Source organism: Variovorax sp. J2L1-78, from assembly GCF_030317205.1.
In the GTDB taxonomy this organism is placed as follows: domain Bacteria; phylum Pseudomonadota; class Gammaproteobacteria; order Burkholderiales; family Burkholderiaceae_C; genus Variovorax; species Variovorax arabinosiphilus.
The window spans coordinates 1-56,399 of record NZ_JASZYB010000006.1; the positions used below are offsets into that span (position 1 = coordinate 1).

A 56,399-nucleotide genomic window follows, 5' to 3' on the forward strand; every position below is an offset into this window, starting at 1 on the left:
GACCACCGGGAGGGCGGGCGAGGAAACGCGCAGCGTGCGCGCACGCACACCGCCGAACAAGACGGACATCGAACTACTCCCTGACGACCCTTCAAACGAGGGCTCTGGGAGAGATTATGGGCGCCGCTCCAGCGTTTCAAAGACGCCAAAAGTACGCTTCTCGCGACGCGCGGGCCGGGCGAGTGTGAGGTATTCAGCAGCCCGCGCCCGCCTAGCGCTTGAACCGCCCCTCGCTGATGATGGACAGGTCGGCGAAGTCGATGCCGGAGTGGTCCGTCGATGAATAGTTGATGTCGAGCCCGCCGCCCAGGTCGAAGTTGCGCAGCCCGTCCAGCGACGCCACGACCTTGGCGCGTGTGGGTTTGGGGCCGGCGCGGCGCAGCGCCTCGACCATGACCTTGGCGGCCGCAAAGCCTTCGAGCATCTGGGGCGAGAGTTCGGTCTGGTTCTTCGCCTTCGCCAGCGCCATCGCTTCCTTTACCATCGGCTGCGCGCTCGAGCGTTCCGACGGGAACACCTGCGTGACGATCACGCCACTGCTGGCGGTGCCCAGCTGCTTGATGAAGCCGCTCGACGCGTTGTTCGACAGGGTGACGACCTGGGCCGCCGAACCCGCAGCGCGCAATCCCTTCACGCCGTCGACCACCGCATCTCCGGAGGCGATCCACAGCACCGCCTGCGGATTGGCCTTGGCGAGGGCCTGCAGGATGGCCGTGTAGTCGGGCTTCTCGCGATCGGCCGGAATCACCGCCACCGGCTGCAGTTTGGCCTTGGCGAAACCGGTGTTGGCGCCGTCCAGCCCATCCTTGCCGAACGAGTCGGCGGCATGCACCACCGCGATCCGCTCCATGCCGACGGTGCGCAGATGCTGCACCGCCTTTTCCGCTTCGCGCTGGTAGGTGGGGCGGACGTTGAACACATGCTTCTGGACCGGCTTGTGCAGCACCATCGCGCCGGTCGAGGGGCCGACGATCGCGACGCCATGCTTGTCGAGCCAGGGCAGGATGGCCTGGGTGTGCGGGGTGCCGCGGCTCAGGAACATCGCGACTACTTTCTTTTCCTCGATGAGCACGCGGGCGTTCTCACCGGCGCGCTTCACGTCAAAGCCGTCGTCCAGACGAATCACCTCGATCTGCTCGCCGTTGACCCCGCCCTGGGCGTTCACGCTGTCGAACACCAGTTGGGCGCCGGTGATCGCCTCGGCAACGCCCGCCGCGACCGGTCCGGAGATGCCCGCGGTCTGGCCGATCAGGATCTGGGCGCACGCAGGCAGTGCGCACATCGACATCGACAGGAGACCGGCCGTGCAGAGCTGACGGAAATGCTTCATGGGGAGTTCCGGAAAAGATGAACGCGAAAAGATGACCGCGAGAGAACACCGAAGGCAGCGCCAACGTGGATCGCATTTGTTACTAAATGTCATTCTGGCTCCACGGGGGAAACCCTTAGCCGCCGTGCGCCATGTCACGCCCGGCCAGAAAGCATCGCGGCCCCCTCCCTAGAATGTCTGCCCCACCCCCAAGGCACGCATGACACAGGGCTCCATTCGGATTCGCGGCGCACGCCAGCACAACCTCCAGAACCTCGACCTCGACATCCGCACCGGCGAGATGACCGTGGTCACCGGCCCCAGCGGGTCGGGCAAATCGAGCCTCGTGTTCGACACGCTGTACGCCGAGGGGCAGCGGCGCTACGTCGAGACCTTCTCCGCCTACGCCCGTCAGTTCCTCGACCGCATGGACAAGCCGGCGGTCGACAAGGTGGAGGGCGTGCCGCCGGCCATCGCCATCGACCAGACCAACCCGGTGCGCTCCTCGCGCTCCACGGTTGGCACGATGACCGAGCTGAACGACCACCTGAAGCTGCTGTACGCGCGCGCTGCGCAGCTGTTCGACCGCGACACCGCGCTGCCGGTTCGCCACGACACGCCCGACACCATCTACGCCACGATGGTCGAGCGCGCCGCCGCAGCCGGCGACCCGCGCATCGTCGTGACCTTCCCCGTGGAACTGCCGGCGACGACCACGCCCGATGAAGTGACGCAGTGGCTGTCGGCCAGCGGCTTCACCCGCGTGCAGGCCGAGCGCGAGGTCGCCACGCCCACCGGCCCGCGCAAGGTGCTCGACGTGGTGGCCGACCGCTTCCGCCTGGCCGGGGCCGAGCGCGCCCGCGTGCTGGAGGCCATCGAGACCGGGCTGAAGCGTGGCGTGGGCCGGCTCACGGTCTACGCCGTGCCGGCGGAAGAGGGTGCTGAACCGACCATCTGGAAGTTCTCCACCGGCCTGCACTGCCCCGAGAGCGACATCCGCTATGGCGACCCGATCCCGTCGATGTTCTCCTTCAACTCGGCGGTCGGCGCCTGCGACACCTGCCGCGGCTTCGGCCGCGTGATCGGCGTCGATTTCGGCCTGGTCATTCCCAACGACAAGCTCACGCTGCGCGCCGGCGCGATCAAGACCATCCAGACGCCCGCATGGAAAGAGGCGCAGGACGACCTCATGCGCCATGCCGAAGACGCCGGCATCCCGCGCGACACGCCCTGGGCCAAGCTCACGCAGGAACAGAAGGACTGGGTGCTCGACGGCTCGCCCAACTACAAGGGCCAGTGGAACAAGCAGTGGTACGGCATCAAGCGCTTCTTCGGCTACCTGGAGAGCAAGGCCTACAAGATGCACATCCGCGTGCTGCTGTCGAAGTACCGCAGCTACACGCCGTGCCCGACCTGCGCCGGCGCGCGCCTGAAGCTGGAAAGCCTGCTGTGGCGCATCGGCCGCAAGGAAGACGCCGACGCCGTGCTCGCGCCGGGCAAGCGCTTCATGCCGGTCGGCACGAAGTGGTCGCGCGCGCAGCTGGAAGCCTTGCCCGGCCTGTGCCTGCACGACCTGATGCTGCTGCCCATCGAGCGGCTGCGGAAGTTCTTCGATGGCATCGAGCACCGCGGCAACGGCGCGAACGCCAACGAAGGCGACGCCCAGGCGCTCAAGCTGCTGTTCGAGGAGATCACCACGCGCCTGCGCTACCTGCACGACGTGGGCATCGGCTACCTCACGCTCGACCGCCAGAGCCGCACGCTGAGCGGCGGCGAAGTGCAGCGCATCAACCTCACGACCGCGCTCGGGACCTCGCTGGTCAACACGCTCTTCGTGCTCGACGAGCCCAGCATCGGCCTGCACCCGCGCGACATGAACCGCATCACCGAAGCGATGCTGCGCCTGCGCGACGCGGGCAACACGCTGGTGGTGGTCGAGCATGACCCGGCCGTGATGCTGGCCGCCGACCGCGTGATCGACATGGGCCCGGGCCCCGGCATCCGCGGCGGCCAGATCGTGTTCGACGGCACCACCGACGAACTGCGCAACGCCCACACGCTGACCGGCGACTACCTCGGCGGCCGCAAGCAGATCGGCATGGGCTTCAAGCGCGCGGTGACCGACAGCACGCCGCGCCTCATCCTCGAAGGCGCGCGCGAGCACAACCTGCAGAACATCACCGTCGACTTTCCGCTGCAGCGCCTGGTGGTCGTCACCGGCGTCAGCGGCTCGGGCAAGTCGACGCTGGTGCAGGACGTGCTGGCGCCTGCGCTGATGCGCCACTTCGGCAAGGCGACCGAATCGCCCGGCGAGCACGACCGCCTGCTGGGCGCCGACCATCTGAGCGATGTCGTCTTCGTCGACCAGTCGCCCATCGGCAAGACCGCGCGTTCCAACCCCGCGAGCTATGTCGGCGCATGGGATGCCGTGCGCGAGATCTTCGCGACGGCCGGGCTGTCGCGCCAGCGCGGCTACACCGCCAGCAAGTTCAGCTTCAACAGCGGCGACGGGCGCTGCCCGACCTGCGGCGGCTCGGGCTTCGAGCACGTCGAGATGCAGTTCCTCTCCGACGTGTACCTGCGCTGCCCCGACTGCGACGGCCAGCGCTATCGCCCCGAGATCCTCGAGGTGAAGATCGAACGCGGCGGCCGCAGCCTGAACGTGGCCGACGTGCTCGACCTCACGGTCGCGGAAGCCGCCGCCATCTTCGCGAACGACCGCGATGTGCTGCGCGTGCTGCAGCCCATCGTCGACGTCGGCCTCGACTACGTGAAGCTGGGCCAGCCGGTGCCGACACTGTCGGGCGGCGAGGCGCAGCGCCTCAAACTGGCGGGCTTTCTCGCGGAGGCCGCGAAGAGCGGCACGGCCAGCAAGCAGTCGGTGGCGCGGCGCGGCACGCTCTTCCTGTTCGACGAGCCGACCACCGGCCTGCACTTCGACGACATCTCGCGCCTGATGCGCGCGCTGCGCAAGCTGCTCGACGCCGGCCATTCGCTGGTCGTCATCGAGCACAACCTCGACGTGATCCGCGCCAGCGACTGGCTGATCGACCTCGGCCCCGAAGGCGGCGACGGCGGCGGCCAGGTGGTCGCGGTCGGCACGCCCGAGCACGTGCGCGAGATGAAGGGCTCGCTCACCGGCGACGCGCTGCGCGACTACGAGCTGTCGCTCGGCCCGTCGCGCCATGCGGTGCGCGAGCGCAGCGGCGCCGAACTGGCGCGGCGTGCGCTGCCGACCTTCGGCCGCGAGGCGATCCAGATCGTCAACGCGCGCGAGCACAACCTGAAGAACCTCTCGGTCGACATCCCGCGTGGCAAGTTCAGCGTGGTCACCGGCGTCAGCGGCTCGGGCAAGTCGACGCTGGCCTTCGACATCCTGTTCAACGAAGGGCAGCGGCGCTACCTCGAATCGCTCAACGCCTATGCGCGCAGCATCGTGCAGCCGGCGGGCCGGCCCGAGGTGGACGCGGTCTACGGCATTCCGCCGACGGTGGCCATCGAGCAGCGCCTGTCGCGTGGCGGCCGCAAAAGCACGGTCGGTACGACGACGGAGGTGTGGCACTTCCTGCGCCTGCTGTACGTCAAGCTCGGCACGCAGCACTGCATCCACGACGGCGCTGCCGTACAGCCGCAGACGCCCGACAGCATCGCGGCGCAGCTGCTGAAGAACTTCAAGGGCCAGCACATCGGCCTGCTCGCGCCGCTGGTGAGCAACCGCAAGGGCGTCTACACCGAGCTCGCCGACTGGGCGCGCCCGCGCGGCTACACGCACCTGCGGGTCGACGGCGGCTTCCTGCCGGTCACGCCCTTCCCGCGTCTGGACCGCTTCAAGGAACACAGCATCGAACTGCCGGTGGCGAGCCTGGACGTGTCGCCGTCGAACGAGGCGGCGCTGCGCGAGGCGCTGACCAAGGCGCTCGAACTCGGCAAGGGCGTGGTGCACGTGCTGAGCGACATCGATGCGCTCCAGCCCGCAATGGAAGCCGGCGAGCCGACCGCGGGCATCGGGCGCACGCAGGTGTTCTCCACGCTGCGCGCCTGCCCGATCTGCAGCACCAGCTACGCCGAGCTCGACCCGCGTCTCTTCTCGTACAACAGCAAGCACGGCTGGTGCCCCGACTGCGTGGGCACGGGCGTGAAGCTGACCAAGGACCAGCGCAAGGTCTACGACGACTCGGTGCTGGCCGACGACCAGAAGGGCCGCGAACAGACCTTCGCGGAGCCCGAGGCCGAAGATGTCGGCGACGTGGTCTGCCCGACCTGTGAAGGCCGGCGGCTGAACGCGACGGCGCGCGCGGTGAGCTTCGGCCCCGCGACGCATCCGGCCGCGCATGCGGGGCCGTTCGGCGCGGGCGGCATCGGCATCACCGAGATCGCGCGCATGAGCGTGATGGACATCCGGGAATGGTTCGAAGGTCTTGCGCTCGTCGGTCGCGAGGCGGAGATCGCGCGCGACCTGGTGCCCGAGATCAAGAGCCGGCTCGAGTTCCTCGAAGAGGTCGGCCTCGGCTACCTCACGCTGGACCGCGGCGCACCGACGCTCTCCGGCGGCGAGGCGCAGCGCATCCGCCTGGCGGCGCAGCTCGGCAGCAACCTGCAGGGCGTGTGCTACGTGCTCGACGAGCCGACCATCGGCCTGCATGCACGCGACAACCGCATCCTCCTCAATGCGCTGCACAAGCTGGGCGAGAAGGGCAACACGCTGGTGGTGGTGGAGCACGACGAAGACACCATCCGCCGCGCCGACCACATCATCGACATCGGCCCCAGCGCGGGCAAGCGCGGCGGCCGGCTGGTGGCCGAAGGCACGGTGGCCGACATCGAGGCGGCGGGCGATTCGCAGACCGGCCGCTACCTGCGCGATGCCATCAAGCACCCGCTGCAGGAACGCCGCGCCGTGCCCCCACCCGAACCCGGCGCGCCCGACTGGCTCACGGTGCACGGCGCCGACCTGCACAACCTGCAGGATGTGACGACCACCTTGCCGCTGCACCGCCTGGTCGCGATCACCGGCGTCAGCGGCTCGGGCAAGTCGACGCTCGCGCGCGACGTGCTGCTGACGAACGTGCAGGCGATCGTGATCCAGCGCATGACCAAGGCCGGGCGCGACAAGGATGCGGCGGGCAAGCGCGCAGCGTGGTCCGGTTGCGCGTCGGTCGATGGCTACGAGAGCATCGACCGCGTGCTCGAAGTCGACCAGACGCCCATCGGCAAGACGCCGCGCAGCTGCCCCGCGACCTACATCGGTTTCTGGGACACGATCCGCAAGCTCTTCGCCGACACGCTGGAAGCCAAGGCGCGCGGCTATGCGCCGGCACGCTTCAGCTTCAACACCGGCGAAGGGCGGTGCCCGGCCTGCGACGGCGCCGGCATCCGCACCATCGGCATGAGCTTCCTGCCGGACGTGAAGGTGCCGTGCGAGGTCTGCCACGGCGCGCGCTTCAACCCCGAGACGCTGGCCGTCACCTGGCGCGGCAAGAGCATCGGCGACGTGCTGCAGATGGAGGTCGACGAGGCGGTCGACTTCTTCGCCGCCATGCCGAACATCAGCCACCCGTTGCAACTGCTGAAGGACGTGGGTCTCGGCTACCTCACGCTGGGCCAACCGTCACCGACGCTGAGCGGCGGCGAGGCGCAGCGCATCAAGCTGGTCACCGAGTTGAGCAAGGTGCGCGACGACATCACGCGCCGCGGGCAGAAGGCGCCGCATACGCTGTACGTGCTCGACGAGCCGACGGTCGGCCTGCACATGGCCGACGTCGAGAAGCTGATCCACGTGCTGCACCGGCTGGTGAACGGCGGCCACAGCGTGGTGGTGATCGAGCACGACCTCGACGTCATCGCCGAAGCCGACTGGCTGATCGATCTCGGCCCCGAGGGTGGCAACGGCGGCGGGCGCATCGTCGCCGCGGCGCCGCCGGAGGACGTGGTGAAGCTCGGCACGCACACCGGTGTGGCGCTGGCGCCGGTGCTGGCGCGGACTATGTTGCGCTGAAGATTCGAGGCGGCCGCGGCGCGGTCGGCAAGGCCGCCTCGACGCCCAACGCCAGCGCGAGCAGGGCGCTGTCGGCGCCCGCAGCGCCGGTCAGCTCGAGGCCGGCCGGCAGTCCGTCGCGCGTCAGGCCCATCGGCAGGCTGAGCGCGGGGAGTCCCGCCATGCCGGCCGGGCCGGTGTTGCGGATGTAGCTCTGGAAGGCCGTGGTGGGCCGGCCGCACAACGTGAGTTCGACGTCTTCGCCGATGCGTGCCGCCGTGAGCGGGCTGGTCGGGAACACGAGCGCGGCGATGTTGTGTCGTTCGAAGCACCGTCGGTAGGCCGCCTGCAGAGCCGGGCGCAGCGTGTGCAGCGCGTGCGCGTAGGCCTCGGCGGTGATGGCGTCGGGCCCGAGCGGTCGCTCGAACAGCGGGCGCACATCGGGGCTCGCGATGCTGTCGGCCAGCGCCCGCGCATCGAAGGGCCGATCGTGCGAAGCGAAGTAGGCGGCCAGCGCGGGCAGGATCTCGTACAGCGAGATCGACATCGCGCCTTGCTGGAAGAGGGCGCCTGCCTCCGCCAAGTCGCAGGGCACCAGCACCGCGCCGGCCTCGCGCAGGCGCGCCAGCGTGGTACGGGCCAGCTCGGCCACGGGCGGATCGATGTCGTCCCAGAAGTACGCCTCGGGCACGCCCAGCCGCACGCCGGCCAGCGGCGTCGCCATGAGCTGCAGCGGCCCGCCGGCCACGGCGTGGTCGGCCAGCACGCAGTCGTCCACCGAGCGCGCCATGACGCCGGCGGTGTCGAAGGTCGGCGAGATCGGCACCAGCCCGTCGTGCGGCCAGCGCCGCACCGTCGGCCGGAAGCCCACCAACCCGCACAGCGCGGCCGGCACCCGCACCGAGCCGCCCGTGTCGGTGCCGATCGCCATCGGCGTGCCGCGCAGCCCCAGCAGCGCCGCATTGCCGCCGCTGGAGCCACCGGTGACGCGCGTGGGGTCGAAGGGATTGCGCGAAGGCCCGAAGCTGTGGTTGTGGCCGGTCACACCCTGGCACCACTCGTGCAGGTTGGTCTTGCCGAGCACCAGGGCGCCGGCCGTGCGCAGGCGCTGCGTCACCCCGGCGGAGCGCTGGGGCACGTGGCCGCGCATCCAGGCGCTGCCGGCGGTCGTCGGCAGGCCGGCGACGTCGATGTTGTCCTTGGAGGCCAGTGGCACGCCATAGAGCGGCCGGGTGCCCGCGTCGGGGCGCGGCGCGGCATCGAGCGCCTTGGCGTCGGCCAGCAGTCCGTCGCGGTCGAGATGGATCAGCGCGTTGAACGGGGCGCTGGCCTCGGCCCGCGCCAGCAGCGCCTGCGCGTAGTCGGCAACGCGCAGGTCGCCGCGCGCCATGCGCCGGGCCGCGTCGCGGGCGGAAAGTTCAGTCAATGCTGGATCTGGATGCATGGAGGCTCGAAGTTGGGGCGAACGTGGCGCTCGGGTGCATGTTTCGGGCCAAACCAGTCGTCCAAACCCTCCAAACGCAGGAAAACAGCATGGCATGAATACTGCTTAATCTGTTTTTTGTATTCATGAGGCCTTCCGATGCTTTCCAAGTCCTTGCGTTTCCTGGCCGCCGTCGCTTCCTCGATGGCACTTCTCGCGGCGATGCCCGCGTCGGCTGCGGAGAAGGTGTCCGTGCGCCTCAAGTGGCTGGCGCAGGCGCAGTTCGCCGGCTTCTACGTGGCCAAGGCGAAGGGCTTCTATGAGCAGGGCGGCCTCGACCTGACGATCAACCCCGGCGGCCCGAACCTCAATGTCGAGACGCTGGTCGCCTCGGGCAACGACACCTTCGGCCTGGCGGGCGGCACCGAGACCGTGCTGCTGGCGCGCGAGAAGGGCCTACCGCTGGTGTGCATCGGCGTGACGGTGCAGAAGACGCCGTTCACCTACGTGACCTACAAGGACTCGGGCATCAAGACGGTGAAGGACTTCGCCGGCAAGAAGGTCGCCACTTGGTTCACCGGCACGCAGTACACGCTGTACTCGATGCTGGCGTCGGCCGGCGTGAAGCAGAGCGATCTGACCATCGTGCCGCAGTCGGGCTCGATGGCGCCCTTCGTCGAGAAGCAGTTCGACGTGGCCGCTGCCACCTACTACAACGAACTCAACACCCTCAAGTCGCAGGGCCTGGGCGACAAGCTGACGCTGATCTCGCCGGACGACTACGGCGTGATGGTTCAGCAGGACACGGTGCTCGTCTCCGAGAAATACCGCAACGAGAAGCCGGCGCAGGTGCAGGCCTTCCTCGACGCGACCATCAAGGGCTGGAAGTACGCGCTGCAGAACAAGAAGGAAGCCATCGACATCATCATGGCCGCCGCCCCGAGCCTCAACCGCGCGCACCAGGAAGCCATGCTCGACGAGTTCGAGAAGCTCGTGAAGGCCGGCAAGGGCACGACCGACGGCATCCTCGCCATCGACCTGCCGACCGTCGAGAAGATGCAGACGCAGCTGGTGGGCTACCAGGCCCTGAAGGCGCCGGCCGACCTGAGCAAGGCCTACGACCCCAGCTTCTGGGCCAAGGTGCCGGCCATCGACAAGAAGTTCTGAGCCACCCTCTCGCGAACCCGCCCGTGAAATTCATGCCCCATGAAGTGACGCCCCCCGCGGCCGCCGGCGCCGCCGGTGCCGTGCCCATGCTGGAACTGGTCAACGTCTGGAAGCGCTTCGGCGAAGCGCCGGCCCAGACGGTGGCGGTGTCGGGCGTGAACCTGCAGATCGCCAAGAGCGAGTTCGTCACGCTGGTGGGGCCGTCGGGCTGCGGCAAGTCGACGCTGTTCAACATGATCGCGGGCCTGCTGCCGCCGGACAGCGACGGTTCGCTGCTGTTCGGCGGTGCGCCGCAGCGCGACGGGCAACTGCTCGGCAAGGTGTCGTTCATGCCGCAGCGCGACCTGCTCTTTCCATGGCGCACCGTGCTCGACAACGCGATCCTCGCGCTCGAGGTGGAAGGCGTGCCGCGCAAGGAGGCGCGCGACCGTGCACGTGCGATGCTGCCGGAGTTCGGCCTCACCGGTTTCGCCGACCACTACCCGCACCAGCTCTCCGGTGGCATGCGCCAGCGGGTGGCGCTGATGCGCACCTTTCTGTTCGAGCGCGACCTGCTGCTGCTCGACGAGCCCTTCGGCGCGCTCGACGCACTGACGCGCACGCGCATGCAGCACTGGCTGCTTGAGCTCTGGGCGCGCCACCGCCGCACCGTGCTTTTCATCACCCACGACATCGACGAAGCCATCGTGCTGGGTGACAAGGTGCTGGTGATGACCGCGCGCCCCGGCACCGTCAAGAGCGAGACGGTGATCGACCTGCCGCGGCCGCGCGACCCGTCGATCGTGCTGTCGCCCGCGTTCATCGACATCAAGCAGCGGCTGCTGGCCGAGATCGAGGAAGAAAGCCAGAAGACCTTCGCGCAGGAGGGCACCGCCTCGTGACGGCCTCGCCCCAGCGTGCGCTCGCCACGACGGTGCTGGCCTTCGTCGGCCTCGCGTTGGTGTGGGAGGCGTGCGTGCACGCCTTCGCGCCATCGCCGCGCTATCTGCCGGCGCTCAGCGCCATCGCGCTGGACGCGTGGTCGGTCTGGCCGCAACTCATACGCAGCTTCGGCCGCACGCTGCTCGAGACGGTGCTCGGCTTCGCGCTGGGCGCGCTTTTCGGCTGTGCCTGCGGCACCGTCTTCACCTACTCGCGCTGGATGGAGCGCTCGGTGTTCCCGCTCTTCGTGGTGTCGCAGACGGTGCCCGTGGTGGCCTTCGGCGCGCTCATCGTCATCTGGTTCGGCAACTCGCTGCTGGCCAAGGTCATGACGGCCTTCTTCCTCACCTTCTTCCCCGTCACGGTGAACACCCTGCGCGGCCTCAAGTCCTGCGACCCGCAGCGCGTGGCACTGATGAAGAGCTTCGGCGCGAGCGGGTTGGTGATGTTCTTCAAGCTGGCGGTGCCTTCGGCGCTGCCGCAGATCATGGTGGGCCTGCGCGTGGCCATCGGGCTGAGCCTGATCGGCTCGGTGGTGGGCGAGTGGTTCGGCGAGACCGTGGGCCTCGGCGTGATGCTGATGGAAGCCATGAACGCCGACCTGGTGGTGCGCCTCTGGGTCGTGATGTTCGCCTGCGGGCTGATGGGTGCGCTGCTCTACGGGGCGCTCACCTTCGTGGAAAGGAGGCTCGTATGGTGGCGCAGCGAAAGCTGATGACGCAGCGCGTGGTGCCGGTGCTGCTGAGCATCGTGGTGCTGCTCGTGGTGTGGGAAGGCGCGATCGCGCTGTTCAAGATCCCGCCTTTCGTGCTGCCGAGCCTCCACTCGATCGTGCGTCATGCCTATGGCGACACCGGCCGTCTTTCGGTGGCGCTCCTGGCCACGCTGGGCGAGGCGCTGGGTGGCTATGCGCTGGGCAACCTGCTCGGCCTGCTGCTGGCGGTGCTGTTGCTGCTCGCGCCGCCGCTGGAGCGCTTGGTGATGCCGCTGGCGGTGGCGGTGAATGCCGTGCCGACGGTGGCCTACGCGCCGCTCTTCCTGATCTGGTTCGGCCTGGGGGCGAGCTCGAAGGTGGCGCTGGTGGCGCTCGCCGTCGGCTTCACCATGCTCGTGAACGCGCTGCACGGCCTGAAGCAGGCCGACCTGTCGGCGGTGAACCTCATGCGCAGCTTCGGCGCGGGGCCGCTGAAGATCGTGTGGCGCCTGCGGCTGCCGGTGGCGATGCCCTCGGTGGTCACGGCGCTGCGCATCGGCGTGCCGCGCAGCATGATCGTCGCGATCGTCGGCGAGATGCTCGGCGCCTACGCCGGGCTCGGCCGGATGATCTACGAATCGACCCAGCAGGTCGACCTGCTGAGCGTGTGGGCGGCGGTGCTGGTCGCCTCGGTGGCGAGCATGGTGTTCTACGGTGTGCTGGTGTGGGTCGACCAGAAACTGGTGTGGTGGCGCTGATGACCTCGATGAAGACGAATCCCGCGGCCTACCCCGACACCGAAGCCGAACTGCGCGTGCAGCTTGCCGCCTGCTACCGGCTGGTGGCGCACTTCGGCATGGACGACCTCATCTACAACCACATCTCGGCACGTGTGCCGGGGCCGGAGCACCACTTCCTCATCAACCCCTACGGGCTGCTGTTCTCGGAAGTGACGGCGTCGTCGCTGGTGAAGATCGACCTCGACGGCCGCAAGGTCGATGCCACCGACGCCGAGGTCAACCAGGCCGGCTTCGTGATCCACAGCGCCATCCATGCGGGGCGGCCCGACGCGCTGTGCGTGCTGCACACCCATTCCGACGCCGGCACTGCCATCGCCGCGATGCCGAACGGCCTGGCACCGCTGAGCCAGTTCGCGATGCGCTACCAGGGGCACACCGCCTTCCACGACTACGAGGGCGTGGCGCTGGAAACCGGCGAGCGCGAGCGGCTGGTGCGCGACCTGGGGGCGCACAACACCCTGGTGCTGCGCAACCACGGCATCCTGACCGTGGGTCGGACGATCCCCGAGGCCTTCATCCTCATGTACTACTTCGAGAAGGCGGCCAAGGTGCAACTGCTCGCCCAGGGCGGCCTCGCGCCCGGTGAATCGCTGGTCTATCCGCGGCCCGAAGTGAGTGCGCTGGCGGCGCGCCAGTTCACCGAATTCGCCGGCGACATCCGGCCGCCCGGCACGCGCGAATGGCCCGCCTTCCTGCGCATGCTCGAGCGCACGCAACCCGACTACCGGCTCTGAGCGCCGGCGTCTTCTTTCAAACAGGAACCCGTTTCGACCATGCAACTCGAGAACCTCACCTCCTTCATCGGCACCGAAGTCAAAGGCATCGACCTGCGCCAGCCCGTGAGCGACGAAGACTTTGCCGTGCTGCGCGATGCGCTCAACCAGCGTTCGCTGCTGCTGTTTCGCGGCCAAAGCATCAATGAATCGCAGCACGTGGCTTTCTCGCGCCGATTCGGGTCGCTGCTGGGCCATGTGCTCACGCAGTTCCTGAAGAAGGAGCACCCGGAGGTGTACGTGCTGTCGAACGTGTCGGAGAACGGCAAGCCCATCGGCAACCACAAGGAAGGCTGGAACTGGCATTCCGACCTCTCGTACAAGGCCGAGCCCTCGATGGGCGCGCTGCTGTACGCACTGGAAGTGCCGCCGGTCGAAGGCGACACCTTCTTCGCGTCGATGCACGCCGCCTACGAGGCGCTCGACGACGACATGAAGGCCCGCATCCGCCACATGACCGCCACGCACAGCTACGCCAACTACTACGGCAAGGCCTTCGCCGACCGCAACCCGCTCACGCCCGAGCAACTGGCCGCCACGCCCGACGTGGTGCACCCGCTGGTGCGCACGCACCCCGAGACGGGGCGCCTGTCGCTCTACGTGGGCGAGGATGTGGTCAAGAAGATCGACGGGCTGCCCGCCGACGAAAGCACCGCGCTGCTCGCCGAGCTCAACGCGCACGCCATCTCGCCCGAATTCAGCTACCGCCACAAGTGGCTCGCGGGCGACCTGCTGGTGTGGGACAACCGCTGCACCATGCACCGCGCCACGCCGTACGACGACAACATGTACCGCCGCGTGATGCACCGCACCACCGTGGCCGGCGACCGGCCGTTCTGAACCGGCACCGAATCCGTCTCGACGACAACCACAAGAAAGAAGGCAACACACATGGAGTCCAACCCACCCGACATGGCGGAGCCCTCGGCACTGCGCGAGCGCCAGCGCGGCAAGGGCGCCACGCTCTCCGACGAACTCAAGGACACGCTCGAAGACCTGATCGTCAGCGGCGTGATGAAGCCCGGCGCGCGGCTCGACGAAGCCGAGCTGGCGGAGCGCTTCAAGGTGTCTCGCACGCCGGTGCGCGAAGCGCTCAAGGCGCTGGCCGCCACCGGCCTGGTCGACCTGCGCAGCCGCCAGGGCGGCGTGTGCGTGGCGCGCATCTCGCTGCCGATGCTCATCGAGATGTTCCAGATGATGGCCGTGATGGAGGGCCTGTGCGCCAAGTTCGCGGCGCGCCGCGCCACCGAGGCGCAGAAGCAGCGCCTGAACAGCCTGCACGAAGACCTGACCCGCATCCTCGCCTCCGGTGACCACTCGCGCTTCTACGACGTGAACCAGGATTTCCACGACGCGCTGTACGAAGCCTCGAACACCCAGTACCTGGCCGACCAGACGCGTGCGCTGCGCAAGCGCGTGCGCGTGTACCGCCGCTACGTCACCTTCCAGCCCGGCCGCATGAACGCGACCATCGGCGAGCACGGCGCCATCCTCGAAGCCATCACGCGCAACGACCCGAAGGCCGCGTTCAGCGCCGCCATCGACCACGTGAGCCTGCTCGAGGACGACATCGTCGACCTGGTCGCCGCGCTGACCGAACAGGACACCGGCGCCGCGTGACGCGCTCTTTCCCTTTCCCATTGACCCCGCATCGACAGACTGCATCCCAGGACATCACGCCATGAAACTCGAACTCGAAGGCAAGACCGTGCTCGTCACTGGTGCCTCCAAGGGCATCGGCCTGGCCGCCGCCCATGCATTCGCAGCCGAAGGCTGCCACCTGCAACTGGCCGCACGCGATGGCGCCGCGCTGGCTGCCGCGAAGGAAGCCATCGAAAAGACCCATGCGGTGCGCGTGCAGATCCATCCGATGGATCTGGCCGCGCCCGGTGCCATGGCACAGCTCGCCGAAGCGGCCGGGCACATCGACATCCTCGTGAACAACGCAGGCGACATTCCCTCGGGCCCGATCGAGTCGCTCGACTTCGCCGCCGTGCGCCGCGGCTTCCAGCTCAAGGTGCTGGGCTACATGGAGCTCAGCCAGATCTACTACGCACGCATGAAGGCCGCGGGCGGCGGCGTGATCGTCAACGACATCGGCAACTCCGGCGAGAACTGGGACGCCAACTACATCGCCGGCTCCACCGGCAACGCAGCCGTCATGGCCTTCACCCGCGCCCTCGGTGGCGTGAGCCTGGACGACGGCATTCGCGTGGTCGGCGTGAACCCCGGCCCGGTGGCCACCGACCGCATGGTCAAGCTCATGAAGCGCCGCGCGCTCGACACCCACGGCGACGAAGGCCGCTGGGAAGAGCTGTTCGACAACTACCCGGGCGGCCGTCCTGCCACGCCGGAGGAGGTCGCCGAGCTGATGGTGTTCCTGGCCTCGCCGCGCGCGGGCTACATCACCGGCACGGTGGTGACCATCGACGGTGGCATTGCCGCACGCGGCTCGATCATCAAGACCAGCAAGAAGGCGATGGCAGCCGAGCAGGCGCGGAAGGTGGCGGCGTGAGCGCCGTGCTGAAGGCCGTGCCGACGGCGTCGTCGACATCGTCGGTCATGGCCGATGCCGAGACCCGCAACCAGTACTTCGACCGGCTGTTCTCCAACCCCGCGCTGATGTGGCTGGGCCAGAACACCAACCACTTCCCGCTGCACCCCGCGGTGCGCCAGGCGCTGCATGACGCCATCGACGACGAGAGCTTCCACGCCTATGCGCCGCCGCTCGGCATGGAGGCGCTGCGTGCGGCCATCGTGGCCGACCTGGGCGTCCCCGGCCAGTCGGCCGTCGTCACCGATGGCGCGGTCGCCGCGCTGGCGCTGGCCTGCCGCGCCTTCTGCGTGGCCGGCAAGGGCTTCGTCACCACCGACCCCGGTTGGAAGTGGCCGCTGGGCTTCGCGGCCAAGGCGGGCTCGACGATCACCGAGATCCCGATCTACGGGCCCGAGTACGGCTTCAAGCTCTCGGCCGAGGCGCTCGCCGCATCGACCGACGCGAACACCGCGGTCATCTACCTGGTCGACCCGAACAACCCGCTGGGTACCACCTACACCGAGGATGAGATCCGTGCCTTCGCGGCGCGTGCGCGCGAGATCGGCGCGATCCTCATCCACGACTGCACCTACCGCGACTTCGCCGACAGCCACACGCTGGCCGCGCGCTTCTACCCGGAAGGCACGGTGACCATCGTGAGCTTCTCGAAGTGGCTGGGCCTGGCCGGCCTGCGCCTGGGCGCGCTCGTTGCCGCGCCCGAGCTGCTGGCGCGCATCCTGCCGCATTCGCAGGCCCCGCTGGGCGCGAGTGTGCTGGCGCAGCGCGCGGCCATCGCCGGGCTCGCGGTGAAGGACGAATGGATGGCAGAGGTGATCGCCAAGCAGCGCGAGAACCAGCAGATGATCGTCGACGCCTTCGCCCGGCTGCCCGGCTTCGAAGTGCCGGTGTTTCCGTCGCAGGCCAACTTCATCGTGGTGGAGTGCAGCAAGGCGGGCGTGACGCCGGAGGCGCTGGTCACCGCGCTGGGCGAGCACGACATCATGGTGCGTCAGGGCACGTACCACACGCCGCGCTTCGGCCACCGCTTCATCAAGATTTCGACGACCGTGCCCAAGGCTTGGGCGCAGGCGCTGTGCGACGTGCTGCCGCAGGCCGTCGAACGTGCGAAGACGCTGCCGGCCACGGCCGCGCTGTTCTGACCGAGGAACGACGATGCCTTTCGCCACCACCCCCGACGGCGTTCGCCTGTACTACGAGACCGCCGGCAGCGGCACGCCGATCGTCTTCGTGCACGAGTTCGGCGGCGACCACCGCAGCTGGGAGCCGCAGATGCGCTACTTCGCGCGGCGCCACCAGTGCGTGACCTTCGGTGCGCGCGGCTATCCGCCGTCGGACGTGCCCACCGACGTCGAGCGCTATTCGCAGGCCACGGCGGCCGACGACATCGCCGCGGTGATGGATGCGCTGGGGCTCGCCACGGCGCACATCGTCGGCCTGTCGATGGGTGGCTTCGCCACGCTGCATTTCGGCCTGCGCCATGCGGCGCGCGCGGCGTCGCTGGTGATCGCCGGCGCGGGCTATGGCGCCGAGAAGGAGCACGAGGCCTACTTCCGCGGCGTGTCGCTGGAAGTCGCCCGGCAGTTCGAGGTGCAGGGTGCCGAGAAATTTGCGCGCACCTATTCGCTGGGCGCGAGCCGGGTGCAGTTCCAGAACAAGGACCCGCGCGGCTGGCAGGAATTCGCCACCTGGCTCGGCGAACACGACGCTGTCGGCGCGGCCAACACCATGCGCGGCGTGCAGGCGCGCCGCCCGTCGATCTACGACCTCGAGCCCGAACTGCGCGTGATGCCGGTGCCATCGCTGGTGGTCGTTGGCGACGAAGACGACCACTGCCTGCAGCCCGGCATCTTCCTCAAGAAGACCGTGCCGGCCTGCGGCCTGGCGGTGATGCCCAAGACCGGCCACACGCTGAACCTCGAGGAGCCGGCCGCCTTCAACGCGCTGCTCGCCGAGTTCTTCGCGCAGGTCGAGGCCGGCCAGTGGAAGGTGCGCGACCCGCGCGCGCTGCCCAGCCAGATCATGAAGACCGACTAGGATGAAACACCCCCGATGCGCCTGCGGCGCCCGTTGCTCGCAGCCAGAGGCTGCGGCTCTTCAGGCCGTCCAAGTCTGCGCAGGCAAACTTGGAGCCGCGGCCTTCAGCCCCTCAAGGGGGCGATACCAGCGGCCCGGCAAAGCCGGTTCCGCGGTATCCCTGGCATTCGACCGCGCTGGTTCCAGACCTGGTGCTTTGCGCAGCGCGCGGTGGAGCCGTTGACACCATGGACGATCTGCGCATCGATGGCGAGCGGCTGTGGGCGCGGCTCATGGCACTGGCGCAATGCGGCGCCACGCCTGCCGGCGGCGTGAACCGGCAGGCGCTCAGCGCGGAGGAGATCGCGTCGTGGCGCGTGATGCTCGACTGGGCGCAGGCCTGCGGCCTGGAGCCGTCGACCGATGCCGCCGGCAACCTGTTCATCGCGCTGCCCGGCGTCGACCGCGAGGCACCGCCGGTGCTGGCCGGCAGCCACCTCGACAGCCAGCCCGGTGGCGGCCGCTTCGACGGCGTCTACGGTGTGGCGGCGGCGCTGGAAGTGCTGGTCACGCTGGTCGAGCGCGGCGTGCGCCCGCCGGTCGACCTGGTGGCCGTCGCCTGGATGAACGAGGAGGGCTCGCGCTTCGCGCCCGGCATGATGGGCTCGGAAGCCTTCGCTGGCGTGCGCGACCTGGCATCGATCCGCGCCACGCGCGACGCCGACGGCGTGTCGGTCGCCGATGCGCTCGATGCGCTGCATGCCGCGTTTCCCGCGCTGCGCCGCCGCCCGCTCGGCTTTCCGGTCGCTGCCTATGTCGAGGCTCACATCGAACAAGGTCCGCTGCTTGAAGCGCAAGGGCGCGTCATCGGCGTGGTCGAGGGCATCCAGGGCAAGAAGACCTTCGATGTCGTGATCGACGGCGAGCGCGGCCATGCCGGCACGCTGGCGATGGCCGACCGGCGCGACGCGCTCGAGGCCTTCAGCCGCATCGCGAGTGCGCTCTATGCCGAAGTCGGCGGCCACGACGCGCAAGTGAAGTTCACCATCGGTCGGCTGCAGGTCGAACCGAACGCGCCATCGGTGGTGCCGGAACGCGTCACGTTGCGCATCGATCTGCGGCATCCGGACAACGCAGTGCTCGATGCATTGGGTGCGCGGCTGACCGCGTTGTGCGCGCAGCACGCCGCGCCCTGCGAGGCACGCGTGACGCCGCTGGTCGATGCGCCGTCCAATGGCTTCGACGCCGCGCTGCAGCATGCCATCGCCGATGCGGCCGAGCGCATCGGCCACTCGCACATGCCGATCCTGTCGGCGGCCGGCCACGATGCGCGGCACCTGGCGCCGCTGTGCCCGAGCGCGATGATCTTCATTCCGTGCCGCGGCGGCGTGAGCCATGCCGAGCACGAGTGGGCCGAGCCGGCGCATGTGACGGCCGGCGCGGACGTGCTGCTGCAGGTGCTCCTGCCCTATGCCATGCCTGACGAAGGAATGACGCGATGAGCGCGTCCGGCTCCGTGGCCGAACCGCCCGACATGGCCGACCTGCCGATGCAGCACGCGCAGGCACCGGCCAGCGCGGCGCAATCGCGGGCCCGCTTCTTCAACTCGGGCAATGCCTTCAACGTCAAGCTGCCCGTCGTGCCGGCGCGGGCCTTCGCGCCGCCGGCGGCCGGGTGCTACGGCGTGTTCGATTGCGACCAGTCGGCAGCGCTCGGCTGTGACTTCCCGGCGACCACGCCGCTGATGCTGGCGCGCTACGTGCAGATGGCGGCCGGCACGTCGCTCGCCATGCCGCTGCGCGCGACGGGCGTGGTCTGGTACGTGATCGCCGGCGACGGCCATCTGCAGGGTGCGAGCGAGGGCTTCGACTTCGCGGCAGGCGACGTCTTCCTGCTACCCGGTGCGCCGGACTACCGGCTCGACGCCAAGGGCGCGGATGTGCTGCTCTGGGCCGTAGGCAACGAGCCGCAACTGGCCTTCGAGCAGGGGCGCCCGGCTGCGCCGGACGACGCGCCGGTCGACCTGGTGCATTGCACGGCCGAGGAGATCGAGCGTCAGTTCGCTCTGATCTTTTCCATGGGCACCAGCGACGAGACTTCCGGTCGCGCGCTCATCTTCTCGTCAGAGCGGCAGGCAGCGGCGCGCAATCTCACGCCGACGCTGACGTTGAGCTTCAACACGCTGGAACCGCACACGCACCAGCGTGCACATCGCCACAACTCGGCGGCGATCACGCTGGCGGTGCAGGGCACGCGATGCCACTCGATGGTGGATGGCGTGCGCTGCCCGTGGACGCCCTGGGCCACGCTCGTCACGCCGCCCGGCGCCCCGCATTCGCACCACAACGAGGGCGAGGCCGGCGCGCGCTTCCTCATCGTCCAGGACGGCGGCCTGCACTACCACGCGCGCACGATGGGGTTCGAGTTCCTGGAACGCTGACGCACAGGTGACCGGCGCGGGACTTCACCGATTGCGGGGTGGGGTCCCGCCCGGCCCAATGGGCGGCTTCGGATCTCTCTCAGGAAGCCTTCTTCATGCAACGTCGTTCCCTCGTTTCTTTTGGTGCAGTGGCACTGGCCGGCGCTGCCGCGCTGCTCGCCCCGTTCGCGGCCCAGGCGCAGGCCTTCCCCACCCGGCCGGTCAAGCTCGTCATCGCCTTCCCGGCCGGCGGCCCCACCGACATCACGATGCGGCAGCTGGCCGACAACGCCAGCAAGATCCTCGGCCAGCCGGTCATCGTCGACAACAAGCCCGGCGCCGGTGGCACGCTGCCCGCGCAGGCGCTGCAGGGCACGCCGGCCGACGGCTACACCGTGGCGCAGATCCCGCTCGGCGTGTTCCGGCTCGGCTACACCACCAAGATCAACTGGGACCCGATCAAGGACATCAGCTACGTCATCAACGTGACCGGCTATGCCTTCGGCATCGTGGTGCCGGCCGACAGCCCCTTCAAGACCTGGAAGGACTTCGTCGACTACGCCAAGGCCAACCCCGGCAAGCTGAGCTACGGCTCGACCGGAACACTGACCAGCCCGCACCTCACCACCGAACGCATCGCGCAGCAGGCCGGCATCCAGCTGCAGCACATCCCCTACAAGGGCAGCGCCGACCTGATGCTCGCGCTGCAGAGCGGGCAGCTGATGGCGGGCGCCGACAGCACCGGCTTCGCCACGCTGGTCGAGGCCGGCAAGCTGCGCGTGCTCAACACCTGGGGCGAGAAGCGCCTGGCCAAGTTCCCTGACGCGCCCACGCTGAAGGAACTGGGCTACGACATCGTGCAGAACTCACCCTTCGGCATCGGCGCGCCCAAGGGCACGCCGCCCGAGGTGGTCAAGAAGTTGCACGACGCCTTCAAGCAGGCGATGGAAGAGCCGAGCTACGTCGCCGCGCTCGGCAAGTACGACATGCTGCCCGACTACAAGAGCAGCGCCCAGTACGCCCAGTTCGCGCAGGACACGGTGGCGCGCGAAAAGGTGATCATCGAGAAGCTGGGGCTGGCGAAAGGCCAATGAAAAAAGCCGCTACCAGGCGGTAGCGGCTTCGATGCCTGGAGGGCGGGTGGCGATCAAGCCGCCATGATCGAGACGGCCTTCGTGTTGAGGTACGCCTCGACAGCCTCCGGGCCGCCTTCCGAGCCGTAGCCCGAATCCTTCACGCCGCCGAAGGGCATTTCCGGCGAGGGCGTGGCGGGCTGGTTGATCCAGAGCATGCCCACTTCGACGCGACGCGCCAGCTGGTGCGCGTTTTTGATCGAGGTGGTGAACGCATAGCCGGCCAGGCCGAAGGGCAGGCGGTTGGATTCGGCAATGGCTTCGTCCAGCGTGTCGAAGCCACGGATGGCGGCGACCGGGCCGAAGGGTTCGTTGTTGAAGATATCCGAGTCGAGCGAGACATCCGTCAGCACGGTCGGCGCGAAGAAGTTGCCGCTGCTGCCCACGCGCTCGCCGCCGGTCGCGACCTTGGCGCCGGTGGCTTGCGCGTCCTGCACGACCTTGGCCATGGCGGTCAGGCGGCGGTCGTTGGCGAGGGGGCCGAGGGTCGTGCCTTCGGCCAGGCCGTCGCCGAGCTTCAGGCTCTGCGCGTGCTTCACCAGCAGCTGCGCGAACTCGGCCTTCAGGCTGTTGTGCACCAGGAAGCGGGTCGGCGAGATGCAGACCTGGCCGGCGTTGCGGAACTTGGCCGCACCGGCCGCCTTCACGGCCAGCGCGACGTCGGCGTCTTCCGCCACGATCACCGGGGCATGGCCGCCCAGTTCCATCGTCGCGCGCTTCATGTGCTGGCCGGCGAGGGCGGCGAGCTGCTTGCCGACCGGGGTCGAACCGGTGAAGGTGATCTTGCGGATCACCGGATGCGGGATCAGGTAGGTCGAGATCTCGGCCGGGTCGCCGAAGACCAGGCCCACGGTGCCGGCCGGCACGCCGGCGTCGACGAAGGCCTTGATCAGCTGCGCCGGCGACGCGGGCGTTTCTTCCGGTGCCTTCACCAGGAACGAGCAGCCGGCGGCCAGCGCGGCGCCGAGCTTGCGCACCACCTGGTTGATCGGGAAGTTCCACGGCGTGAAGGCTGCGACGGGGCCGACCGGCTCCTTCATCACCAGTTGCTGCGCGGCCAGGTTGCGCGAGGGCACGATGCGGCCGTACACGCGGCGGCCTTCGTCGGCGAACCATTCGATGATGTCGGCGGCGGCCAGCGTCTCGACGCGGGCCTCGGCCAGCGGCTTGCCCTGCTCCTGCGTGAGCAGCGGGGCGATCTGGTCGGCGCGTTCGCGGATCAGGCCGGCGGCGCGACGCATGATCGCGGCGCGCTCGTTGGCCGGCACGTCGCGCCAGGCTTCGAAGCCCTTCTGCGCAGCGGCCAGCGCGCGGTCGAGGTCGGCGATGCCGGCGTGGGCGACCTGGCCGATCACCTGGCCGGTGGCGGGGTTACGGACATCGAGCGTCTTGCCGCTCTTGGCATCGACCCATTCATTGGCGATGAGCAGTTGGGTCGAAGGGTAGGAAGTGGTCATGAGGCGTCTTTCGTCGGACAACGGATGGAAAAGAAAGCGGGGAAGTCGGGGCCCGTCGCGGGCCGTCTTGGTCGGGCATCGGCACGGGGCCGAGCACGGCATGCTACGCCACCGGTGGCGCCCGACCCTCGGGCGGCGGAGTGCCCACGATGGCGAAAAGCTCATCGACCAGCTGCTGGGCGAACGACGGCTTCACGGGCTCGGCGCCGAAGATCAGCCGGAACACGATCGGTGCCACCACATGGTCGATGACCTGGCGCGGCTCGGGCAGGGGCGCGTCGTCGCCGCGCGCACGGCGGTTGGCGATGAGCGTGTTGGCTTCGGCGCGGCGGTTGCACAGGCAGTCGGCGTCGCGGCCCGTCGCCAGGGCGGACGCGGCCTTCAGCAGCGAGGTGCAGCGCGGCTGCGACAGGTGTTCGATGAGTTCGCGGGCCCAGGCCGTGAGGTCGGCGCGCAGGTCGCCGGTGTCGGGCAGCGGCCGCTGCGGATCCAGCCGGTGCGTGGCGGTTTCGTTCAGCAGGCCGGCGAGGTCGCCCCAGCGGCGATAGATGCTGGACGCGCTGACGCCGGCGCGTTCGGCCACCGCCGGCACGGTGACCTTGTCGCGGCCCTGCTCGGCGACCAGTTCCTCCAGTGCCCTGCGTACCACGGCCTGCACCTGGGCACTGCGGCCCCCGGGCCGGCGAAGGATGGGTGTGGCTTCCATGCGGCCACTCTAACGCAAAACTCATTGCTTTTACAAACGAGCCTGCCTAGAATCCTCGCAAAAGCGAATCTCATTGCTTTAAAGGATTGCCATGCCGACGCCGTCTGCCTCCCCCGCGCTCGCCACCAAGATGAACCCGCCCTGGCGGCTGTCTGCCGGCGCCGCCTTTGCGCTGCTGGGCGCCGTGCTGTTCAGCTTCTTTCTCGCCGCCGCCGCGCCGTCGCCGCTGTTCGTGCTGTTTCAGCACCAATGGGGCTTTTCCTCGTCGCTGCTCACCGTGGCCTTCGCCGTCTATGCGCTCGCGCTGCTGGCCTCGCTGCTGGTCGCCGGCTCCTTGTCGGACCACATCGGCCGGCGCCCGGTGATCATCGCGGCGCTGGTGTTGCAGGCGGGCGCGATGGTGATGTTCCTGCTGTCGCGTGGCATCGGCGGCATCATCGCGGCGCGCGTGGTGCAGGGCCTGGCCACCGGCATCGCCAGCGGCACCCTCAGCGCGGCGGTGGTGGAGGCAGCGCCGGCCGCACACAAGCGCCTTGGCACGCTGATCACCAGCATCTCGCCGCTCGCCGGACTGGCCGTCGGTGCCGCGCTGACCGGGCTGACCGTGTCGCTGTCGGTCGATCCGGTGCCGCTCGTCTTCGGCGTGCTCGCGCTGGTGCTGGCCGTCGGCGCGGTGGCCGCCTTCTTCCTGCCCGAGAGCGTCACGCCACGGCCCGGTGCCTGGGCGTCGTTGGTGCCGCGCGTCGCCGTTCCGCAGCGCGCCCGCGCCGAGTTCCTGCGCGCGCTGCCGGTGCTGGCCCCGACCTGGGCGCTGGCCGGTCTTTTCCTGTCGCTGGTGCCATCGCTGCTGCGCACGGTATTCGGTATCGACAGCGGCGTCGTCAACGGCCTGGCGATCGCCACGCTCTTCGGCGTGGGGGCGGCGTCGCCGGCGCTCATGGCGCGCTTCGGTGCGCGGGTCCGGGTGATCGCGATGCTCTGTGTCGCGGCCGGCGCGGCGCTGCTGATCGCCGCCTTCTACAGCGGCTCGGCCGCGCTTTTCTTCGTGGCCGCGGGCGTCGCAGGCCTGGGCTTCGGCTCGTCCTTCTCCGCGATGATCCAGGCGCTTTCGCCGCTGGCGCAGGCCAACGAGCGTGCCGAGCTGTTCGCGGCCGTCTTCATGGTGAGCTACCTGGCCTTCAGCGTGCCGGCGATGGTCGCGGGCCAGCTCATTGCGCCGTTGGGTCTGCGCGCCACGGCCGAAGGCTACGCGGCCTTGCTGGTGCTGGTGTCGTTGGTCGGTGTGTGGGCGCAGTGGCGCGCCGCGTTCGGCGCCACCGCCGAACGCTGAGCCCGCGCGGCGGGTGCGATCAGCGCGCCGAAAGAATCGCCGCAGCCACTTCGGCGAAGCCGGCGCCGCGTTCGCCCGGGGTCACGTAGTGCGGCAGGTGCGCCAGCTTCGGCACGAAGCGCGCGATGTTGGCCACACCGATGCTGTGCGCGAAGGCTTCGAACATGCGCTGGTCGTTGGTGGAATCGCCGACATAGGCCCATCGGTCCTTCTCGGCATCGAGCTCGCGGCCCCACAGCAGGCGCGTGATCCACCGTGCGCCGACGAGCTTGTCGTGGTCGCCGTACCAGCCGTTGATGTGGATGCTGCTGACCGTGGCGTGCATGCCTTCGCTGCGCATCAGCGCCACGACCGCGGCGATCTGCGCATCGTCGAGGTGCTGGAATTCGCTGTGGTCGATGGCGATGTCCGTTTCTCGCCCTGGAGAGTCGGTGGCGCGATGCGCGCCGGGGATCTCACGCTCGATGCGCGCCAGCACCTGTTGCATGCGCGCGTAGTTGGCGCTTCGGGTCGACCCATCCTGCAGGTAGCGCTTCGACGGTGCCTCGCCCGGATGCGTCGGCGGCATCAGTGCCACAGCCCCGTTCTCCGCCACGATGGCGTCGATCGGCCAGATGGCGGCGAAGGGCTCGCTCCACCCGACCGGCCGCCCGGTGATCGCCACCACCTGCAGTCCAGCCGCCTTCAGCGCGGCCAGCGCAGCCAATGCGTCAGGCGTGATCGCGCCTTCGGTGGTGAGGGTGTCGTCGATGTCGGTGAAGACACCGACCAGCGCCCCGCGTGATGCGGCGGGCCATTGCGCCAGGGGCAGCATGCGTTCCTGGGTGGGGCGGTGCGAGAGGAGCATTCGTGCGGCGGTGAAGTTGGAGATCAGGCCGATGCAACTGCCCAGCGCGACGCCGATGGTCGGCGCGGCAGCCCCGGGCATCCAGTGCAGGGTCAGCACGTACACGGTGTAGTTGATGGCGGCGCCGCCGAGCATCGAGGTGATGTAGGTGAGGTATTCGCGCCCGATCGACAGCCGCGCGTGTGACCCTGGTGCAGGGCGGAATGTGAACGTGCGATTGAGCCCCCACGTGCAGGTCGCCGCCGCGAGGAAGGATACGGCGCGTGCCAGATACCAGCCTAACCAGGGCGCCAGCAGGTACAACACCGCAAGGTCGACGAGCAGGCCGGCGATGCCGACCATGCCGAACTGGACAAACCGGTGGTTGAAGAGCGCCTTCAGCATGCGCGAGGCGCGTACATCATGGCGCGACGGGCGGCTTGAGCTTGTAGAGCTTCACGGCGCCCTCGGTCCAGACACGCTCGAAATAGCGCTCGAACTCCGGCTGCGACGCCACGCCTGGAAATCGCTCCGAATGGATGGCCAGGGCATCGAAGTGTTCCTGGGTCAGCTTCCGGTGAAGTTGGGCGGGGGGTAGCGACGCATAGTCCGAGTAGCGCCAGGGCCCGAAGACTTCGCCCCAGATCGGCTGCGGTGCGTAGTAGAGCGAATCCTCGCTGCCGAGTTGGTAGATGCGGCCCACAGGGTGCGTCTTCAGGTGCGCCCAGAGCGGGTAGCCGGGGACGCGCTGTGTGAGCAACGCCGCGCGTGCCTCGGGCGTGGGTGAAATCCGCTTCCAATACCGGACGATTTCCGCTGTGGCCATGAGCGTGAGATAGATCAGCAGCAGGGTTGCCGCCACCTTCACGACCACGCGTTGGCGCAGAGCGGGAATCGCCGTGGACGCAAGGCGGATCAGGTACATGCTGCTGGCGGCCGACAGCAGCACCAGCACGGGATAGGCAGACAAGAGGTAGCGTGGGTAGGGCACGCTGGCCGCCCAGGTCAGGGTCATGTAGCCGCCCATGATCAGCGCGCGGCGCACGGCCATGCTGCGTCGCAGGGCCGGGATGAAAGGCACCACAAGCGCCGGCCACAAGGGCCAGGCAGGCCAGCCTCGCGCGCGTCGGAGGTCTTCGAACTGCCAGTGGTGATCGGAGGCGTTCCAGTCCGTGAAGCCGAAGATTCGTCCTCCCATGGGGTTGAACGGATCCCCCGTCAGCAAAGCATTCCGGCCATACCAGTAGATGCACGGGACGAGCAAGGCACCGACAACGAGCAGCCACGTCGTCGGGCGTCGATCGCGCCAGATCAGACCCACGGCAAACAACGGCAGCAGCGTCAACGCCTGGTACTTCGAGCCCACTGCGAGCCCCAGCGCGAAGGCGCAGGGCAGCAGCCACCGGCGGTCGTCGGTGGACCGCCATGCTTGGTAGGACGCGCCGGCGACCAGCACGAACAGCGCGACGCCCATGTCCACATAGGCTCGGATGAACTCGTCCGCGGCCAACAGCACCCACAACGACGCGGCCACGCAAGCGGTCAAACGGTCGAGGTGCTGAACGCCCAGGCGATAGATCAACCACGCCGTGAGCCAGCCCGCCAATGCATGCAGCAGATGGGGCAGCACGTCGTTGCCGAAGAGCAGGGCCCCCGCATACAACAGATCAAAGTCATATGGGAACCATGGATAGCGCAGCCATTCGTTCACCGTCAGGCGGCCGCTGACGGCCCACTGCTGCGCATGCGGCAGGTGGTACATCAGCTCATCCCATTGGGTGGGTGGGGGCAGCGGCGCGGTCAGCGTCGACAGCAGGACGGCTGCAAGCGCGGCCAGGCCCCAGCGATCAGAGCGCGGCATCTCCTGCCAGCCGGGGCGCCAGGCAGGCCAGCGGAGAAGGGGTTTGTGTGCCAGCACATGCCATGCGCCGAGCAGCATCCCGACCGCGATCAGGAGGCCGACGTAGAACGCGGTCAGTTGCCCGGCGATCGCCAGGCCTTGCAGTACGCAGATGCTGATACCCAGACCCAGCGTGATGGCCAGCGGCGCGCCCAGGCGCATTGCCGGATCACGATCGATCTTCAGCAGGCGCAGCAACGCCTCACCCCATCCCCAGCATGCGGCCACGACCAGTGCGAGCGCGCCGTACTGGCCCAGCAGGAACTCGAGCTTGTTCATGGTCTCCCCGTCCCCCTCTAGCCCGCCGACTGCAACGCCAGCCCCGCATGCTCCCGCAGCGGGTGGAAGTGGATCTTGGGAAAGCGCTCCTGTGCCAGGCGCACGTCATAGGGCGAGGTGCAGAGGTAGGCCAGCGTGTTGGCGGCGTCGAGCGCCATGCGCGCCGGGTAGGCGTTGACGAATTCGCGCAGCTCGGCCGGCGTGTCGGCGGTGATCCACCGGGCGCCGGTGTACTGGCAGCCTTCGAGGCGCACGTCGGCGTCGTACTCGGCCTTCAGGCGGTGTTGCACGACTTCGAACTGGAGTTGCCCCACGGCGCCCAGCAGCATCGGGCCGCCGACCTCCGGGCGGAAGACCTGGATCGCGCCTTCTTCGCCGAGCTGGGCCAGGCCCTGCTGCAGCTGCTTGGTGCGCAGCGGGTTCTTCAGGATCACCGTCATGAAGAGTTCTGGCGCGAAGAAGGGCAGGCCGGTGAACATCAGGTTGGCGCCGTCGGTGATGGTGTCGCCCAATTGCACGCCGCCGTGCGTGGTGAAACCGACGATGTCGCCGGCGTAGGCTTCCTCGACCGCTTCGCGGCGCTGGCTCATGAAGGTCACGACGCTGGTGGGGCGCAGTTCCTTCGACGTGCGCTGCACCTTGAGCTTCATGCCCGGCGTGTACTTGCCCGACGCCATGCGCACGAAGGCGATGCGGTCGCGGTGGTTGGCGTCCATGTTGGCCTGCACCTTGAACACCACACCGGCGAAGTCCTTGTCCTCGGGCAGGATCTCTTTCACCACCGGCTGGCGGTTGACCAGGGTCGTGCTGGTGCGCGACTGCGGTGGCGGCGCCAGGTCGACCAGCGCGTCGAGCACTTCCATCACGCCGAAGTTGTTCACGCCGGAGCCGAAGAACACCGGCGTCTGCTTGCCGGCGAGGAAGGCCGCATGGTCCCAGGTGGGCGATGCGCCGGTGGCGAGCTCCATGCTGTCCATGGCCGATTCGAAGTCGGCACCGAAGCGCTTGGTCAGCGTGTCGCGATCGCTCAGCGGGATGGTCTCGAAATCGTCCGACAGGCGCTCCTTGCCGGACTCGAACACCGTCATCGCCTGCGTGCGCAGGTTCATGATCCCGCGGAACGACTTGCCCTGGCCGACCGGCCAAGTCATCGGCACGCAGGGCATGCCGAGCTCGCGCTCCACCTCGTCGAGGATGTCGAGCGGCTCGCGCACCTCGCGGTCCATCTTGTTGACGAAGGTGATGATGGGCGTGTCGCGCTGGCGGCAGACCTCGATCAGCCGGCGGGTCTGCGCTTCCACGCCGTTGGCCGCGTCGATCACCATCAGCGCCGAGTCGACGGCGGTCAGCACCCGGTAGGTGTCTTCCGAGAAGTCCTTGTGACCGGGCGTGTCGAGCAGGTTGATCACGTGGTCGCGGTACAGCATCTGCATGACCGACGAGGCCACCGAGATGCCGCGCTGCTTTTCGATTTCCATCCAGTCGGACGTGGCATGGCGCGAGGCCTTGCGCGCCTTCACCGAGCCGGCGATCTGGATCGCGCCGGAGAAGAGCAGCAGCTTTTCGGTGAGCGTGGTCTTGCCGGCGTCGGGGTGGGAAATGATCGCGAAGGTGCGACGGCGGCGGGTTTCGGATTCGAAGGTCATGGCGTGAACGCGGGGCGCGCGAAGAACGGTGAGCGCGTGGCGCTCACGGCGCGGCGGCTACGCAAAGCCGACGATTTTAGCGAGCACCCCCGGGTCGCGAGGGCGCGGGGCTCACATCGGCGGTGTGAAGCCGTTGCGGCCCGCGATCACGCGCAGCGCGGTCGGCGTGCCGTTGCGCTCCTGCGCGTTGACCAGCACCTTGGCGCCCGGAGTCAGCAGGGCGTCGGTGGCGGGCTTGAAGGTGACGACCGGAACGTTCGGCGGAACGATCACCGTCTTCTCGCCGCCCTTGTAGCTGAGATTGAGCTGCTGGCCGCCGCGTACCGACGCCGGTGCCGCCGCCAGGTCGGCCACGGTCGCATTGGTCATCGTGCTTTGCGGTTGCAGATCCCACGGGAAATGACCCTCACCGGTGCCGCGGGCGGCTTCGGGAAACACCAGCACCTCGAGTGCCTTTTGCGTGCCGTCGGGCTGCGGCATCGCGGCGGTGCCGATGAAGCTGCCTTGCTTGATGTCGGCCAGCTTGATGCGGTAGACCTCCGACACCGGCAGGTTCGGCACGCGCGCCATGCTGACGACCTCGCCGCCGCGGTCCTTGACGATGAGTTTGTTCGTGTCTGCATAGACGACGGTGCCGCGAATGCGGACGGTCGATGCTGCGAGTACGGCGGCACTCTGCGCCGATGCCTGGATCGGCAGCGCGATGGTGCAGGCGAGCACGGCGGCGGCCGCGAGGGCGAAGGAGGGTTGATGGACGCCGTACATGGGGCCTCGGGTTGTCGGTCGATGAATCAATGTAGTCCTTTCGGCTTCCATGCGCCGCCGTGGATCAACTTGACCCGTTCGATCGACGGGCTGGGCTAAAATCCTGGCTCCGAGGAGCGTTGCAGCGCCGTCAGGCGTGAGGCTCGGACCCCATCGCAACCACGCTCATCCGCTGTTCTCGCGGTGAGTCCATTTCCGGTCGAACCTCACGAGTGCAGCGGCAGTTCTGTCAAACCTGCCCTGGAGTTCTCATGAGCGCTGTTCTCAAGCCCACCCCCGTCGCCACCGCCGACCAAGCCATTGCCGACCTGTCCCTTGCCGCCTGGGGCCGCAAGGAAATTCGCATCGCCGAAACCGAAATGCCCGGCCTGATGGCCATCCGCCAGGAATTCGCCAAGGGCCAACCGCTCAAGGGCGCGCGCATCACCGGTTCGCTGCACATGACGATTCAGACGGCGGTGCTGATCGAAACGCTGCAGGCCCTGGGTGCCGATGTGCGCTGGGCTTCGTGCAACATCTTCTCGACGCAGGACCACGCCGCTGCCGCCATCGCCGCCGCCGGCACGCCGGTGTTTGCAATCAAGGGCGAGTCGCTGACCGACTACTGGGACTACACCCACTCGATCTTCGACTTCGGCCCCAAGGGTTCGAAGGGCGAAGGCCCGAACATGATCCTGGACGACGGCGGCGACGCGACGCTGCTGATGCACCTGGGCCAGCGCGCCGAGAAGGACCAGAGCGTGCTGGCCAACCCGACCAGCGAAGAAGAACGCATTCTCTACGCCGCGATCAAGGCCAAGCTGGCGGTCGATTCGACCTGGTACACCCGCAAGTCGGCCGAGATCATCGGCGTGACCGAAGAGACGACCACCGGCGTGCACCGCCTCAACGAGATGTCGGCCAAGGGCACGCTGCTGTTCCGCGCCATCAACGTCAACGACTCGGTCACCAAGAGCAAGTTCGACAACCTGTATGGCTGCCGTGAATCGCTGGTCGACGGCATCAAGCGCGCCACCGACGTGATGATCGCCGGCAAGGTCGCCTGCGTGGCTGGCTACGGCGACGTGGGCAAGGGCTCGGCCCAGGCCCTGCGCGCACTGAGCGCCCAGGTGTGGGTCACCGAGATCGACCCGATCAACGCGTTGCAGGCCGCCATGGAAGGCTACAAGGTCGTGACGATGGAATACGCCGCCGACAAGGCCGACATCTTCGTGACGACCACCGGCAACAAGGACGTGATCCGCCACGAGCACATGGCTGCCATGAAGGACCAGGCGATCGTCTGCAACATCGGCCACTTCGACAACGAGATCGACGTCGCGTCGATCGAGAAGTACGAGTGGGAAGAGATCAAGCCGCAGGTCGACCACATCACCTTCCCGGACGGCAAGAAGATCATCCTGCTGGCCAAGGGCCGCCTGGTGAACCTGGGCTGCGGCACGGGCCACCCGAGCTTCGTGATGTCGTCGTCGTTCGCCAACCAGACCATCGCGCAGATCGAGCTGTTCACCAAGCCCAACGCGTACGAAGCCGGCAAGGTCTACGTGCTGCCCAAGCACCTCGACGAGAAGGTCGCGCGCCTGCACCTGAAGAAGGTCGGCGCGATGCTGACCGAACTGACGGACGCGCAAGCCGCCTACATCGGCGTGAACAAGGCGGGTCCGTACAAGGCGGACACGTACCGCTACTGATCGGCGCACCTTGCGTGCCGATCAATTGCTGGTTGAACGCGGCCTGGCGGCCTCGCGGTCGCAAGCCGTCCGCCTCATCGCGGGCGGGCTGCGATGGCGTGACGCCGGCAGCGGCGCCGACTGGCGCAGCGTGGGCAAGAACCGCGACGACATCCCCGAATCGGCCGAGCTCGAACTGGTCGATGCGGCCGAGTCGCGCTATGTGTCGCGCGGCGGGCTGAAGCTCGACGGCGCGCTGGCCGCGACGGGCGTCGACCCGTCGGGCCGCCGCTGCCTCGACATCGGCCAGTCGACCGGCGGCTTCACCGACTGCCTGCTGCAGCACGGTGCCATGCATGTGGTCGGCATCGACGTCGGCCACGGCCAGCTGCACGACCGCATCCGGGCCGACGAGCGGGTGACGGCCATCGAGAAGGTCAATGCACGTGCGCTGACGGCCGAGGATTTTCCCGAGGGCGAGGACACCGCGTTCGATCTGATCGTCGGTGACCTGTCCTTCATCTCGCTCACGCTGGTGCTGCCGGCAGTGATGCCGTTCCTCGCGTCCGGCGGCGACCTGCTGATGCTGGTCAAGCCGCAGTTCGAGCTGCAGCCCGGCCAGGTCGGCAAGGGCGGCATCGTGCGCGACGAGGCGATGTACCCGATCGTCGAGCAACGCCTGCGCGACGCCTGTGCCGCGCTCGGCCAGCGCGTGGTGCGCTGGCTCGACAGCCCGCTCGCCGGGGGCGACGGCAACCGCGAGTTCTTCATCCATGCCGTCCGTGACGACGGCCCTGCCGGAGCTGCCCATGCAACTTCCGTTGAGCTTTGAATTCTTTCCGACCAAGACGCCCGAAGGCGCGGTGAAGCTGCGCGCGGTGCGCCAGCAGCTCTACGCGATGCGTCCCGAGTTCTGCTCGGTGACCTATGGTGCCGGCGGGTCCACCCACGACGGCACCTTCGCCGCCGTGCGCGAGATCCTGGAAGAGGGCGGCGATGCCGCCAGCCACTTCTCGTGCATCGGCGCCACCAAGGCCACGGTGCGCGCCCAGCTGGGCGAGCTCAAGGCCATGGGCGTCAAGCGCCTGGTCGCGCTGCGCGGCGACCTGCCCAGCGGCTATGGCGCGGGCGGCGAGTTCCAGTACGCGAGCGACCTGGTGGCCTTCATCCGCGAGGAGACGGGCCGAGACTTCCACATCGAGGTGGCCTGCTACCCCGAGGTGCATCCGCAGGCGCGTTCGCCCGAGTCGGACCTCAAGGCCTTCGCCGAGAAGGTGCGCGCCGGTGCCGATTCGGCCATCACGCAGTACTTCTTCAATGCCGATGCGTACTTCCGCTTTGTCGACGAAGCGCAGCGCCTGGGCATCGCAACGCCGATCGTGCCGGGCGTGATGCCCATCACCAGTTCCACGCAGCTCATGCGCTTCTCCGACGCCTGCGGCGCGGAGATTCCGCGCTGGGTCCGGCTGCGGCTGCAGAGCTACGGCGACGATGTCGCGTCGATCAAGGCCTTCGGCCTCGACGTCGTGACGCGCCTGTGCGAGCAACTGCGCGACGGCGGCGCACCGGCGCTGCACTTCTACACGATGAACCAGTCCGCCGCGACGCTCGCCCTGCTGGAGCGGCTCGGCAGGCGCGCATGACGCGTGGCGGCGCCGGCGGCGTGCCCTGGCGGGCGGGCCTCGCGGCCCTGCTCGCCGGCCTGCTGGTGGCCTGCGTCGCGCCGCCATCGGGCGGCGAAGGTGGGCCGTCGGCGCCTGCCGCGTCCGGCCTGCAGCCGCTGACGCGCGATCTGTCGGTGCCGGCGGGCGCTCGACCCCGGTCGGCCGTGCCCTCGGTGCGTTATGACCTGGCCTCCTCGGGCCAGGACGAACTCGGCCCCGACGATGGCGTGCCGGGCGATGACGTGCCGCGCACCGTCTACCAGCGCGGCGGCGCGTCGTGGTACGGCATCGGCTTCCATATGCGCAAGACCGCGAACGGCGAGCGATTCGACATGAGCTCGATGACCGCAGCGCATCGCACCTTGCCCTTCAACACCGTCGTGTGCGTGCGCAGCCTGGTCAACGGGCGAGAGGTGCTGGTGCGCATCAACGACCGCGGCCCCTTCTCCTCGGGCCGCATCATCGACCTGAGCCGGGCGGCGGCGGATGCGCTGGACATGGTCAGCACCGGTATCAAGCAGGTGGCACTGCACGTGGTCGACCAGCCGGGCATGCGCTGCAACGGCGAGGTGGCCGACGTGACGGCATTGCAGCCCACCCCGGATGCGGAGCGTGCGCAGGCCAAGGCGCCGGCGCCTGCCGTCAGGCCGAAGCGCCAGGTCGCGGCGCGGCGGCGCAACTAGGGTCGGCGTCAGCCGCCCGCGTCGAGCGAGAAGGCGGCGTTGCGGTCCTGGCCCAGCCGTTCCACCAACTGCGGCAGCGCGGCCGCCATCTGCGCCTTCAGCGTGTAGGGCGGGTTGATCAGGAACATCCCGCTGGCAGGCAGCCCGGGCCGGCGCGTCTCGCCGGTCGGTGCCGTCACGATCTTGCTCGACTTGACGGTGAGCGTGGCATGCAGCCACGACTTGCCGGCCTTGGTCGCCATCGTCTTGAGCCGGCGCGGCAGGTCGTGCGCCTCGGGCCGCGGAATGATCGGGTACCAGACGGCGTAGGTGCCGGTGGCGAAGCGCTTGAGCGCCTCGCCGACGAAGTCGAGCACGCGGCCGTAGTCGGTCTTCAGTTCATAGCTCGGGTCGCACAGCACCAAGGCGCGGCGCGAGGGCGGCGGCAGGAACTTGGTGGCGCTGCCGAAGCCGTCTTCGTGCAGCACGGCGATCTGCCGGCCGGCTTCGAGTTGCGCGATGTTCGCGTCGAGCGTGCGCGAATCGGTCGGGTGCAACTCGAAGAGCTTGAGCCGGTCGTGGTCGCGCAGCAGGTGCTGCACGATGAAGGGCGAACCGGGGTAGACCTTGGCGCCCCCTTTGGGGTTGAAGTCGGCGATCACCGCGAGATAGCGGGCGATGGCCTCGGCCAGGGGCGCGTCGGCGGCTGCCTTCTTGGTGCCGGCCGCGACGGCAGGCGGCTGCAGCAGCCGCAGAATGCCCTGTGCCGCCTCGCCGCTGGTGTCGGCGTAGTCGCCGTCGAGCCGGTAGAGGCCGGCGCCGGCATGGGTGTCGACCACGGTGAGCGCCGCGTCTTTTTCGAGCAAATGCTCGAGCGTGGCAATCAGCACCGTGTGCTTGAGCACATCGGCGTGGTTGCCGGCGTGGAAGGCGTGGCGGTAGCTGAACATGTGAATAGTGCCTGGAGAGAAGGGAACGATCGCTGGACTCGACGGCCGCTATTGCATTCAACAAGAGAGGCGGGAGACTAATTACGAAACGTCGATTTTGACCTCCGTGCCGTGATGCGAAAACAACAGGTTCGAATTTTGCGAGTCGAGAATGCGTTCTCACATTCGTTTAAGTTTTTGTAACACTGCTTCATGCTTCGCTCTTGCCTCATTGCCATCGTCACTGCCGTCGCTTGCCCTGCTTATGCCCAGTCCTCAGTGACCCTTAACGGGCTGGCCGACGCCTTCGTCGGTTCCATCCGAATGGCGGGTGCGCCGGGGCGCGTCGACCAAGTGGGCAGCGGCGGCCTCGCGACATCGTGGTTTGGCATGCGTGGGGTGGAAGACCTCGGTGGCGGGCTGTCGGCGACCTTCGTGCTGGCCTCGTTCATGCGGGTCGACAGCGGCGAAACCGGTCGTTTCAATGGGGACCCGTTTTTCACGCGTGACGCGAACGTGGGCCTCTCGGGCAGCCTGGGGTCGTTGCGGCTCGGCCGCGCCGCGGCGCCGAATTTCATCCCGACCATCCTGACCAATCCCTTCGGCGATACCTCCGCGTTCTCGCCGCTGGTGTTGCACGCGAACGTGAACAACGCGGCCTGGTTGCACCGCACCACGCCTTCGGACACGGGCTGGGGAAACCAGGTGCTCTACACGACCCCCCGGTTCGCCGGCCTGACGGCAACGCTCCAGTATCAGTTCGGCGAACAGCTCAACAGCACGGGCAACGACGGCAAGAAGAATGTCGGTGTGAGCGTTCTCTATTTCAACGGCCCGTGGTCGGCGACGGCCTACTACGAGCGCGATCAGGTGTCGAACTCGGGCGCTTCGGCGCCGCTGACGACCGTTGTGGCGGGTGTGGCCGTGCCGGAGACCAAGAAGGACTGGATGGTCGGCGGTTCGTACGACCCCGGTTTCGCCAAGTTCTTCGTCACCTACGGCGGCGCCAAGACCGATATCGCCGATTACGATGCCAGGACGACGTCGCTGGGCGTGTCGGTGCCCGTGGGCGCCGGCGCCATTCTGGCGGCCATGGCCCGTACCAAGGTGGAAGGCACCTACGACGGCAGTCGCACGACGGGCAGCGTTGGCTACGACTACTTCCTGTCCAAGCGCACCGACCTGTACGCGGTGCTCATGCAGGACCGGATCACGGACCGGAGCCACGGCAACAGCTTCGGCCTGGGCATGCGCCATCGCTTTTGAACGTGGCCTGATCCTGCTGGCCGTTAAGGCGGGCAGGAAACTTGCCTGGAGCCCGCCTTTCGTCATAGAATCGCGGGCTTCGCAGCGTTTTGGCAGCCCCGCGGCGAAGTGTGCGAACCGGTTCCGGTTCGCGATCCCCCACCTAAGAGATTCCCACCAGAGGAAAACCGACCGTGGAAAAGGGCACAGCCACACCAACTCCGGTTGGGCAAACCAAGTCGAAAGATACTCATGAAAACGTTCAGCGCAAAACCCGCTGACGTGACGCACGAGTGGTTTGTGATTGACGCGACCGACAAGGTCCTCGGACGAGTAGCCAGCGAAGTTGCTCTCCGTTTGCGCGGCAAACACAAGGCCATTTACACGCCTCACGTCGATACCGGTGACTTCATCGTCATCATCAACGCAGCCCAGCTGCGCGTCACCGGAGCCAAGTCGATCGACAAGGTGTACTACCGTCACTCGGGTTACCCGGGCGGCATCAGTGCCACCAACTTCCGCGACATGCAATCCAAGTTCCCGGGCCGTGCCCTGGAAAAGGCCGTCAAGGGCATGCTGCCCAAGGGCCCGCTCGGCTACGCGATGATCAAGAAACTCAAGGTCTACGGTGGCGCCGAGCACCCGCATACCGCCCAACAGCCCAAAGTGCTGGAACTGTAAGGAGCCTTGAGATGATTGGTGAATGGAACAATGGAACCGGCCGTCGCAAATCCAGCGTCGCCCGTGTGTTCATGAAAAAGGGCACCGGCAAGATCACGGTCAATGGCAAGGACATCCAGGCCTATTTCGGCCGTGAAACGTCCATCATGATCGCCAAGCAACCGCTGTTCTTGACGAACAACGTCGAAGCTTTCGACATCATGATCAACGTGGCCGGTGGCGGCGAATCGGGTCAAGCCGGCGCCGCGCGCCACGGCATCACCCGCGCCCTGATCGACTACGACGCGACGCTCAAGCCGGTGCTGAGCCAGGCCGGCTTCGTGACGCGCGATGCGCGTGAAGTCGAGCGTAAGAAGGTCGGTCTGCACTCCGCACGCCGCCGCAAGCAATTCTCCAAGCGCTGATCTTCGCTGCTGCGCCACTGCATGGCGGCGTTGCAAATCCTCGCCGGACGGAAGTCCGGCTCCGGTTTGTGCCTTGCCCTGCAGCGGCTCGCGACGCGAATATCCGCACTTGGCATGTTGCGAAAGCCGCCCTCTGGGCGGCTTTTTGCTGCTTGCAGTAGCATTCCCGCATTGGCCGCATGTTCGGCCCACCCCCCACAGGAGTCCCGCACATGAGCGCTGTTGCCGAAACCATCCAGACCCCGACCCAGATGCCCGAGCCGATTGTCTTCACCGACAGCGCGGCCGCCAAGGTGGCCGACCTGATCGCCGAAGAGGGCAACCCCGAGCTTAAGCTGCGGGTGTTCGTGCAGGGAGGTGGCTGCTCCGGCTTCCAGTACGGCTTCACCTTCGACGAGATCACCAACGAGGACGACACGACCATGACCAAGAACGGCGTGTCGCTGCTGATCGATGCCATGAGCTACCAGTACCTGGTCGGCGCGGAGATCGACTACAAGGAAGACCTCCAGGGCGCCCAGTTCGTGATCAAGAACCCCAATGCCACCAGCACCTGCGGCTGCGGTTCGAGCTTCTCGGCCTGATGCCTGGATGCTGCTGATCTAGCGTCCCCGCCAAGCCGCCTTCGGGCGGCTTTTTGCTGTCCGTCGTTCTTTCAACTCCCCGTTCCTTCATGACGCCAGAGGTTGCCAACCCCGTCGCGCCCGTGCGCAAAAGCCTTCTGTGGCTCGTCGCCGTCGGCTTCTTCATGCAGACGCTGGACGCGACGATCATCAACACGGCGTTGCCGGCCATGGCCGTTGGCCTGGGCGTCAGCCCGCTGCGCATGCAGTCCGTGGTGGTGGCCTATTCGCTCACGATGGCGATGCTGATCCCGGCCTCGGGCTGGATCGCCGATCGCTTCGGCACGCGGCGCATCTTCTTCTCGGCGATCGTGCTGTTTGTCCTCGGATCGGTCGCCTGTGCGCTCTCGCAGGGCCTCGGCCAGCTTGTGGCCGCCCGGGTGGTGCAGGGGCTAGGCGGCGCACTGCTGCTGCCGGTGGGGCGGTTGGCGCTGCTGCGCACGGTGCCCCGCGCAGAGTTCCTGCAGGCGATGAGCTTTGTGGCCATCCCCGGGCTCATCGGACCGTTGCTGGGGCCGACGTTGGGTGGCTGGCTGGTGCAGTACGCGTCGTGGCACTGGATCTTCCTGATCAACGTGCCGGTCGGCCTGCTGGGCTGCATCGCCACGCTGCGCTTCATGCCAGATATCCGGGGCGTGGCGCTGCGGCGCTTCGATGGCGCCGGCTATGCCATGCTGGCGTTCGGCATGGTGGCGATCTCGCTGGCGCTGGACGGCGTGGCCGAACTGGGGCTGCGTCAGGTGAGCGTGTTCGTGCTGCTGGTGTTCGGCTTCGCCAGCCTGACGGCCTATTGGCTGCAGGCAGCGCGCAAGCCCGATCCGTTGTTCTCGCCGGTGCTTTTCAAGGTGCCGACCCTCAGCATCGGCCTGCTCGGCAACCTGTTCTCTCGTCTGGGCAGCGGTTGCATGCCTTTTCTCGTGCCGCTGCTGCTCCAGGTCTCGATGGGCTATTCGCCCCTGCACGCGGGCCTGATGATGCTGCCCATCGCGATGGCGGGCATGGCGATGAAGCGCTTCACCACGCCGCTCATCACGCACTTCGGCTACCGCCGCGTGCTGGTCGCCAACACCGCGCTGGTGGGTGTCACGATGGGTTGTTTTGCGCTGACGTCGCCGGGCCAACCGGTGGCACTGCACATCGTGCTGCTGCTCTGTTTCGGAGCGGTTAACTCGCTGCAGTTCACGGCGATGAACACGGTCACGCTGCGTGATCTCGACAGCAGCATGGCCAGCAGCGGCAACAGCCTGCTGTCGATGGTCCAGATGCTGGCGATGAGCCTGGGCGTGGCGGCCGCCAGTTCGGTCCTTGGCGGTTATTCGGGCATCTTCGGGAGCGCCGCGCCCATCGACACCCTGCACGCCTTCCAGGCCACGTTCGCGACCATGGGGCTGATCACGCTCGCCTCCGCGCTGATCTTCTGGCACCTGCCGCCCGAGGCGCGTGCCGTGCAGCCCCCGCAGCCCGAGGTGTCGGGGCACGGCTGAGGAGCCTTGCAGCAAGGCGTCAGGCGGGGTAGATCGCGCCCAGCACCCGTGCGCCGCGTGCGCCGGTCACGCTCGCCAGGTTGCCGGGCTCACGCCGGAGCGTGGCCCGTGCCAGCCAGGCGAAGGCGGCGGCCTCGACCTGCTGCGGCGGCAAGCCGCGTTCGGCGGAGGAACACACGGTCAGTTTGGGCAGCAGGGCGGCCAGGCGCCCCATGAGGTGGTCGTTGAGCGCGCCGCCGCCGCAGACGATCAGTGCCGACGCGTCGCCACCGTACAGGCGCACGTCGTGCGCGCACGCGGATGCCGTGAGCTCGGTGAGCGTGGCCTGCACGTCGACGGGGGCGAGGGCCGCCTCGCCCAGCACGGCATCGAGCCAGCCAGGGTGGAACAGGTCGCGGCCGGTGCTCTTGGGAGGGGGCTGCGCGAAGAAGGGCTCGGCGCGCATCCGCGCCAGCAGCAGCGGGTCGACGCGGCCGCTGGCCGCCCACCGGCCGCCGTCGTCGAAAGGCCGGCCGGTGTGCAGGCGGCACCAATGGTCCATCAGGGCGTTGCCGGGGCCGCAGTCGAAACCGAGGACCGGGCCGCCGTCGGCAGGCAGCACGCTCAGGTTCGAGATACCGCCGATGTTCAGGACCGCGAGGGTCTGGTGCACCTGGCCGAACACCGCACGGTGGAAGGCGGGCACCAGCGGCGCCCCCTGGCCGCCAGCGGCCACGTCGCGGCTGCGGAAGTCTGCCACCACGTCGATGCGGCACAGCTCGGCGAGCAGAGCGGGGTTGTTCAGCTGCAACGTGTAGCCGATGCCATCGACTGCGCCGGGCTGGTGCCGGATGGTCTGGCCATGGGCGCCGATCGCCGTGACGTCGGCGGGTGAGCAGGCGGTGTCGTTCAGCAGTTGTCGCACCACGTCGGCATAGAGGTGCGCTAGGCCGTTGGCCGCCAGGGCTGCGCGGTGCAGCTCGTTGTCGCCGGGCGTGTTGAGCGCCAGCAGCTCGGCGCGCAGCGCCTCAGGAAAGGGCGCGCTGGCGTGGGCCAGGACCGCGATGCGACCCGCGTCAAGGTCCGCCACGACGCCGTCAACCCCGTCGAGCGAGGTGCCCGACATCAGGCCGATGAAGCGTTCGGCCATGCGCGCTCAGCCAGGTATCGGGGGGCCGCTCAGTCGGCGCTCGCCTGGACCACGGAGAAGGCGGCGGCCAGCTCGCGGCGCGTCGCCATCGCCTGGCGGTCGAAGATCGGGCGCACCGACGCGCTGATCGGCGTGCCGCCGTCCTGTTGCGCGATGTTGGCCGGGTTGGTGTATTCGCCGTTCACGCGGAACTCGAAGTGCAGATGCGGGCCCGTGGCCCACCCGGTGGAACCGACCGCGCCAATGAACTGGCTCTGGCTCACCGCCTGCCCGACCTTCACGTCGATGCGGCTGAGATGCGCATAGACGGTTTCCTGGTTGTTGCGGTGCTTCACGATGATGATGTTGCCGTAGCCGTTCTGCCGGCCGGCGAATTCCACCACGCCGTCACCGACGGCCCGCACCGCGGTGCCGGTGGGGGCTGCGAAATCGATGCCGTTGTGCTGGCGCCAGGTGTTCTGGATGGGGTGGATCCGCATCGCGAAGCCGCTGGAGATGCGCGAGAACTCGACCGGCGAGGACAGGTAGGCACGCAGCAGGCTGTCGCCGTTCGGGCGGTAGTAGCCGCCCTTCTTGCCCGGTTCCTGGAACCACATCGCCTGGTAGATCTTGCCGTTACTCTCGAACTCAGCCGACAGCACCCGGCCGCTGCGCAGCGACTGGCCATCGGCTTCGAAGGTTTCGTAGACGACGGCGAAACGGTCGCCCCTGCGCAGTGCGCGGAAGTCGACGTCGGCGGAGAAGATGTCGGCCAGCTGGCTGGCGACCGCATCGGGGATGCGGGCCTCGTCGGTGGCGGCGAAGAGCGAACTGCGCACGACGCCGCTGGCGAGCCGGCTCGCGGCCGTGAGCCGGTCGGCCTCGGTGCGGACCGTGAAGCCCTTGCCGGTGCTGTCACGGGCGATCACCAGGCGCTTGAAGCCGCCATCACCGTCGGGAATCCAGCGTGCGCTCAGGCGTTGTAGGGTGTTGTCGCGGGCGGCCTCGGCGGTCACCGAGCGGCCGGTCCGGTTGAACAGGGCGCCTCGCGCTTCGGCATTGCCGCGCACGAAGGCTGCGGCGGCCGGGTCGGCGATGCCCAGGCGCTTGAGCAGCGCGTCGATGGTGTCGCTGGCCCGGGTGAGTTCCGTGCGGAAAAGCGTGAAGTCGTGCGTGTCGAGCGCTTCCACCTGATCGGCGTAGGCCAAAGGTTGGACGGCTTCGAGCACTTGCCGGACCGGCAGGTCGGCCACGTCCGGGCCGAGCGATGCGACGGCGAAGGCGCCGCCACCTGCGCACAGCAAGAGCGCACCGATGGCGGCGCTGATCTGCTTCGGATAGGTGCGGAAGGTATGTGCGACACGGGAAGCCAGCAGCTCCTCGGCAGCGAGAATGGCGTTGATCAACGTCTTAAAGCCCTGTTTCGGTTCGGCGGGTCCTCAGCACTGAACTCGCGTGGCGAGGCTGCAGGACGGAGCGAAAGAAAAGCGCCGCTTAGAATCCGACGCTTGGAAAGTCGGGCTGAGTATAGCTTCGGCCATACGCAAAACTGCCAAAAAGTCCCAATGAAGCCCGAGTTTGTTACAAGCCAAAGTCTTTCCGATGCTGTAGGACGTGCGCTCGAAATCTCCCTGCGCGGGGCTGACGAGTTGCTCCCCCAAGAGGAATGGGTGCGCAAACTGCAGCGCGCCGAGGCCACGGGCACGCCGTTGCGCATCAAATTCGGTCTCGATCCGACGGCCCCGGACATTCACCTGGGCCACACCGTCGTCTTCAACAAGCTGCGTCAGTTGCAGGACCTGGGACACACCGTGATCCCTTTGATCGGCGACTTCACGACGACCATTGGAGATCCGTCCGGCCGCAATAGCACGCGGCCACCGCTGACCCGTGAGCAGATCGAGGTCAACGCTGCGACTTATTTCGATCAACTGCGGCTCCTGTTGGATGTGGATCGTGCCGAAGTCCGCTACAACTCCGAATGGAGCGACCCGCTGGGCGCGCGCGGCATGATCCAGCTGGCCGCCAAGTACACCGTGGCGCGGATGATGGAGCGCGACGACTTCACGAAGCGCTTCAAGGCCGGCCAGTCGATCTCGGTGCATGAGTTCCTGTATCCGCTGATGCAGGGCTATGACTCCGTGGCACTCAGGTCGGACCTGGAACTCGGCGGTACGGATCAGAAGTTCAATCTGCTGGTCGGGCGCCATCTTCAACAGGAATATGGCCAGGAGCCGCAGTGCATACTCACTATGCCATTGCTCGAAGGCCTGGACGGTGTGGAGAAGATGTCCAAGAGCAAGGGCAACTACATCGGCGTCACCGAGGCGCCGAACACCATGTTCGCCAAGGTGTTGTCGATCTCCGACGACCTGATGTGGCGCTGGTACACGCTGCTGAGCTTCCGCTCGATGGCCGACATCGAGGCGCTGAAGGCCGAGATCGCCGGTGGCCGCAACCCGAAGGACGCGAAGGTGGCCCTGGCGAAGGAAATCACCGCGCGCTTCCATAGCGCCGCCGCGGCCGAGGCGGCCGAACAGGACTTCGCGAACCGCAGCAAGGGCGGTGTGCCCGACGAGATTCCGGAGGTGACGCTGTCCGGCGCTCCGCTGGGCATCGCACAGCTGCTCAAGCAGGCCGGGCTGGCGCCGTCCACGTCGGAAGGCAACCGCCTGATCGATGGCGGCGGCGTGCGCATCGATTCGGCCGTCGTGAGCGACAAGGGCCTCAAGCTGCCGGCCGGCAGCTACGTGGTGCAGGTCGGCAAGCGCAAGTTCGCGCGGGTGCTCTTGGGCTGAAGCGCGCCGGCGCTCAGCGGACCTCGATCGTCACCCGGCGGTTGCGTGGCTCCGCGACTTCGTCGGGGGTCGGAATGAGCAGGTTACGTTCGCCGCGCCCGATCGCCTGGATGCGGCTGGCGGGAAAACCGCGGTCGGCGAACATCTGGCGCACTTCCTGGGCGCGCCGGCGCGACAGGTCGTCGTTGCGTTCCAGCGTGCCCAGCGTGTCGGTGTGGCCGGTCACCACGATTTCACCGCCGTTGCGCGCGGCGGCGGCGGCCAGCGCTTCGCTCAGTGTGACTTGCGATTCGGGCGTCAGGGCCGTTTCGCCGGCATCGAAATAGAGGGTGTAGCGCTGCGGTGGCGGTGGCATCAGGTCGAACAGGCTGCGGTTTTCGGCCTCGATGCGCGCCGGGTCGGCTTGGTCGACCACCGGCGCACCGGTGCTGTTGCGGCTGGCGGTGGCTCGCTGGTAAGGCTTGCCCAGGACCTCTTCGCCGCCGTTGGCGCGGACCACCACAGCCGATGGCCGGCCATCGGCCTGCGGAAGGAGCACGACGCGGGTGCCGCTGGACGAGCAGGCCGCAATCAGGAGGCTGGTGAAGACAGTGGCAGCGAGTCGGTGAAAAGTCACGGTTGGGCGTCGGCCTGCACGATGAAGTCGGTGCCGCGGATGCCGATGGTAGCCGTCTGTGTCTCGATGCGGACGGCATCGGGCTGCTTTTTGCCGATCAGGCCGGTGATCATGCGCATCGAGCCGCGCAGCAGGGACACCAGCAGGCCGCCGTCCTGGGTGGTGGCGTCGAAATGAAATTCCTTGATGTCCAGCCGCGACGAGGGGCCGACCACCATCATCGTGCCGTCACGCAGCACCACGCTGGCGGCCGAATCCGTGCCGGTGAGCACGCGGTCGATGGGCATCAGCACGTCGCCGGGCGAAGCGGGGCGCTGGGTTCCGGAGGCACTGAGCAACTGCACGTCGCCGCGGACCGACTTGATGGTGCCGGCCTGCAGTTCGGGCGGTGTGGCCGTCGCCTGCGCGAACGCGGCGCCGCTGGCCAGGGCAAGGATGCACAGCAGGGTCGGAATCCGATGGTTCATGGTCACTCCTTGAACGGTGTCGCCACGGGGCGAGGCCCGGCATGGTAAGCGACCGCATCGCCTCGTCGATGAGGTCGCGATAATTCAGCTCCCTTGTGCGGTCTAGTACCGCTTTTCCCTCTGCCATGCCTGCTCCTGCACCTTCTTCATCCCTTCGCTGGAGCCCCAAGGCCTTGCTGCGCGTCTCGGTCGCTGTCGCATTGGTGACCATCGTGCTCAAGGGGGCGGCGGGCTACGTGACCAATTCCATGGGCCTGATCTCCGATGCCATGGAGTCCTTCGTCAACCTCGCCAGCGCGATGTTTGCGCTGGCCATGGTGACGATCGCCGCACGCCCGGCCGACGAAGACCATCCGTACGGGCATCACAAGGCGGAGTATTTCTCGTCCGGCTTCGAGGGCATCCTGATCATCGGTGCGGCGCTGGCCATCGGCTGGGCGGCCATCGTGCGGTTGATGTCGCCGCAGCCCATCGAACAACTCGGCTGGGGCCTGGCGCTGTCGATCGTCAGCTCGATGCTGAACGCGGCGCTGGCCATCGCGATGTTCCGTGCGGCGCGTGCGCACCGCTCGATCGCCCTCGAAGCCGACGGCCGGCACCTGATCACCGACGTGTGGACCTCGGCCGCCGTGGTGGTCGGCATCGTCGCGGTGCACGTCACCGGCTGGCTGTGGCTCGATCCGCTGCTGGCGATCGGGGTGGCCTTGAACATCGTGCGCGAAGGGGTGCACCTGGTCTGGCGCTCGTCGCAGGGGTTGATGGACCAGGCGCTCGATGCACCGTCGCTGGCGGCGATGAACGAGGCCCTCGCGCGTTTCGCCGCGCGGCCCGATGGCGCGGCTTTGCGCTTCGACGACATCGTCACGCGCAGTGCGGGGCGCCGCCGTTTCGCCGACCTGCACATGCACGTGCCGGGCGAGTGGTCGCTGCAGCGCGCGGCCGGGTTGCGCGATGCGCTCGAGCAGTCGCTGATGGAGGCCGTGCCAGGCCTGCGCGTCACGATCCAGCTGCTGCCGCTCAACATGGAAGCGCGTGCCGTGCGCATGGGGGAGCACGAGTGAAGGCGGTGCTGCAACGCGTGCGCGAGGCGCGGGTCGACATCGCCGGTGAAACCGTCGGCGCGATCGGTGCGGGCCTGCTGGTGCTGCTGTGCGCCGAGCGCGACGACACCGACGCCGTGGCCGACCGGATGCTCTCCAAGATCCTCAAGCTGCGCATCTTCTCGGACGATGCCGGCAAGATGAACCGCAGCGTACAGGACATCGGTGGCGGCCTCTTGGTCGTGAGCCAGTTCACCCTGGCCGCGGATGTGAGCGGCGGCAACCGGCCGAGCTTCACGCAGGCCGCCGCGCCCGATGAAGGTCAGCGGCTGTACGAGCTGTTCGTGGCACGGGCCCGCGCTGCGCATCCCGTCGTGGCGACCGGCGTGTTCGCCGCCGACATGCAGGTGCACCTGGTCAACGACGGCCCGGTGACGATCCCGCTGCAGATGACGGCTTGACGGCCGTCTGAACCGCTACTTGCCGTAGGGGCTGCGGATGCCCATCTCGGCCAGGATATCGATCTCGTAGGCTTCCATCTCATCGGCGTCGGCCTCGCTGGTCTCGTGGTCCCAACCCTGCGCGTGCAGTGTGCCGTGCACCAGCAGGTGCGCGTAGTGGTCGGCCAGCGTCTTGCGGTTTTCCTTCGCCTCGCGCGCCACCACCGGCGCGCACAGCACCAGGTCGGCCATCACGATGGGCGACTGCGCATAGTCGAAGGTCAGCACGTTGGTCGCGTAGTCCTTGCCGCGGAACTCGCGGTTGAGCCGCTGGCCTTCCTCCGCATCGACGATGCGCACGGTGATCTCGCCGTCGATGTCCAGTGCATGCCGGATCCAGCGCGTGACACGGTGGCGTGGCAGCGCGGCGCGGTGCCGCTCCACGTCCTTGAAGCGCCCGAACTGCAGCGACAGCGACAGTGCCGGCAGCGCCATCACGCGCCTGCGCCGCGCTTGCGCTGGCCGTCGTAGGCGTCGACGATGCGCGCCACCATCGGATGCCGCACCACGTCCGCGCTGCTGAAGCGCGTGATCGCGATGCCCTTGACGCGCTTGAGCACGCGCTCGGCATCGATCAGGCCCGACAGTTGCGACTTGGGCAGGTCGATCTGGCTCACGTCGCCCGTCACCACCGCCTTGGCGCCGAAGCCGATGCGCGTGAGGAACATCTTCATCTGCTCGGGCGTGGTGTTCTGCGCCTCGTCGAGGATGACGAAGGCGTTGTTCAGCGTGCGCCCGCGCATGAAGGCCAGCGGCGCGATCTCCAGCGCGTTGCGCTCGAAGGCCTTCTGCACCTTGTCGTAGCCCATCAGGTCGTAGAGCGCGTCGTACAGCGGGCGCAGGTAGGGATCGACCTTCTGGGACAGGTCGCCCGGCAGGAAGCCGAGCCGTTCACCCGCCTCGACCGCCGGGCGCGTGAGCACGATGCGCTGCACCGCGCTGCGTTCCAGCGCATCGACCGCGCAGGCCACGGCGAGGTAGGTCTTGCCCGTGCCCGCCGGGCCGATGCCGAAGGTGATGTCGTGCTTGGCGATGTGGTCGAGGTAGGCGGCCTGGGTCGGCGTGCGGGCCCGCAGGTCGGCACGGCGCGTGACCAGCATTGGGCCGGCCTCGCCGTCCGCGGTCATGCCCGAATCGCTGGCCAGCGTGAGCTGCACCACGGCCGGGTCGATCGGCCGCTCGGCGATCTCGTACAGCGCCTGCAGCACCTCCATCGCTTGGTCGGCGATGGCCTTCGGACCCTCGACCTTGAACTGCTCGTGGCGGTGCGCGATCGTCACGCCCAGCGTGTCCTCGATGCGGCGCAGGTGCTCGTCGAGCGGGCCGCACAGGTGGCCGAGGCGCACGTTGTTGAGGGGCTTGAAGGTGTGGCGAACGATCAAAGGATAATTCCGGCTCTTGAAGGGGCACCCATGATAGGCAAATTGACCGGCACGCTGGCCGAACGCAATCCACCGCAGGTGGTCGTCGACTGCCACGGCGTCGGTTACGAGGTCGATGTGCCGATGAGCACGTTCTACAACCTGCCGCACACCGGCGAGCGCGTGTCGCTGCTGACGCACTTCGTGGTGCGCGAAGACGCGCAGATTCTCTACGGCTTCGGCACCCATCAGGAACGGGCGGCCTTTCGCCAGCTCATCAAGATCTCCGGCATCGGCCCGCGCATGGCGCTGGGCGTGCTGTCGGGCCTGAGCGTGGGCGAGCTGGCGCAGATCGTCACGCTGCAGGACGCCGGTCGGCTGGTGAAGATCCCCGGCATCGGCAAGAAGACCGCCGAGCGCCTGCTGCTCGAGCTCAAGGGCAAGCTGGGCGCCGACATCGCGCTGCCGGCGCACGCCGCCACCGACGCGCAGGCCGACATCCTGCAGGCGCTGGTCGCGCTGGGCTACAGCGACAAGGAAGCGTCGGCCGCGCTCAAGGCCTTGCCGAAGGACGCGAGCGTGAGCGACGGCATCAAGTTGGCGCTGCGGGCGCTGGCGAAGTAGGCACACCACACGGTACGCGCAGCAGCCCCACGGGCGGCCACCTTCAATTGGCGCGGCGGCCGATCTCGATCAGGCGGTTGTCCGGCAGGCCGAAGTAGTCGGACGCCCGCGCCGCATTGCGCTGCAGCGTGCCGAAGAGCGCCTTGCGCAGCACGCCGAGCCCCGGGAGCCGGCCCAGGCCCAGCGACGCGCGCGAGGTGAAGTACGAGGTCGACATCGACTCGATGTGCAGACCGTGCTGATACGCCATCAGCCGCAGGTATTCCGGAACGGCGGGGTCTTCCATGAAGCCGTGGTAGGCCGTCACGCGCCAGAAACCGTGCGCGAGCTGCTCGACCTCCAGCCGACCGGCCGGGTACACGCGAGGCACGGGACGGCTCCGTACGCACAGGATGATCACCCGGTCGTGCAGCACCTGGTTGTGCTTGAGGTTGTGCAGCAGCGCATGCGGCACGCTGCCCGGGTCGGCCGTCATGAAGACCGCGGTGCCGTGCACGCGGTGCGGCATGTCGACCGCCAGCGCGTCGATGAAGGGTGTCAGTTCGATGCGCTCCTCGGCCGCCGCCTGCTCGGTCACGCGCCGGCCCTGGGCCCAGGTCGTGAAGACGAACATCACCATCGCTGCCACCACCAGCGTGAGCCAGCCGCCTTCCGCGATCTTCAGGCTGTTGGCCACGATGAAGGTCAGGTCGACGAGGGCGAAGAGGCCCACGCCGATGCCCACGGCCACCGGGTTCCAGCGCCACAGGCGCCATGCCACCACACCCGCCAGCAGCGTGGTGGTCAGCATCGTCACCGACACCGCGATGCCATAGGCGGCCGACAGCGCCCCGGAACTGCGGAAGGCCAGTACCAGCAGAAGGACGCCCGCCATCAGCAACCAGTTCACCGTCGGCAGATAGACCTGGCCGATGGCCGAATCGGACGTCTGCACGATGCGCATGCGCGGCAGGTAGCCCATGTGCATGGCATGCGCGGTCATCGAGAACGCACCGGAGATCACCGCCTGGGAGGCGATGACGGTCGCACAGGCCGCCAGCACCACCATCGGCAAGGTGGCCCAGGCGGGAAAGAGACGGAAGAAGGGGTTGTCGATGGCAGCCGGGTCGGCCAGCACCAGGGCGCCTTGGCCGAAGTAGTTGAGCACCAGCGCCGGCAGCGCGATGAAGACCCAGGCCAGGCGGATCGGCGCGGCGCCGAAGTGCCCCATGTCCGCATACAGCGCCTCGCCGCCCGTGAAAGCCAGAAAGACCGCGCCCAGCACGCCCAGCGACTGGGCCCGGTGCGTGAGCAGAAACTGCAACGCCCAGCGGGGGTCGATGGCTTCGAGCACCTGCGGGTTCCGGATGATGTGAGCGATGCCCGAGACGGCCAGCACGCCGAACCACAGCAGCATCACCGGGCCGAACATCCGGCCGACCGATGCCGTGCCCTTGCGCTGCACCAGGAAGAGCCCGATGAGGACCACCAGTGTGATCGGCACCACGTAGGGCTTGAACACGGGCGTGGCGACCTCCAGTCCCTCCACCGCCGACAGGACCGAGATGGCCGGCGTGATCAGGCTGTCGCCATAGAACATCGCGGCGCCGACGAGCCCGAGCGCGGCGATGGCCTTCCAGGCCCAGGGCCGCGCGCCGCCCTTCTCGAGCGCCTGGCCGGCCAGGCCTTGCAAAGCCAGGATGCCGCCTTCGCCGTCGTGGTCGGCGCGCAGCACGAACACCACGTACTTCAGCGTGACGACCAGCATGAGCCCCCACAGCACCAGCGACAGCAGCCCCAGCACGGCGCTGCGGTCCAGCACGACGCCATGGGCCGGGCTGAGGCATTCCTTGAAGGCATAGAGCGGCGAGGTACCGATGTCGCCGAAGACCACCCCGAGGGCGGCCACCATCAGCACGGATTTCGCGGTCCGACCGTCCTTCATGGAACCCACCAGTAGCGCAGCGCGTGAAAGTAGACGGGCGCCGCGAAGATCACCGAGTCGAGCCGGTCGAGCATGCCGCCGTGGCCCTCGATCATGTGGCCCCAGTCCTTCACGCCGCGGTCGCGCTTGATCGCCGACATCACCAGCCCGCCGAAGAAGCCCATCAGGCAGATGGTCAGCGCCATCAATGCCGCTTGCCACGATGTGAAGGGCGTGGCCCAGGAGAGCGCGGCGCCGAGGGCCGTCGCGCTGGCCACGCCGCCGATCAGCCCTTCCCATGTCTTCGACGGCGACAGTTCGGGCGCCACCTTGCGCTTGCCCAGCAGCTTGCCCCACACGTACTGCAGCACGTCGCTGCCCTGCACCACGATCACCAGGAAGGCGATGAGCAGCAGGTTGCGGCCCTCGAAGCCGGGGATCTGCAGCGTGAGCAGGGCCGGTACATGGCTGATGCAGAAGACACAGACCATCAGCCCCCACTGGATCTTCGACGTGCGCTCCAGAAAGCGCTGCGTGTCGCCGCCCACCGCGGCGAGGATCGGCAGCACGAGGAAGGCGTAGACCGGGATGAAGATCGCGTACAGCCCATACCAGTCGATCCAGATCAGCAGGTACTGCACCGGCAGCGCGATGAAGAAGGCCACCGCGATGGCGGCGTGGTCGCCGCGTCGGGTGTAGGCCAGGCTCATGAACTCGCGCAGCGCGTAGAAGGAGATCAGGTAGAACAGCACGATCACGCCGCCCTTGCCGAAGGCGAAGGACAGGCCGATGACCGCCACCATCACCCACCACGCGTTGACGCGCGCGTTGAGGTTGTCGATCACCGAATGCGGCTGGCCGTGCGCCACGCGCCACTTCAGCAGCGCGCCGATGGCCGACGCGAGCACGAGCACGCCGAAGACGCCGCCGAAGAGCATCAGGGTGGTGTGGGTCGAAGCGGAGATATGCATGGCCTTCAGTCCTCCGCCTTGTCGTACTCGGGGCGCAGGTCGAGCATCGCGGCGCGGGCGCGCGCGATGAAGGCGTTCTTGTCCTCGCCCTCGGCCAGCACCAGCGGCGCGCCGTAGCGCACCGTGCAGGCCAGCGGGATCGGCACCAGCGCGCCCTTGGGCAGCACGCGTTTCAGGTTCTCGATCCACACCGGCACCAGCCGCACCTGCGGGCAGGCGCGCGCCAGGTGGAAGAGCCCGCTCTTGAGCGGCAGCAGGATCTCGTCGCCGGTGTTGCGGGTGCCTTCGGGGAACATGATGAGCGAGTCGCCGGACTGCAGCGCCTCGGTCATCTGCTCGACCGGGTTCGGCGCGCCCGCGGCGGTGCCGCCGTCGCGGCGGATCATCAGCGCGTTGAATACATCCACGCCGATGAAGCGCCGCATCGCCGATGCCTCCCAATAGTCCTGCCCCGCGACCGGCCGCGTCAGCGCGCGCAGGTCGGCCGGCAGGGTGGCCCACAGGAGCACGAAGTCGCCGTGGCTCGTGTGGTTGGCGAAGTAGAGCGTCTGCTCGGCCTTGGGCGTGGTGCCTGCCCAGATGGCGCGCACGCCGGTCAGCAGCCGTGCGGCCAGCACGATCGACCAGGCCGAGACGACGGCCGCCGCATGGCGCAGGCCGCTGCGAGGGGGAGAACTCATGATGACGATGCTTCTTCTTAAGATGAGAGAGGAGGGGTCAGCGCAAGTCCTGGGTCAGGAGCGCCAGCAGGAACATCGCGCTCTGGCAGGCGACGGCAATGCCGTGGCGCTGCATCAGCTGCCGGGCGCCCTGCACCCGGTCGGCCAGCGCGCGCGGCGCATCGGGGGCCTCCGATGTCTGGCGCAGGCCCAGCTTCTGCAGGGCCACGTCGAGCGTGCTGAGCGACGGGATGGCGCCACAGGCCAGCCCGTCGAACAGCCCGACGTCGAGCCGCAGCCGCAGCGCCATGTAGCGCTCGAAGATGCCGATGATCGCGACCGCGCCGAAGCCCATGCAGGACAGCATCGACAGGGAGCGGCCCGTCAGGGCCAGCACGCCGATGGCGACGAGGCTCAGCCCGAGCCCCCAGGCCGCGATGACGCCGGCCGCCTGCAGCAGGCGGGCGGTGGCGGTACAGAGGGCGCGTTCGTGGTCGGTCATGGGGTGCGAGTGTGCCGGGTCGCATGGTCGAGTGCGCGCTGCCAGGCGGCACGCAGCACGATCTGTGGCCGTGCACGGCGTACCTGCGCTTCGGCATCGCCCACGCTGACCGAATGCCCGTGCAGGCGCAGCCAGGCGATGGTGGCTGCCGCGCTGCGCGAGAAGCCGAGCGCGCAGCACACCCACACGGTATGCCCGGTGCGGCGTTGCGCATCGATGACGCTGGCGGCGCGTTGCAGGCGGTGCGGCGGCGGAACGACCAGGTCGAGCATCGGCACGCAGCGTGCGCCGTCGACGCGCGGCAGCTGCAGCTCGGCGCACAGGCTCACCAGCCGCGGGCGGCCGGCCGCCACCCATTCGTCCCGCGTCGGGATGCGGCCGAGCCGCAGCCCTGGCGCCACCTCGACCGAGGGCGGCAGGCGCCGCGTCCAGGCCCAGGCGTTGATCGCCGCGCCGAGCCGGTAGGGCGCGAACAGCCATCCCGCTGCCCAGCGCATGCGGCCGCGGTTGTCCATCTGGAAGCCGCGCGCGCCGAGGGCCGCGTAGTTCAGCCCGACCAAGGCGAGCGAGGCGGCCGGCCAGCAGAGCCACAGGCCGAACCCGCCGATGGCCAGCGCGGCACCGAGAAAGATCAGCGCGCCGACGCCATAGAAACTTGCCAGCTTCCAGCGCTGCGGATCACGCGTGACCCGCCAGCTCTGCCGGATCGACGCCACCCGTTCCAGCGGCCACAGCCACACACAGACCAGGCCGAGCAGCGCACCGGTCGGGATGTCGATGACGTGGTGCTGCCAGGTCGTCAGCACCGACGCGCAGATCGCGAAAGCCCACACGTGCAGTACCAACCGCGCCCACAGCGGGCGGATGAACTGGCGGTACCAGTCCCACAGGATCACGGCCAGTGCGATGTGCAGCGACGGTGCCTGGTTGAAGGGCTGGTCGAAGCCGCGCAGTGCATCGAACAGAAAGGCCGGCGCGCCGCTGACCGGCGGCTGCCCGAAGCTGAAGCGCAGCGGCCACGCCACGAAGCAGCTCACCGCGATGACGGTGGCGGTGACCAGCCGCAGCGCGTGCCGGTCCATCGTGTGCCGGTCGCGGGCGAGGAACAGCGACAGTGCGTAGAAGACGTTGATGGTCCAGTACGGGAAGATGGTCCAGGGCCAGAAGGGAATGCCACGCTCCCAGTCGAAGGCCAGCGTGGGCACCCCGGCGCGCGTCGCGGCCCACCAGTTCGCGAAGCCGTAGGTCGCATAGAACAGCGGCCCGAGCAGCACGAGCCAGGCGATGGCTCGCCGCCAGGGTCGCTGCGCGAACCATGCCTTCATGTCACTGCACGGTACGGATCGCCAGGGACACGGTGAAGATGCCCCATTCGTCGACGCGCTGGGCGATCTTGCGGAAGCCGGCTTCTTCCACCAGCTGGTCCATCTCGGCCTGCGTGCGGCGGCGCATCACCCAGGCTTCGCCCTGGCGGTGGCTGGTCAGCGCACGGGCGATCATCTCCAGCTGCGGGTGCCACGGCTGGCCGGTGTAGACCAGGTAGCCGCGGTCTTCCACCGCGTCGCCGACGCCGGCCAGCGAGCGGCGCACCATCTCGTTGTCGGGGAACAGCTCGTACAAGCCCGAGACCACCGCCAGCGTCGGCCGCGGCGTGACGGTCGCGAGGCTAAGGCGGTCGAAGGCGTCGGCCTGCACGAACTTGGCGACGTCCTGCAGTTCCTTCTCGGCGATGAGTCGGGTGCCGTCGCGCACGTTGATGTCGCTGTAATCGCGCAGCAGGATCGAGCTGGCCTTCACCGGGCTCGCCTGCACCGCATCGAGCACGTAGCGGCCATGGCCGGCGGCGATGTCCATCACGCGCACCTCGCGGTGCTGTTCGGCCAGCCGTTCCATCGCCTCGCGGATGAGTTCCTCGACATGGATCTTGCGCTGGCGGATGCCGCGCCAGCCGATGGAGTTCAGGTAGGTCTTGTCGATCGAGCGGCCCAGCGCGCCCTTGCCGTCCGGCGCGTTGCGGTAGACGTAGTCGAGCGTGCTGCCCGAATCGAAGCCGGTGTCGTGCCCCAGCTTCACGCCGCGCGAGAGCAGGCCGCCGAAGCGCAGACTGGCGCGCGTGATGGCCCAGTAGGCGCCGCGTGGCGACCAGGGCGAGAGCGGCGCGGCGAGCGCGCGCGATTCGTCGGCCGTCGCGCCTTGCAGGTGCGCCTCGCGCAGGTCGACCGGCGGCGTCGGCGCGTCGAAGCGTTGCAGGATGAACTCGCGGATCGACGCCACCACGGGCACGCGGTCGCGCTCGCCCAGCGTGTCGTGGAAGAAGCCGGGCAGCACCGTCTTGGTCTTGATCGCGCTGCCGAGCTTGTCGAAGAAGGCGTGCTGCGGCTTGTGGTGCACCACCCAGTCGGCGCCCGAGATCAGCAGCTGCACCGGCAGCGTGATCGCGTTGGCGTCGGCCACCACCCGGTCGGCCGCCGTGTACAGGTCGAGCAGGATGTTGACCGCGATCGGCCGCGAGATGAGCGGATCGCGCTCGTAGCTGGCGATGCGTTCCGGGTCGTGCGTGAGGAACTTCGGCTTGACGTAGCTGTTGACGAAGAACAGCCCGCGCAGCTTGTGCATCAGCCCCAGGCCGGCACGCGCGAAGGGCACGTAGAGCTTGACCTTGAAGGCGGGCGATGCGAGCGTCAGGCCGCGCACCTTGGGCGCGTAGTCGTGCGCCCAGGTCGAGATCAGCACCGCACCGACGCTCTGTGCGATGACGTACTGGTCCCGCTCCCGCACGCCGTGCGCGCTGCCGATGTGGTCGACGAAGGTCTGCACGTCGCGCACCGAGGTCGCGAAGCTGGGGCTGTGGCCGCGCGGGCCGGGCGACTGGCCGTGGCCGCGGGCGTCCCAGGCGAAGAAGTCGAAGTCGGGCAGGTCGAGTTCGTCGACCAGGTGCGCCATGCGCGCGCCGTGCTCGTGGCCGCGGTGGAACAGCAGGATGGCGCCGCGCCGTGCGGTGCCGGTGGCCGGCCAGTGCCGGTAGAACAGCGAGACGCCGTCGTGCGTGGTGAAGTGGTGCTCGTGCGGAACGCGAGGCTGGGTCATGGGGTTCGATTCAGAGAGTGGGGCGCGTGCCGGCTTCGGCCAGCGCGCGCCGGATGCGGTTGACGATGGTCCAGGCGACGAGCGCGGCGAGCAGCGGCATCAGCCAGCCTGCCCAGCCGGGCAGCGGCCAGCCCAGCGCTACATAGAGCCCGAGGGCCCCGAAGACGAAGGCGCGGTCGCTCTTGCCCATCGGGCCGTCGTAGCGGCGCGATGCGCCGACCGTCGGGCCGAGTGCACCGGTGAATTCGCTGAGGCCGGCCAGCACGATCACGGTGCCGACCCAGAAGGGATGGAAGGGCGCGACGAGCGCGAAGGGCAGGTAGAGCGCCGCGTCGGAGAGCACGTCGGTCAGCTCGTTGAGGAAGGCGCCCAGGGCGCTCTGCTGGCCATGTTCGCGCGCCAGCATGCCGTCGATGGCGTTGAAGGCCATGCGCAGGAACATCCAGAGCGGGATCAGGGCGAAGAAGCCGGCCCGTGGCGCGGCGAAGAAGAGCCACAGCCCGAGCGCCACCGAGATCGCGCAGGCGGCCAGCGTCACCTGGTTGGCGGTCACGCCCGCGGCGTGCAGTCGCACCACGAGCGGCCGCAGCAGCGCCTGGAAGCGAGGCTTCAGTTCATAGATGGACACGTGGACGGCTCCCTCCTTGGGAGGGGCATTCTGCCCGAGGGTGTCGTGGCTGGCCGCCGCAGACCACCCCGCTGCGGCCATCCGGCCGACTAAACTGTTCCTTCAGCCTAGCCTGCCATGACCATCCAGACCGACGACTTCGCCCCCGCCCCGCCACGCGTGGTTTCCGCCGCGCCTGCCTCGCCCAAGGAAGAAGCCATCGAGCGGGCGCTGCGCCCTAAGCTGCTCGACGACTACGTCGGCCAGGTCAAGGTGCGCGAGCAGCTGGAGATCTTCATCGGGGCGGCCCGCAAGCGCGGCGAGGCGCTCGACCACGTGCTGCTGTTCGGCCCGCCCGGCCTGGGCAAGACCACGCTCAGCCACATCATTGCCGCCGAACTCGGCGTGAACCTGCGCCAGACCTCCGGCCCGGTGCTGGAGAAACCCAAGGACCTGGCCGCGCTCCTGACCAACCTCGAGCCGAACGACGTGCTCTTCATCGACGAGATCCACCGGCTGAGCCCGGTCGTCGAGGAAATCCTCTACCCCGCGCTGGAGGACTACCAGATCGACATCATGATCGGCGAAGGCCCCGCGGCCCGCAGCATCAAGCTCGACCTGCAGCCCTTCACCCTGGTGGGCGCCACCACCCGCGCCGGCATGCTGACCAACCCGCTGCGCGACCGCTTCGGTATCGTCTCG

Annotated in this window: 51 protein-coding genes and 1 riboswitch (1 of these 52 running past the window's edge); of the genes, 29 read left to right on the plus strand and 22 right to left on the minus strand. The window is 68.2% G+C overall.

What is annotated here, in order from left to right; genetic code table 11:
- Positions 1 to 211: 211 nt before the first annotated feature.
- On the minus strand, positions 212 to 1,330 hold the full coding sequence (locus QTH86_RS26680; protein WP_286649284.1) for an ABC transporter substrate-binding protein: 1,119 nt from the start codon (positions 1,328 to 1,330) through the stop codon (positions 212 to 214).
- 199 nt (positions 1,331 to 1,529) lie between these two features.
- On the opposite strand from QTH86_RS26680, the gene uvrA reads away from it, so the two are divergent.
- Positions 1,530 to 7,304: an excinuclease ABC subunit UvrA gene (uvrA, locus tag QTH86_RS26685; protein WP_286649285.1), complete on the plus strand. Its 5,775-nt coding sequence runs from the start codon at positions 1,530 to 1,532 to the stop codon at positions 7,302 to 7,304.
- Here the strand turns inward: uvrA and iaaH are convergent.
- Positions 7,291 to 8,709 carry an indoleacetamide hydrolase gene (gene iaaH / locus QTH86_RS26690; protein ID WP_286649286.1) on the minus strand — a complete coding sequence of 473 codons (1,419 nt, stop codon included), beginning with the start codon at positions 8,707 to 8,709 and terminating at the stop codon, positions 7,291 to 7,293. The genes uvrA and iaaH overlap by 14 nt on opposite strands.
- 156 nt (positions 8,710 to 8,865) lie before the next feature.
- Here iaaH and QTH86_RS26695 point away from each other — a divergent pair, with 156 nt between their 5' ends.
- From QTH86_RS26695 to QTH86_RS26755, 13 genes are all read left to right on the plus strand, one after another.
- Positions 8,866 to 9,873 (plus strand): ABC transporter substrate-binding protein, encoded by a 1,008-nt coding sequence (locus tag QTH86_RS26695; RefSeq protein ID WP_286649287.1) that lies wholly within the window; start codon positions 8,866 to 8,868, stop codon positions 9,871 to 9,873.
- A 32-nt stretch (positions 9,874 to 9,905) separates the two neighbouring features.
- Entirely contained in the window at positions 9,906 to 10,754 is an 849-nt protein-coding gene (locus QTH86_RS26700) for an ABC transporter ATP-binding protein (RefSeq protein ID WP_286649288.1), read from the plus strand.
- Positions 10,751 to 11,509: an ABC transporter permease gene (locus QTH86_RS26705; RefSeq protein ID WP_286649289.1), complete on the plus strand. Its 759-nt coding sequence runs from the start codon at positions 10,751 to 10,753 to the stop codon at positions 11,507 to 11,509. Before QTH86_RS26700 ends, QTH86_RS26705 begins: the two co-directional genes overlap by 4 nt.
- On the plus strand, positions 11,488 to 12,246 hold the full coding sequence (locus QTH86_RS26710; RefSeq protein ID WP_286649290.1) for an ABC transporter permease: 759 nt from the start codon (positions 11,488 to 11,490) through the stop codon (positions 12,244 to 12,246). The genes QTH86_RS26705 and QTH86_RS26710 overlap by 22 nt, the downstream gene beginning before the upstream one ends.
- 8 nt (positions 12,247 to 12,254) lie before the next feature.
- Positions 12,255 to 13,022, plus strand: coding sequence for a class II aldolase/adducin family protein (locus QTH86_RS26715; protein WP_286649291.1), 768 nt, complete (start codon positions 12,255 to 12,257; stop codon positions 13,020 to 13,022).
- A gap of 39 nt (positions 13,023 to 13,061) precedes the next feature.
- Entirely contained in the window at positions 13,062 to 13,901 is an 840-nt protein-coding gene (locus tag QTH86_RS26720) for a TauD/TfdA dioxygenase family protein (protein WP_286649292.1), read from the plus strand.
- Positions 13,902 to 13,952: 51 nt separating this feature from the next.
- Positions 13,953 to 14,681, plus strand: coding sequence for a GntR family transcriptional regulator (locus QTH86_RS26725; protein WP_286649293.1), 729 nt, complete (start codon positions 13,953 to 13,955; stop codon positions 14,679 to 14,681).
- Positions 14,682 to 14,742: 61 nt separating this feature from the next.
- Entirely contained in the window at positions 14,743 to 15,576 is an 834-nt protein-coding gene (locus QTH86_RS26730; protein ID WP_286649294.1) for an SDR family oxidoreductase, read from the plus strand.
- Entirely contained in the window at positions 15,573 to 16,757 is a 1,185-nt protein-coding gene (locus tag QTH86_RS26735; RefSeq protein WP_286649295.1) for a pyridoxal phosphate-dependent aminotransferase, read from the plus strand. Before QTH86_RS26730 ends, QTH86_RS26735 begins: the two co-directional genes overlap by 4 nt.
- Positions 16,758 to 16,770: 13 nt before the next feature.
- Complete coding sequence (locus QTH86_RS26740; protein ID WP_286649296.1) at positions 16,771 to 17,652, plus strand: alpha/beta fold hydrolase; 882 nt, start codon at positions 16,771 to 16,773, stop codon at positions 17,650 to 17,652.
- Positions 17,653 to 17,879: 227 nt separating this feature from the next.
- Positions 17,880 to 19,133 carry a Zn-dependent hydrolase gene (locus tag QTH86_RS26745; RefSeq protein ID WP_286649297.1) on the plus strand — a complete coding sequence of 418 codons (1,254 nt, stop codon included), beginning with the start codon at positions 17,880 to 17,882 and terminating at the stop codon, positions 19,131 to 19,133.
- On the plus strand, positions 19,130 to 20,071 hold the full coding sequence (locus QTH86_RS26750) for a cupin domain-containing protein (protein WP_286649298.1): 942 nt from the start codon (positions 19,130 to 19,132) through the stop codon (positions 20,069 to 20,071). The genes QTH86_RS26745 and QTH86_RS26750 overlap by 4 nt, the downstream gene beginning before the upstream one ends.
- Positions 20,072 to 20,166: 95 nt before the next feature.
- Positions 20,167 to 21,144: a tripartite tricarboxylate transporter substrate binding protein gene (locus QTH86_RS26755; protein ID WP_286649299.1), complete on the plus strand. Its 978-nt coding sequence runs from the start codon at positions 20,167 to 20,169 to the stop codon at positions 21,142 to 21,144.
- A 53-nt stretch (positions 21,145 to 21,197) separates the two neighbouring features.
- On the opposite strand, the gene QTH86_RS26760 is transcribed toward QTH86_RS26755, so the two are convergent.
- A complete protein-coding gene (locus tag QTH86_RS26760; RefSeq protein ID WP_286649300.1) occupies positions 21,198 to 22,640 on the minus strand; it encodes an NAD-dependent succinate-semialdehyde dehydrogenase in 1,443 nt (480 codons plus the stop codon).
- Positions 22,641 to 22,743: 103 nt separating this feature from the next.
- A complete protein-coding gene (locus QTH86_RS26765) occupies positions 22,744 to 23,346 on the minus strand; it encodes a TetR/AcrR family transcriptional regulator (RefSeq protein WP_286649301.1) in 603 nt (200 codons plus the stop codon).
- A gap of 91 nt (positions 23,347 to 23,437) precedes the next feature.
- On the opposite strand from QTH86_RS26765, the gene QTH86_RS26770 reads away from it, so the two are divergent.
- Positions 23,438 to 24,676, plus strand: coding sequence for an MFS transporter (locus tag QTH86_RS26770; protein WP_286649302.1), 1,239 nt, complete (start codon positions 23,438 to 23,440; stop codon positions 24,674 to 24,676).
- A gap of 19 nt (positions 24,677 to 24,695) precedes the next feature.
- Here the strand turns inward: QTH86_RS26770 and QTH86_RS26775 are convergent, their stop codons facing one another.
- The 4 genes from QTH86_RS26775 to QTH86_RS26790 form a co-directional block, all read right to left on the minus strand.
- Complete coding sequence (locus QTH86_RS26775; RefSeq protein ID WP_353506008.1) at positions 24,696 to 25,907, minus strand: HAD-IIB family hydrolase; 1,212 nt, start codon at positions 25,905 to 25,907, stop codon at positions 24,696 to 24,698.
- Between the two features lie 16 nt (positions 25,908 to 25,923).
- A complete protein-coding gene (locus QTH86_RS26780; protein ID WP_286649303.1) occupies positions 25,924 to 27,681 on the minus strand; it encodes an ArnT family glycosyltransferase in 1,758 nt (585 codons plus the stop codon).
- A gap of 17 nt (positions 27,682 to 27,698) precedes the next feature.
- The gene (locus tag QTH86_RS26785) at positions 27,699 to 29,327 is read right to left on the minus strand and encodes a peptide chain release factor 3 (RefSeq protein ID WP_286649304.1); all 1,629 of its coding nucleotides are present in this window, start codon (positions 29,325 to 29,327) and stop codon (positions 27,699 to 27,701) included.
- 111 nt (positions 29,328 to 29,438) lie between these two features.
- The gene (locus QTH86_RS26790; protein ID WP_286649305.1) at positions 29,439 to 30,092 is read right to left on the minus strand and encodes a hypothetical protein; all 654 of its coding nucleotides are present in this window, start codon (positions 30,090 to 30,092) and stop codon (positions 29,439 to 29,441) included.
- A gap of 105 nt (positions 30,093 to 30,197) precedes the next feature.
- Positions 30,198 to 30,266: riboswitch (S-adenosyl-L-homocysteine riboswitch) on the plus strand.
- Positions 30,267 to 30,343: 77 nt separating this feature from the next.
- On the opposite strand from QTH86_RS26790, the gene ahcY reads away from it, so the two are divergent.
- The 4 genes from ahcY to QTH86_RS26810 are packed head-to-tail and all read left to right on the plus strand — an operon-like array spanning position 30,344 to position 34,109.
- Positions 30,344 to 31,783: an adenosylhomocysteinase gene (ahcY, locus tag QTH86_RS26795; RefSeq protein ID WP_286649306.1), complete on the plus strand. Its 1,440-nt coding sequence runs from the start codon at positions 30,344 to 30,346 to the stop codon at positions 31,781 to 31,783.
- 10 nt (positions 31,784 to 31,793) lie between these two features.
- Entirely contained in the window at positions 31,794 to 32,594 is an 801-nt protein-coding gene (locus QTH86_RS26800; protein WP_286649307.1) for a TlyA family RNA methyltransferase, read from the plus strand.
- Positions 32,572 to 33,405: a methylenetetrahydrofolate reductase [NAD(P)H] gene (gene metF / locus QTH86_RS26805; protein WP_286649308.1), complete on the plus strand. Its 834-nt coding sequence runs from the start codon at positions 32,572 to 32,574 to the stop codon at positions 33,403 to 33,405. Before QTH86_RS26800 ends, metF begins: the two co-directional genes overlap by 23 nt.
- Complete coding sequence (locus tag QTH86_RS26810; RefSeq protein ID WP_286649309.1) at positions 33,402 to 34,109, plus strand: septal ring lytic transglycosylase RlpA family protein; 708 nt, start codon at positions 33,402 to 33,404, stop codon at positions 34,107 to 34,109. The genes metF and QTH86_RS26810 overlap by 4 nt, the downstream gene beginning before the upstream one ends.
- Positions 34,110 to 34,117: 8 nt before the next feature.
- On the opposite strand, the gene QTH86_RS26815 is transcribed toward QTH86_RS26810, so the two are convergent.
- Entirely contained in the window at positions 34,118 to 35,038 is a 921-nt protein-coding gene (locus QTH86_RS26815) for a 23S rRNA (adenine(2030)-N(6))-methyltransferase RlmJ (RefSeq protein ID WP_286649310.1), read from the minus strand.
- Between the two features lie 192 nt (positions 35,039 to 35,230).
- On the opposite strand from QTH86_RS26815, the gene QTH86_RS26820 reads away from it, so the two are divergent.
- The 5 genes from QTH86_RS26820 to mdtD all read left to right on the plus strand — a co-directional run bounded on the left by QTH86_RS26820 (position 35,231) and on the right by mdtD (position 39,454).
- On the plus strand, positions 35,231 to 36,283 hold the full coding sequence (locus QTH86_RS26820; protein WP_286649311.1) for a porin: 1,053 nt from the start codon (positions 35,231 to 35,233) through the stop codon (positions 36,281 to 36,283).
- A 231-nt stretch (positions 36,284 to 36,514) separates the two neighbouring features.
- Positions 36,515 to 36,943, plus strand: a complete 429-nt coding sequence (gene rplM, locus QTH86_RS26825; RefSeq protein ID WP_286649312.1) for a 50S ribosomal protein L13 — start codon at positions 36,515 to 36,517, stop codon at positions 36,941 to 36,943.
- An 11-nt stretch (positions 36,944 to 36,954) separates the two neighbouring features.
- A complete protein-coding gene (gene rpsI / locus QTH86_RS26830; RefSeq protein ID WP_162569459.1) occupies positions 36,955 to 37,347 on the plus strand; it encodes a 30S ribosomal protein S9 in 393 nt (130 codons plus the stop codon).
- A gap of 212 nt (positions 37,348 to 37,559) precedes the next feature.
- On the plus strand, positions 37,560 to 37,931 hold the full coding sequence (erpA, locus tag QTH86_RS26835) for an iron-sulfur cluster insertion protein ErpA (protein WP_183027375.1): 372 nt from the start codon (positions 37,560 to 37,562) through the stop codon (positions 37,929 to 37,931).
- 89 nt (positions 37,932 to 38,020) lie between these two features.
- Complete coding sequence (mdtD, locus tag QTH86_RS26840) at positions 38,021 to 39,454, plus strand: multidrug transporter subunit MdtD (RefSeq protein ID WP_286649313.1); 1,434 nt, start codon at positions 38,021 to 38,023, stop codon at positions 39,452 to 39,454.
- 19 nt (positions 39,455 to 39,473) lie between these two features.
- Here the strand turns inward: mdtD and QTH86_RS26845 are convergent, their stop codons facing one another.
- Positions 39,474 to 40,583 carry an anhydro-N-acetylmuramic acid kinase gene (locus QTH86_RS26845; protein WP_286649314.1) on the minus strand — a complete coding sequence of 370 codons (1,110 nt, stop codon included), beginning with the start codon at positions 40,581 to 40,583 and terminating at the stop codon, positions 39,474 to 39,476.
- A gap of 29 nt (positions 40,584 to 40,612) precedes the next feature.
- The gene (locus QTH86_RS26850) at positions 40,613 to 41,968 is read right to left on the minus strand and encodes a M23 family metallopeptidase (RefSeq protein WP_286649315.1); all 1,356 of its coding nucleotides are present in this window, start codon (positions 41,966 to 41,968) and stop codon (positions 40,613 to 40,615) included.
- A 159-nt stretch (positions 41,969 to 42,127) separates the two neighbouring features.
- On the opposite strand from QTH86_RS26850, the gene tyrS reads away from it, so the two are divergent.
- Positions 42,128 to 43,360, plus strand: a complete 1,233-nt coding sequence (gene tyrS, locus QTH86_RS26855) for a tyrosine--tRNA ligase (RefSeq protein WP_286649341.1) — start codon at positions 42,128 to 42,130, stop codon at positions 43,358 to 43,360.
- 13 nt (positions 43,361 to 43,373) lie between these two features.
- Here the strand turns inward: tyrS and QTH86_RS26860 are convergent, their stop codons facing one another.
- Positions 43,374 to 43,976, minus strand: coding sequence for an OmpA family protein (locus tag QTH86_RS26860; RefSeq protein WP_286649316.1), 603 nt, complete (start codon positions 43,974 to 43,976; stop codon positions 43,374 to 43,376).
- The gene (locus tag QTH86_RS26865; protein WP_286649317.1) at positions 43,973 to 44,443 is read right to left on the minus strand and encodes a FecR family protein; all 471 of its coding nucleotides are present in this window, start codon (positions 44,441 to 44,443) and stop codon (positions 43,973 to 43,975) included. Before QTH86_RS26865 ends, QTH86_RS26860 begins: the two co-directional genes overlap by 4 nt.
- A gap of 125 nt (positions 44,444 to 44,568) precedes the next feature.
- Between QTH86_RS26865 and QTH86_RS26870 the strand changes: the two genes are divergently transcribed.
- Positions 44,569 to 45,504 carry a cation diffusion facilitator family transporter gene (locus QTH86_RS26870; protein ID WP_286649318.1) on the plus strand — a complete coding sequence of 312 codons (936 nt, stop codon included), beginning with the start codon at positions 44,569 to 44,571 and terminating at the stop codon, positions 45,502 to 45,504.
- Positions 45,501 to 45,944, plus strand: a complete 444-nt coding sequence (gene dtd / locus QTH86_RS26875; RefSeq protein ID WP_286649319.1) for a D-aminoacyl-tRNA deacylase — start codon at positions 45,501 to 45,503, stop codon at positions 45,942 to 45,944. The genes QTH86_RS26870 and dtd overlap by 4 nt, the downstream gene beginning before the upstream one ends.
- 15 nt (positions 45,945 to 45,959) lie before the next feature.
- Here the strand turns inward: dtd and ybeY are convergent, their stop codons facing one another.
- Positions 45,960 to 46,418 (minus strand): rRNA maturation RNase YbeY, encoded by a 459-nt coding sequence (gene ybeY, locus QTH86_RS26880; protein ID WP_286649320.1) that lies wholly within the window; start codon positions 46,416 to 46,418, stop codon positions 45,960 to 45,962.
- Positions 46,418 to 47,365 carry a PhoH family protein gene (locus QTH86_RS26885; protein ID WP_286649321.1) on the minus strand — a complete coding sequence of 316 codons (948 nt, stop codon included), beginning with the start codon at positions 47,363 to 47,365 and terminating at the stop codon, positions 46,418 to 46,420. Before QTH86_RS26885 ends, ybeY begins: the two co-directional genes overlap by 1 nt.
- Positions 47,366 to 47,395: 30 nt before the next feature.
- Here QTH86_RS26885 and ruvA point away from each other — a divergent pair, with 30 nt between their 5' ends.
- Positions 47,396 to 47,968 carry a Holliday junction branch migration protein RuvA gene (gene ruvA, locus QTH86_RS26890; protein ID WP_286649322.1) on the plus strand — a complete coding sequence of 191 codons (573 nt, stop codon included), beginning with the start codon at positions 47,396 to 47,398 and terminating at the stop codon, positions 47,966 to 47,968.
- A gap of 43 nt (positions 47,969 to 48,011) precedes the next feature.
- Here ruvA and QTH86_RS26895 read toward each other — a convergent pair whose 3' ends face one another.
- From QTH86_RS26895 to QTH86_RS26925, 7 genes are read right to left on the minus strand one after another with little or no spacing between them, the layout of a single operon-like run.
- On the minus strand, positions 48,012 to 49,892 hold the full coding sequence (locus QTH86_RS26895) for a potassium transporter Kup (protein WP_444814123.1): 1,881 nt from the start codon (positions 49,890 to 49,892) through the stop codon (positions 48,012 to 48,014).
- Positions 49,889 to 50,842, minus strand: a complete 954-nt coding sequence (locus QTH86_RS26900) for a phosphatidate cytidylyltransferase (protein WP_286649323.1) — start codon at positions 50,840 to 50,842, stop codon at positions 49,889 to 49,891. Before QTH86_RS26900 ends, QTH86_RS26895 begins: the two co-directional genes overlap by 4 nt.
- A gap of 5 nt (positions 50,843 to 50,847) precedes the next feature.
- Positions 50,848 to 51,522 (minus strand): lysophospholipid acyltransferase family protein, encoded by a 675-nt coding sequence (locus QTH86_RS26905; RefSeq protein WP_286649324.1) that lies wholly within the window; start codon positions 51,520 to 51,522, stop codon positions 50,848 to 50,850.
- Positions 51,523 to 51,559: 37 nt separating this feature from the next.
- A complete protein-coding gene (locus QTH86_RS26910; RefSeq protein ID WP_286649325.1) occupies positions 51,560 to 52,003 on the minus strand; it encodes a hypothetical protein in 444 nt (147 codons plus the stop codon).
- Positions 52,000 to 53,328 carry a phosphatase PAP2/dual specificity phosphatase family protein gene (locus QTH86_RS26915; RefSeq protein WP_286649326.1) on the minus strand — a complete coding sequence of 443 codons (1,329 nt, stop codon included), beginning with the start codon at positions 53,326 to 53,328 and terminating at the stop codon, positions 52,000 to 52,002. The genes QTH86_RS26910 and QTH86_RS26915 overlap by 4 nt, the downstream gene beginning before the upstream one ends.
- A gap of 1 nt (position 53,329) precedes the next feature.
- Complete coding sequence (locus QTH86_RS26920; protein WP_286649327.1) at positions 53,330 to 55,090, minus strand: bifunctional alpha/beta hydrolase/class I SAM-dependent methyltransferase; 1,761 nt, start codon at positions 55,088 to 55,090, stop codon at positions 53,330 to 53,332.
- 10 nt (positions 55,091 to 55,100) lie between these two features.
- Entirely contained in the window at positions 55,101 to 55,718 is a 618-nt protein-coding gene (locus QTH86_RS26925) for a CDP-alcohol phosphatidyltransferase family protein (RefSeq protein ID WP_286649328.1), read from the minus strand.
- Between the two features lie 117 nt (positions 55,719 to 55,835).
- Between QTH86_RS26925 and ruvB the strand changes: the two genes are divergently transcribed.
- A protein-coding gene (gene ruvB, locus QTH86_RS26930; RefSeq protein WP_286649329.1) for a Holliday junction branch migration DNA helicase RuvB crosses the window boundary here: on the plus strand, positions 55,836 to 56,399 show its 5' portion. 492 nt of this gene lie beyond the right edge of the window; only the first 564 of its 1,056 coding nucleotides appear in the window; the start codon lies at positions 55,836 to 55,838; its stop codon lies beyond the right edge, outside the window.

What these genes read in the sequence shown, in the direction of transcription:
- QTH86_RS26680 (WP_286649284.1), bottom strand. Translation starts at nt 1,330, where the DNA reads ATGAAGCATTTCCGTCAGCTCTGCACGGCCGGTCTCCTGTCGATGTCG.
- uvrA (WP_286649285.1), top strand. Translation starts at nt 1,530, where the DNA reads ATGACACAGGGCTCCATTCGGATTCGCGGCGCACGCCAGCACAACCTC.
- QTH86_RS26695 (WP_286649287.1), top strand. Translation starts at nt 8,866, where the DNA reads ATGCTTTCCAAGTCCTTGCGTTTCCTGGCCGCCGTCGCTTCCTCGATG.
- QTH86_RS26700 (WP_286649288.1), top strand. Translation starts at nt 9,906, where the DNA reads ATGCCCCATGAAGTGACGCCCCCCGCGGCCGCCGGCGCCGCCGGTGCC.
- QTH86_RS26710 (WP_286649290.1), top strand. Translation starts at nt 11,488, where the DNA reads ATGGTGGCGCAGCGAAAGCTGATGACGCAGCGCGTGGTGCCGGTGCTG.
- QTH86_RS26715 (WP_286649291.1), top strand. Translation starts at nt 12,255, where the DNA reads ATGAAGACGAATCCCGCGGCCTACCCCGACACCGAAGCCGAACTGCGC.
- QTH86_RS26720 (WP_286649292.1), top strand. Translation starts at nt 13,062, where the DNA reads ATGCAACTCGAGAACCTCACCTCCTTCATCGGCACCGAAGTCAAAGGC.
- QTH86_RS26725 (WP_286649293.1), top strand. Translation starts at nt 13,953, where the DNA reads ATGGAGTCCAACCCACCCGACATGGCGGAGCCCTCGGCACTGCGCGAG.
- QTH86_RS26730 (WP_286649294.1), top strand. Translation starts at nt 14,743, where the DNA reads ATGAAACTCGAACTCGAAGGCAAGACCGTGCTCGTCACTGGTGCCTCC.
- QTH86_RS26740 (WP_286649296.1), top strand. Translation starts at nt 16,771, where the DNA reads ATGCCTTTCGCCACCACCCCCGACGGCGTTCGCCTGTACTACGAGACC.
- QTH86_RS26745 (WP_286649297.1), top strand. Translation starts at nt 17,880, where the DNA reads ATGGACGATCTGCGCATCGATGGCGAGCGGCTGTGGGCGCGGCTCATG.
- QTH86_RS26750 (WP_286649298.1), top strand. Translation starts at nt 19,130, where the DNA reads ATGAGCGCGTCCGGCTCCGTGGCCGAACCGCCCGACATGGCCGACCTG.
- QTH86_RS26755 (WP_286649299.1), top strand. Translation starts at nt 20,167, where the DNA reads ATGCAACGTCGTTCCCTCGTTTCTTTTGGTGCAGTGGCACTGGCCGGC.
- QTH86_RS26760 (WP_286649300.1), bottom strand. Translation starts at nt 22,640, where the DNA reads ATGACCACTTCCTACCCTTCGACCCAACTGCTCATCGCCAATGAATGG.
- QTH86_RS26765 (WP_286649301.1), bottom strand. Translation starts at nt 23,346, where the DNA reads ATGGAAGCCACACCCATCCTTCGCCGGCCCGGGGGCCGCAGTGCCCAG.
- QTH86_RS26770 (WP_286649302.1), top strand. Translation starts at nt 23,438, where the DNA reads ATGCCGACGCCGTCTGCCTCCCCCGCGCTCGCCACCAAGATGAACCCG.
- QTH86_RS26775 (WP_353506008.1), bottom strand. Translation starts at nt 25,907, where the DNA reads ATGCTGAAGGCGCTCTTCAACCACCGGTTTGTCCAGTTCGGCATGGTC.
- QTH86_RS26780 (WP_286649303.1), bottom strand. Translation starts at nt 27,681, where the DNA reads ATGAACAAGCTCGAGTTCCTGCTGGGCCAGTACGGCGCGCTCGCACTG.
- QTH86_RS26785 (WP_286649304.1), bottom strand. Translation starts at nt 29,327, where the DNA reads ATGACCTTCGAATCCGAAACCCGCCGCCGTCGCACCTTCGCGATCATT.
- QTH86_RS26790 (WP_286649305.1), bottom strand. Translation starts at nt 30,092, where the DNA reads ATGTACGGCGTCCATCAACCCTCCTTCGCCCTCGCGGCCGCCGCCGTG.
- ahcY (WP_286649306.1), top strand. Translation starts at nt 30,344, where the DNA reads ATGAGCGCTGTTCTCAAGCCCACCCCCGTCGCCACCGCCGACCAAGCC.
- metF (WP_286649308.1), top strand. Translation starts at nt 32,572, where the DNA reads ATGCAACTTCCGTTGAGCTTTGAATTCTTTCCGACCAAGACGCCCGAA.
- QTH86_RS26810 (WP_286649309.1), top strand. Translation starts at nt 33,402, where the DNA reads ATGACGCGTGGCGGCGCCGGCGGCGTGCCCTGGCGGGCGGGCCTCGCG.
- QTH86_RS26815 (WP_286649310.1), bottom strand. Translation starts at nt 35,038, where the DNA reads ATGTTCAGCTACCGCCACGCCTTCCACGCCGGCAACCACGCCGATGTG.
- QTH86_RS26820 (WP_286649311.1), top strand. Translation starts at nt 35,231, where the DNA reads ATGCTTCGCTCTTGCCTCATTGCCATCGTCACTGCCGTCGCTTGCCCT.
- rplM (WP_286649312.1), top strand. Translation starts at nt 36,515, where the DNA reads ATGAAAACGTTCAGCGCAAAACCCGCTGACGTGACGCACGAGTGGTTT.
- rpsI (WP_162569459.1), top strand. Translation starts at nt 36,955, where the DNA reads ATGATTGGTGAATGGAACAATGGAACCGGCCGTCGCAAATCCAGCGTC.
- erpA (WP_183027375.1), top strand. Translation starts at nt 37,560, where the DNA reads ATGAGCGCTGTTGCCGAAACCATCCAGACCCCGACCCAGATGCCCGAG.
- mdtD (WP_286649313.1), top strand. Translation starts at nt 38,021, where the DNA reads ATGACGCCAGAGGTTGCCAACCCCGTCGCGCCCGTGCGCAAAAGCCTT.
- QTH86_RS26845 (WP_286649314.1), bottom strand. Translation starts at nt 40,583, where the DNA reads ATGGCCGAACGCTTCATCGGCCTGATGTCGGGCACCTCGCTCGACGGG.
- tyrS (WP_286649341.1), top strand. Translation starts at nt 42,128, where the DNA reads ATGAAGCCCGAGTTTGTTACAAGCCAAAGTCTTTCCGATGCTGTAGGA.
- QTH86_RS26865 (WP_286649317.1), bottom strand. Translation starts at nt 44,443, where the DNA reads ATGAACCATCGGATTCCGACCCTGCTGTGCATCCTTGCCCTGGCCAGC.
- QTH86_RS26870 (WP_286649318.1), top strand. Translation starts at nt 44,569, where the DNA reads ATGCCTGCTCCTGCACCTTCTTCATCCCTTCGCTGGAGCCCCAAGGCC.
- ybeY (WP_286649320.1), bottom strand. Translation starts at nt 46,418, where the DNA reads ATGGCGCTGCCGGCACTGTCGCTGTCGCTGCAGTTCGGGCGCTTCAAG.
- ruvA (WP_286649322.1), top strand. Translation starts at nt 47,396, where the DNA reads ATGATAGGCAAATTGACCGGCACGCTGGCCGAACGCAATCCACCGCAG.
- QTH86_RS26895 (WP_444814123.1), bottom strand. Translation starts at nt 49,892, where the DNA reads ATGAAGGACGGTCGGACCGCGAAATCCGTGCTGATGGTGGCCGCCCTC.
- QTH86_RS26900 (WP_286649323.1), bottom strand. Translation starts at nt 50,842, where the DNA reads ATGCATATCTCCGCTTCGACCCACACCACCCTGATGCTCTTCGGCGGC.
- QTH86_RS26905 (WP_286649324.1), bottom strand. Translation starts at nt 51,522, where the DNA reads ATGAGTTCTCCCCCTCGCAGCGGCCTGCGCCATGCGGCGGCCGTCGTC.
- QTH86_RS26910 (WP_286649325.1), bottom strand. Translation starts at nt 52,003, where the DNA reads ATGACCGACCACGAACGCGCCCTCTGTACCGCCACCGCCCGCCTGCTG.
- QTH86_RS26915 (WP_286649326.1), bottom strand. Translation starts at nt 53,328, where the DNA reads ATGAAGGCATGGTTCGCGCAGCGACCCTGGCGGCGAGCCATCGCCTGG.
- QTH86_RS26920 (WP_286649327.1), bottom strand. Translation starts at nt 55,090, where the DNA reads ATGACCCAGCCTCGCGTTCCGCACGAGCACCACTTCACCACGCACGAC.